General features: G+C 72.5%; 43 protein-coding genes and 1 riboswitch (1 of these 44 running past the window's edge). Of the genes, 20 read left to right on the top strand and 23 right to left on the bottom strand.

Translation table 11 applies throughout. From position 1 onward, the window contains the following. The 3 genes in view from WFH32_RS00215 to WFH32_RS00205 are tightly spaced (at most 1 nt apart) and all read left to right on the top strand, a layout consistent with a single transcriptional unit that may run on beyond the window. Nucleotides 1–11, top strand: partial view of an STAS domain-containing protein gene (locus WFH32_RS00215; protein WP_191795750.1) — the final stretch only. The gene continues 358 nt to the left of window position 1, outside the view; 11 of the gene's 369 nt are visible here — the last part of the coding sequence; the start codon falls outside the window, past its left edge; it ends in the stop codon at nucleotides 9–11. Further along, nucleotides 11–1,231, top strand: a complete 1,221-nt coding sequence (locus WFH32_RS00210) for a glycoside hydrolase family 26 protein (RefSeq protein ID WP_336705877.1) — start codon at nucleotides 11–13, stop codon at nucleotides 1,229–1,231. The genes WFH32_RS00215 and WFH32_RS00210 overlap by 1 nt, the downstream gene beginning before the upstream one ends. Nucleotide 1,232: 1 nt before the next feature. Further along, complete coding sequence (locus WFH32_RS00205; protein WP_336705876.1) at nucleotides 1,233–2,144, top strand: glycoside hydrolase family 16 protein; 912 nt, start codon at nucleotides 1,233–1,235, stop codon at nucleotides 2,142–2,144. Between the two features lie 58 nt (nucleotides 2,145–2,202). Here the strand turns inward: WFH32_RS00205 and WFH32_RS00200 are convergent, their stop codons facing one another. The 4 genes from WFH32_RS00200 to WFH32_RS00185 all read right to left on the bottom strand — a co-directional run bounded on the left by WFH32_RS00200 (nucleotide 2,203) and on the right by WFH32_RS00185 (nucleotide 6,039). Further along, a complete protein-coding gene (locus tag WFH32_RS00200; protein ID WP_191795752.1) occupies nucleotides 2,203–2,715 on the bottom strand; it encodes a GNAT family N-acetyltransferase in 513 nt (170 codons plus the stop codon). A 68-nt stretch (nucleotides 2,716–2,783) separates the two neighbouring features. Next, on the bottom strand, nucleotides 2,784–3,773 hold the full coding sequence (locus tag WFH32_RS00195) for a carbohydrate ABC transporter permease (protein WP_318244037.1): 990 nt from the start codon (nucleotides 3,771–3,773) through the stop codon (nucleotides 2,784–2,786). Further along, on the bottom strand, nucleotides 3,770–4,741 hold the full coding sequence (locus WFH32_RS00190; protein WP_336705875.1) for a carbohydrate ABC transporter permease: 972 nt from the start codon (nucleotides 4,739–4,741) through the stop codon (nucleotides 3,770–3,772). The genes WFH32_RS00195 and WFH32_RS00190 overlap by 4 nt, the downstream gene beginning before the upstream one ends. Beyond that, nucleotides 4,741–6,039 carry an extracellular solute-binding protein gene (locus WFH32_RS00185; RefSeq protein WP_191795754.1) on the bottom strand — a complete coding sequence of 433 codons (1,299 nt, stop codon included), beginning with the start codon at nucleotides 6,037–6,039 and terminating at the stop codon, nucleotides 4,741–4,743. Before WFH32_RS00185 ends, WFH32_RS00190 begins: the two co-directional genes overlap by 1 nt. 342 nt (nucleotides 6,040–6,381) lie before the next feature. Between WFH32_RS00185 and purU the strand changes: the two genes are divergently transcribed. Next, the gene (purU, locus tag WFH32_RS00180) at nucleotides 6,382–7,281 is read left to right on the top strand and encodes a formyltetrahydrofolate deformylase (protein ID WP_336705874.1); all 900 of its coding nucleotides are present in this window, start codon (nucleotides 6,382–6,384) and stop codon (nucleotides 7,279–7,281) included. Nucleotides 7,282–7,416: 135 nt separating this feature from the next. Here purU and pdxR read toward each other — a convergent pair whose 3' ends face one another. Further along, complete coding sequence (pdxR, locus tag WFH32_RS00175; protein ID WP_336705873.1) at nucleotides 7,417–9,066, bottom strand: MocR-like pyridoxine biosynthesis transcription factor PdxR; 1,650 nt, start codon at nucleotides 9,064–9,066, stop codon at nucleotides 7,417–7,419. A 38-nt stretch (nucleotides 9,067–9,104) separates the two neighbouring features. Between pdxR and WFH32_RS00170 the strand changes: the two genes are divergently transcribed. After that, the gene (locus WFH32_RS00170) at nucleotides 9,105–10,130 is read left to right on the top strand and encodes an aldo/keto reductase (RefSeq protein WP_336705872.1); all 1,026 of its coding nucleotides are present in this window, start codon (nucleotides 9,105–9,107) and stop codon (nucleotides 10,128–10,130) included. Nucleotides 10,131–10,214: 84 nt separating this feature from the next. On the opposite strand, the gene pulA is transcribed toward WFH32_RS00170, so the two are convergent. The 4 genes from pulA to WFH32_RS00150 all read right to left on the bottom strand — a co-directional run bounded on the left by pulA (nucleotide 10,215) and on the right by WFH32_RS00150 (nucleotide 22,852). Beyond that, nucleotides 10,215–16,382 carry a pullulanase-type alpha-1,6-glucosidase gene (pulA, locus tag WFH32_RS00165; RefSeq protein ID WP_442946288.1) on the bottom strand — a complete coding sequence of 2,056 codons (6,168 nt, stop codon included), beginning with the start codon at nucleotides 16,380–16,382 and terminating at the stop codon, nucleotides 10,215–10,217. A gap of 272 nt (nucleotides 16,383–16,654) precedes the next feature. Continuing rightward, entirely contained in the window at nucleotides 16,655–20,287 is a 3,633-nt protein-coding gene (locus WFH32_RS00160; protein ID WP_336705870.1) for an ABC transporter ATP-binding protein, read from the bottom strand. Between the two features lie 147 nt (nucleotides 20,288–20,434). Continuing rightward, on the bottom strand, nucleotides 20,435–21,421 hold the full coding sequence (locus tag WFH32_RS00155; protein ID WP_336705869.1) for a malate dehydrogenase: 987 nt from the start codon (nucleotides 21,419–21,421) through the stop codon (nucleotides 20,435–20,437). A gap of 210 nt (nucleotides 21,422–21,631) precedes the next feature. Next, nucleotides 21,632–22,852, bottom strand: coding sequence for an NADP-dependent isocitrate dehydrogenase (locus tag WFH32_RS00150; RefSeq protein ID WP_191795760.1), 1,221 nt, complete (start codon nucleotides 22,850–22,852; stop codon nucleotides 21,632–21,634). Between the two features lie 372 nt (nucleotides 22,853–23,224). Between WFH32_RS00150 and WFH32_RS00145 the strand changes: the two genes are divergently transcribed. After that, entirely contained in the window at nucleotides 23,225–24,328 is a 1,104-nt protein-coding gene (locus WFH32_RS00145; RefSeq protein ID WP_191795761.1) for an aquaporin, read from the top strand. 121 nt (nucleotides 24,329–24,449) lie between these two features. Here WFH32_RS00145 and WFH32_RS00140 read toward each other — a convergent pair whose 3' ends face one another. Then, nucleotides 24,450–24,950 (bottom strand): DUF3017 domain-containing protein, encoded by a 501-nt coding sequence (locus WFH32_RS00140; protein WP_336705868.1) that lies wholly within the window; start codon nucleotides 24,948–24,950, stop codon nucleotides 24,450–24,452. 51 nt (nucleotides 24,951–25,001) lie between these two features. Here WFH32_RS00140 and WFH32_RS00135 point away from each other — a divergent pair, with 51 nt between their 5' ends. Then, on the top strand, nucleotides 25,002–26,411 hold the full coding sequence (locus WFH32_RS00135) for an NAD(P)/FAD-dependent oxidoreductase (RefSeq protein WP_318244040.1): 1,410 nt from the start codon (nucleotides 25,002–25,004) through the stop codon (nucleotides 26,409–26,411). Nucleotides 26,412–26,672: 261 nt separating this feature from the next. Here the strand turns inward: WFH32_RS00135 and purH are convergent, their stop codons facing one another. From purH to purN, 4 genes are all read right to left on the bottom strand, one after another. After that, nucleotides 26,673–28,343, bottom strand: coding sequence for a bifunctional phosphoribosylaminoimidazolecarboxamide formyltransferase/IMP cyclohydrolase (gene purH, locus WFH32_RS00130; RefSeq protein WP_191795764.1), 1,671 nt, complete (start codon nucleotides 28,341–28,343; stop codon nucleotides 26,673–26,675). A gap of 48 nt (nucleotides 28,344–28,391) precedes the next feature. Further along, a riboswitch (ZMP/ZTP riboswitch) is annotated at nucleotides 28,392–28,479 on the bottom strand. A 60-nt stretch (nucleotides 28,480–28,539) separates the two neighbouring features. Then, entirely contained in the window at nucleotides 28,540–29,028 is a 489-nt protein-coding gene (locus WFH32_RS00125; protein ID WP_336705867.1) for an SRPBCC family protein, read from the bottom strand. Continuing rightward, entirely contained in the window at nucleotides 29,025–29,408 is a 384-nt protein-coding gene (locus WFH32_RS00120) for an ArsR/SmtB family transcription factor (RefSeq protein WP_336706164.1), read from the bottom strand. The genes WFH32_RS00125 and WFH32_RS00120 overlap by 4 nt, the downstream gene beginning before the upstream one ends. Nucleotides 29,409–29,511: 103 nt before the next feature. After that, nucleotides 29,512–30,153 (bottom strand): phosphoribosylglycinamide formyltransferase, encoded by a 642-nt coding sequence (purN, locus tag WFH32_RS00115; protein WP_191795766.1) that lies wholly within the window; start codon nucleotides 30,151–30,153, stop codon nucleotides 29,512–29,514. Between the two features lie 336 nt (nucleotides 30,154–30,489). Between purN and WFH32_RS00110 the strand changes: the two genes are divergently transcribed. Continuing rightward, entirely contained in the window at nucleotides 30,490–30,885 is a 396-nt protein-coding gene (locus tag WFH32_RS00110) for a hypothetical protein (RefSeq protein WP_336705866.1), read from the top strand. A gap of 41 nt (nucleotides 30,886–30,926) precedes the next feature. Here the strand turns inward: WFH32_RS00110 and WFH32_RS00105 are convergent, their stop codons facing one another. The 6 genes from WFH32_RS00105 to WFH32_RS00080 form a co-directional block, all read right to left on the bottom strand. Continuing rightward, a complete protein-coding gene (locus WFH32_RS00105; RefSeq protein ID WP_191795768.1) occupies nucleotides 30,927–32,228 on the bottom strand; it encodes a cell division protein PerM in 1,302 nt (433 codons plus the stop codon). Nucleotides 32,229–32,402: 174 nt separating this feature from the next. Beyond that, nucleotides 32,403–33,299 (bottom strand): succinate--CoA ligase subunit alpha, encoded by an 897-nt coding sequence (gene sucD / locus WFH32_RS00100; RefSeq protein ID WP_336705865.1) that lies wholly within the window; start codon nucleotides 33,297–33,299, stop codon nucleotides 32,403–32,405. Nucleotides 33,300–33,328: 29 nt separating this feature from the next. Then, entirely contained in the window at nucleotides 33,329–34,501 is a 1,173-nt protein-coding gene (gene sucC, locus WFH32_RS00095; RefSeq protein WP_336705864.1) for an ADP-forming succinate--CoA ligase subunit beta, read from the bottom strand. Between the two features lie 288 nt (nucleotides 34,502–34,789). Continuing rightward, nucleotides 34,790–36,301, bottom strand: a complete 1,512-nt coding sequence (locus WFH32_RS00090) for an amino acid permease (protein ID WP_191795771.1) — start codon at nucleotides 36,299–36,301, stop codon at nucleotides 34,790–34,792. Between the two features lie 45 nt (nucleotides 36,302–36,346). Continuing rightward, complete coding sequence (locus tag WFH32_RS00085) at nucleotides 36,347–36,808, bottom strand: hypothetical protein (RefSeq protein ID WP_191795772.1); 462 nt, start codon at nucleotides 36,806–36,808, stop codon at nucleotides 36,347–36,349. Continuing rightward, nucleotides 36,805–39,957, bottom strand: a complete 3,153-nt coding sequence (locus WFH32_RS00080) for a glycoside hydrolase family 2 TIM barrel-domain containing protein (RefSeq protein ID WP_191795773.1) — start codon at nucleotides 39,955–39,957, stop codon at nucleotides 36,805–36,807. Before WFH32_RS00080 ends, WFH32_RS00085 begins: the two co-directional genes overlap by 4 nt. Before the next feature lie 235 nt (nucleotides 39,958–40,192). On the opposite strand from WFH32_RS00080, the gene WFH32_RS00075 reads away from it, so the two are divergent. Then, a complete protein-coding gene (locus WFH32_RS00075) occupies nucleotides 40,193–41,260 on the top strand; it encodes a LacI family DNA-binding transcriptional regulator (RefSeq protein ID WP_336705863.1) in 1,068 nt (355 codons plus the stop codon). Here the strand turns inward: WFH32_RS00075 and pcrA are convergent. Then, entirely contained in the window at nucleotides 41,257–43,911 is a 2,655-nt protein-coding gene (pcrA, locus tag WFH32_RS00070; protein ID WP_336705862.1) for a DNA helicase PcrA, read from the bottom strand. The two genes, WFH32_RS00075 and pcrA, sit on opposite strands and share 4 nt — an antisense overlap. 163 nt (nucleotides 43,912–44,074) lie before the next feature. Between pcrA and WFH32_RS00065 the strand changes: the two genes are divergently transcribed. Both WFH32_RS00065 and WFH32_RS00060 read left to right on the top strand, forming a co-directional pair. Next, nucleotides 44,075–44,458 (top strand): VOC family protein, encoded by a 384-nt coding sequence (locus WFH32_RS00065; protein WP_138825400.1) that lies wholly within the window; start codon nucleotides 44,075–44,077, stop codon nucleotides 44,456–44,458. Between the two features lie 152 nt (nucleotides 44,459–44,610). After that, nucleotides 44,611–45,213, top strand: coding sequence for a GNAT family N-acetyltransferase (locus WFH32_RS00060; RefSeq protein WP_336705861.1), 603 nt, complete (start codon nucleotides 44,611–44,613; stop codon nucleotides 45,211–45,213). A gap of 122 nt (nucleotides 45,214–45,335) precedes the next feature. On the opposite strand, the gene WFH32_RS00055 is transcribed toward WFH32_RS00060, so the two are convergent. Continuing rightward, nucleotides 45,336–45,818: a DUF456 domain-containing protein gene (locus WFH32_RS00055; protein ID WP_336705860.1), complete on the bottom strand. Its 483-nt coding sequence runs from the start codon at nucleotides 45,816–45,818 to the stop codon at nucleotides 45,336–45,338. A 221-nt stretch (nucleotides 45,819–46,039) separates the two neighbouring features. Further along, nucleotides 46,040–46,390, bottom strand: coding sequence for a hypothetical protein (locus WFH32_RS00050; protein WP_191795778.1), 351 nt, complete (start codon nucleotides 46,388–46,390; stop codon nucleotides 46,040–46,042). A gap of 312 nt (nucleotides 46,391–46,702) precedes the next feature. Between WFH32_RS00050 and erm the strand changes: the two genes are divergently transcribed. The 9 genes from erm (at nucleotide 46,703) to cobA (ending at nucleotide 57,520) form a co-directional block, all read left to right on the top strand. Continuing rightward, on the top strand, nucleotides 46,703–47,539 hold the full coding sequence (gene erm / locus WFH32_RS00045; RefSeq protein WP_336705859.1) for a 23S ribosomal RNA methyltransferase Erm: 837 nt from the start codon (nucleotides 46,703–46,705) through the stop codon (nucleotides 47,537–47,539). A 391-nt stretch (nucleotides 47,540–47,930) separates the two neighbouring features. Further along, nucleotides 47,931–49,748, top strand: coding sequence for a nitrite/sulfite reductase (locus tag WFH32_RS00040; protein ID WP_191795780.1), 1,818 nt, complete (start codon nucleotides 47,931–47,933; stop codon nucleotides 49,746–49,748). Then, a complete protein-coding gene (locus tag WFH32_RS00035) occupies nucleotides 49,745–50,683 on the top strand; it encodes a phosphoadenylyl-sulfate reductase (RefSeq protein WP_336705858.1) in 939 nt (312 codons plus the stop codon). The genes WFH32_RS00040 and WFH32_RS00035 overlap by 4 nt, the downstream gene beginning before the upstream one ends. A gap of 83 nt (nucleotides 50,684–50,766) precedes the next feature. Further along, nucleotides 50,767–51,729, top strand: coding sequence for a sulfate adenylyltransferase subunit CysD (cysD, locus tag WFH32_RS00030; RefSeq protein WP_442946291.1), 963 nt, complete (start codon nucleotides 50,767–50,769; stop codon nucleotides 51,727–51,729). After that, nucleotides 51,729–53,078, top strand: coding sequence for a sulfate adenylyltransferase subunit 1 (locus tag WFH32_RS00025; RefSeq protein WP_336705856.1), 1,350 nt, complete (start codon nucleotides 51,729–51,731; stop codon nucleotides 53,076–53,078). The genes cysD and WFH32_RS00025 overlap by 1 nt, the downstream gene beginning before the upstream one ends. 128 nt (nucleotides 53,079–53,206) lie before the next feature. Next, the gene (locus tag WFH32_RS00020) at nucleotides 53,207–54,337 is read left to right on the top strand and encodes an ABC transporter substrate-binding protein (protein WP_336705855.1); all 1,131 of its coding nucleotides are present in this window, start codon (nucleotides 53,207–53,209) and stop codon (nucleotides 54,335–54,337) included. 4 nt (nucleotides 54,338–54,341) lie between these two features. Continuing rightward, complete coding sequence (locus tag WFH32_RS00015; RefSeq protein WP_191795785.1) at nucleotides 54,342–55,157, top strand: ABC transporter ATP-binding protein; 816 nt, start codon at nucleotides 54,342–54,344, stop codon at nucleotides 55,155–55,157. Continuing rightward, entirely contained in the window at nucleotides 55,147–56,214 is a 1,068-nt protein-coding gene (locus WFH32_RS00010; RefSeq protein ID WP_336705854.1) for an ABC transporter permease, read from the top strand. Before WFH32_RS00015 ends, WFH32_RS00010 begins: the two co-directional genes overlap by 11 nt. 7 nt (nucleotides 56,215–56,221) lie before the next feature. Beyond that, nucleotides 56,222–57,520, top strand: coding sequence for a uroporphyrinogen-III C-methyltransferase (gene cobA / locus WFH32_RS00005; RefSeq protein WP_336705853.1), 1,299 nt, complete (start codon nucleotides 56,222–56,224; stop codon nucleotides 57,518–57,520). Nucleotides 57,521–57,671: the final 151 nt, after the last annotated feature.

The following is a 57,671-nucleotide window of genomic DNA, read 5'->3' as shown; positions in this document are numbered from 1 at the left end:
GGGCCTCCTGATGGCGTTCTACCTCCCGGGTTCGGGCGGCCGTCGCCGCCGGCCCGGCCTCGTGACGCCGCTCGTGGTCATGATGCTGGGGGTCGGCGCGGTGGGCGCGGGGTTCGCCGTGGCCGGTCCGCCCGCCACCCCGGAGGCTCCCGTGGCCGCGGCGTGCACCGCGGAGGCGGCGAGCATCGTGCCCGACGACGGCACGCTGCTCGGCGTCAACCTCGACTGGGCGTCGGAGACCCTCGAGGAGCACCGGACCTACCTCGACCACGCCCCGGCGGTCGCGGTCCAGTTCTCCGACGTCCCCTACGACCGCGAGACGTGGGAGCACACGGTCAGCGCGGTCACCCAGATGAAGGCCAACGGGGGCGTGCTGCTCCTGACGCTCGAACCGCACGCGGGCCTCGCGGCCATGTCCGACGAGGTGGTCGCGACGCTCGCCGACGACCTGCGGGACGTCAACGAGCAGGGGGTCGCGGTCGTGCTGCGGTTCGCGCACGAGATGAACGGGTCCTGGTACGCGTGGGGCCAGCAGCCGACGGCGTACGTCGAGACGTTCCGTCGGGTCGCGGCCGCGGTCCACGCCGAGGCGCCGGGCACGGCCATGATGTGGGCGCCCAACTACGGCGGCGGGTACCCGTTCACGGGCGGCCAGTTCGCGGCGCTGCCGGGGTCCGCCGACTACGCGGCGCTCGACACCGACGGCGACGGCACGCTCACCATGACCGACGACAGCTACCTGCCCTACTTCCCGGGGGACGACGCCGTGGACTGGGTCGGGGTCTCGCTTTACCACTGGGGCAACCAGCGCCCGTGGGGCAACAACGAGGTCCCCGAGGACGGCAAGTTCCTCGCGATGCTCACGGGCACGTATGTGGGCACGGCCGGGGACGACGCCGCGGTGCCGGACTTCTACACGGTGTACGGCGTCGAGCACGACCATCCCGTGGCCGTCCCCGAGACCGCCGCGATCTACACGCCGTCGCGCGGCGGGGCCGCCGAGCTCGACATCAAGCGGGCCTGGTGGCGGCAGGTGTTCTCGTCCGAGACCCACGAACGGTTCCCGCAGCTCAAGATGGTCAACTGGTTCGAGTGGGACAAGTACGAGATCGAGATCGACGACGAGGTCGACTGGCGGGCCGCGGGCGCCGCCGACGTCCGCGACGCGTTCGTCGCCGACCTCCCGTCGTGGCTGCGCTACGCCGAGGACGTCTCGACCTGCGAGGAGTGACATGCGATCGACCCTGCGCCGGGCCCCGCGGCGCACACCTCGCCCGGGCGCCCTCGTCGCCGCCGTGATCGTCGTGGTGGGCCTCGCCACCTTGGCGGCCGCCGCCGTCGGGCCGCCTGCGTCCGGGCCCGGGGCGCCCCGCATGGGGCCCCCGCCCGGGCCGCTGACCTGGGCCGACGAGTTCGACGGCGCCGCCGGCGCCCCGCCCGACCCCTCGCGCTGGCGCCTCGAGACGGGCGGCAGCGGGTGGGGCAACGGCGAGCTGCAGTACTACACGGACAGCCCGAGCAACGCCTCGACCGACGGCGAGGGCCACCTCGTCGTCACGGCCCGCCGGGAGAACCCCGGCGACCTGTGGTGCCACTACGGGCGCTGCGAGTACACCTCCGCACGGCTCATCACCGCGGACCGCTTCACCCAGCAGTACGGGCGCTTCGAGGCACGCATCAAGGTCCCCGGCGGCCAGGGCACCTGGCCCGCGTTCTGGATGCTGGGCCAGGACATCTTCACCACCGAGCCGTGGCCTGCGAGCGGCGAGCTCGACGTCATGGAGAACGTCGGCCAGGAGCCCGGCACGGTGTGGGGCAGCCTGCACGGACCCGGGTACTCGGGGGCGGACGCGATCCACGCGTCGTACACGCTCCCCGGCGGGGAGGAGGTCGCCGACGACTTCCACACCTTCACGGTCGACTGGGCCCCGGACGCGATCACCTGGTACGTCGACGGCGTCGAGTACTCGCGCAGGACGCCCGCCGACACAGGCGGTGACCCGTGGGTCTTCGACGACCCGTTCTTCCTGCTCCTCAACCTCGCGGTCGGCGGCGACTGGCCCGGCCCGCCCGACGAGAGCACGCCGCTGCCCGCGCGCATGCTCGTCGACCACGTCCGGGCCTACGCGTGGGGCGAGCCGTAGACGCGAGCGAGGCGCGCCCCCCGCACGGGAGACGCGCCTCGCTCGCGGGCGGACGGGCTCAGCCCTGGGCGTCGCTCGCGTTGCGCGCCTCGGCCTCGCCCAGGATGCGGCGCAGGTACGTGTACGTGAGGTCGCCCGCAGCCTTGTCGTACTGCTCCTCGTAGCCGTGGCGCGTGTACAGCTCCAGGTTCTGCTTGGAGTCCTTGCCCGTGAAGACCCAGATCTCCGTGGTCTCCTCGGGCAGGTGCGGCAGGACCGCGAACAGCATCTGCGTGCCGATGCCGCGGCCCTGGAGGTCCGGGGCCACCGCGAGCCGGCCGAGCGTGGCCTTGCCGCCCTCGATCTCCACGCGCACGGACCCCACCAGGCGCGGACCCTGCCACGCGCCGAGCGTGATGACGCCCTTGGTCGCGAGGTCCGCCTTGAGCTCGGCGAGCGTCTGCGTGAGCGGCGGGATGTTCGGGTCCCCGTAGAGCTGCGCCTCGGTGACGAACGCTGCCCGGCGGAGCGTGAGGAGCTCCCCCGCGTGCTCGTCCGTGACGAGGTCCATGGTCATCGGCGTGTCGGTCATGGTCCCATCGTGTCAGAAACGGACCGCCCCGCGGTGCGCGTCCGCGGGTGGAATGGTGACCGTCTCACCTAGCCCTTCACCGCCCCCGCCAGCCCGGACACCAGGTGACGCTGCACGAGCACGAAGAAGATCAGCACGGGCACCGTCATGATGACCGAGCCCGCCATGATCGCGCCCCAGTCGTTCTGGTCGTCCTTGAAGAACGTGAGGATCGCGAGGGGCAGCGTCTGGTTCTCCTGCGCCGAGATGATGAACGTCTTGGCGAACAGGAAGTCGTTCCACGTCGAGATGAACGAGAACACGCTGACCGCGACCACGCCCGGGAACACGAGCGGGAACAGGATCGAGCGCACGAACCGGAAGCTCTTGGCCCCGTCGATCCGCGCGGCCTCCTCGAGCTCGACCGGGACGGCCGCGACGAAGCCGCGCAGCATCCAGATCGCGAACGGGATCGAGAACGCGAGGTGCACCAGCACGAGCGAGCCGAGCTGGTTGAGACCGATCGCGGGGACGCTCGCCCCCATGTTCCGGAACAGGAAGAACAACGGGATCGTCAGGGCCTCGATGGGCACCATCTGCGCGATCAGCACGATCACGAGCAGCGTCGTACGACTGCGGAACCGGTAGCGCGTGAGCGCGACCGACGCGAGGAACGCGCAGATCGTCGAGAGGACCACCACCGCCAGGGCGACGACGAGCGAGTTGAGGAAGAACCGCCCGAAGTCGTTGACCGTCAGGACCCGCACGAACGAGTCGAGCGTGAGGTCCGTCGTGAACAGCGTCGCGTCGCCCGCGTCGATCGCGGCCTGGGGCCGCAGGGCCGACAGGACCATCCAGTACAGCGGGAACGCGACGACGAGCGCGACCAGCAACGCCACGGCGTTCGAGCCGGGGTTCTTCCATGCCCGACGGCGCCGCGCACCCGCCGCGCCCGTCCCGCCCCGCGCGGTGGTCACCTCGGCGTCCGGGGAGCCCGTGCCCCGCACGGCGGACGGTGAGGTGCCACGCCCGACGGACGCTCCGGCGTCGGGCATGCCGGCGGTGATGCTGGTGCTCACAGGACCTCCCCTGATCGGCGCAGCAGGCGCAGGTAGACGAGCGTGACCCCGAGCAGCAGGAGCGTCATGACGACGCCGATCGCCGACCCGAGCCCGTACAGGTTGGACGCGAACGCCTGCTGGTAGGAGTACACGTTGAGGACGAGGTTCTGCCCGCCGATCCCGCCGCCGTTCGTCATGACGTAGATCTGCGTGAACACCTTGAAGTCCCAGATGATCGACTGGATCGTCACGATGATGATGATCGGGCGCAGCATCGGGACCATGATCGAGCGCGCGATGCGCGGCATCGACGCCCCGTCGAGGCGAGCGGCCTCGAGCAGCTCGCTCGGGATCGCGAGGATGCCCGCGTAGACCGTGACCAGCACGAACGGGAACGAGCACCACACGACCTCGGCGCCCACGAGCGCGAACGCCGGCCACTTCTCGGCCGTCCACGAGTGCCCCGCGAAGCCCGACAGGCCGACGTTGACGAGCGTCTTGTTGACGAGCCCGAGCGTCGGGTCGAACAGGAAGAGCCAGACCGCGGAGCCCGTCATCGCGGGCGTGGCCCACGCGCCGAGCGCCGCGAGGAACAGGACCGAGCGCACCCACCGGCTGACCCGGGTCGCGAGGACCGCGAGCGCCGAGCCGAGCGCGAGGGTCGCGACGACGCAGCCGACCGCGAAGACGGTCGTGTTGAGCAGGACCGTCCAGAACTTCGCGTCCCCGAAGAGCTGGGCGTAGTTGCCGAGACCCAGGAACTCGAGGGGTGCCCCGCCCGTGACGTTGGCCTGGCGGTAGTCGTAGAACGACGTGACGACGAGCTGGTAGAGCGGGTACCCGAGCAGGCCGACGAGGATCGCGGCGGCGGGCAGCAGGTAGACCCACGGTTCGAGCCGGGAGGTCCCGGTCCGGGAGCGACGCGCGGGGCGCGGGGGGCGGGCGGACGTGCTGCCCGCCCCCGGTGCGGTGGTGAGCGAGGTCATCAGGGGGCCTCGGAGAACGCCTTGTCCATCGCGGCGGCCGCGGTCTCGGTGGCCTGCTCGACCGTGGCCTGCTTCGTCGCGACGGTCTGGAGCATGGTCTTGATGTCGCCCTGGGCGTCGATCTGGGTCCACGCCGGGGTCGAGGGGACGAACTCGGTGCCCGCCGCGAGGGTCTCGGTGAAGGGCTCGATCGCGGGCGTCGCCGCCGCGACCTTCTCCTGGACGTCGGTGAACGTGGGCAGGTTGCCCATCGCGTCGAACATCTTCTCCTGGTACTTCTTCCCGCCCAGGAGCGTCATGAAGTCGACCGCGAGGGACTTGCGCTCGGTGCTCTTGAAGACGCCGAGGTTGTTGCCGCCCGCGAACGCCGGGGCGATCTCGCCGGCCTTCTCGCCCGGGAGCGGGACGATCGCGTACGTGGCGCCCACGGCCGACTCGTCGACGGCCTTGCGGTTGAAGTCGCCGCCCACGACCATGCCCGCCGTGCCCGCGACGAACTGCTGGACGCTCGCGCTGCCGGTCCACTCGGCGCACAGGGCCGAGGGGCAGATGTCGTCGGCAAGGAGGTTCGTGTACGCCGTGACGCCCGCGCGGGACTCGGGCGTGGTGAGCGCCGAGGTGTACGCACCGTCGGGGCCCTGGGTCGCGAGCTCTCCCCCGCCCGCCCACAGGAACGGCATGGCCGCGTACTGGTACGCGCCGCCCGCCGCGATACCGACCATCTCGGGCTTGGCGGCCCGGATCGCGCGCGCCGCGGTCTCGATCTCGGCGAGCGTCGTGGGGACGGAGAGGCCCAGCTCGGAGAAGACGTCCGTGCGGTAGTAGAGCGCGCGGACCCCGATGAACCACGGGACCCCGTAGGTCGCACCGTCGATCTCGGTCGTGGCGGCGATCGAGGGGGTCAGGTCGCCCGACTCGTCCCAGGCCGCGACCTCCTTGGTCACGTCCGCGAGACCGCCCGCGGCGACGTAGGCCGCGATGTCGGTGTTGCCGAACTCGGCGACGTCGGGGGCCGAGGCCGGGTCGTTGAACGCGGCGTTGAAGCGCTCGGCACGGGTGTCGACGGGGATGTACTGGACGTCGACCTCGACACCGTCGTGCTCGGCCTCGAACTCGGCCACCGCCTCGTCGACCACCGCGGCCTTGGGGTCCTGGTTGACCTCGGCGAAGAGCCAGACGCGCAGCGTCCCCGTGCTCTCGTCGTTCTCGGCCTCGGTGATCGTGGACTGGGTGGGGGCGCAGGCCGTCAGGGCCAGCACGGCGGCGACGCCGAACGCCGCCAGGCGGGACTTCTTCATATCGACTCCGTCATCGACTCGGGGGCCGGCGTCGTCGGTGACGCCGGTTCCGGGAGGTTATGCACCCGTTCGCGGCGCGGTCCACGTCGTGGCACCCTCCGTTGCGCACTGCACAATGGAAGGCAACTTTGTTGCCAATTGACCGACGGCTCTGACCGGAAACAGGTGATGCGCGGCTTTCGTCCGTGGCGGGCGCGGCCTGGCCAGGTCGTGCCGCTGCGTGGGCCGGGCGCACGGGGCCAGATCCGGGACCCGGGTGAAAGCGGGGCACCGACCGGGACTCGGCCGGGCACGGCCCGGACGGAGCCGCTGGTCGCGCAGCGGCGCGGCTACCCTGGGACCGTGTCCAGCACCTCTCTCCCGAACGTTCCCGCCTCCGGCGCGCCCCACGCGTCCACGCCGACCCACTGGGTCCTCACGCTGTCCTGCCCGGACGGTCCGGGGATCGTGCACGCCGTCACGGGGACGCTCGCCGAGCACGGCGGCAACATCACCGAGTCGCAGCAGTTCGGCGACCCGCTGTCCGGGCTGTTCTTCATGCGCGTCCAGGTCGAGTCAACCGCGTCGCGCGACGAGCTCGAGAGCGCCCTGGCCCCCGTGATCGAGGCGTTCGACATGACGTGGAACCTCGACGTGGTCGGGCGCCGCGTGCGCACGCTCGTCATGGTCTCCAAGGCCGCGCACTGCCTCGTCGACCTGCTCTACCGCGAGCGCTCGCAGGGCATGCCGATCGAGGTCGTGGGCGTCGTGGGCAACCACCGCGACCTCGAGGACATCGCCGCGTTCTACGGCAAGCCGTTCCACCACGTTCCTGTCACTCGCGACACCAAGGCAGCCGCCGAGGACCGCCTGCGCGAGCTCGTGGCCGAGCTCGACGTCGAGCTCGTCGTCCTCGCGCGCTACATGCAGATCCTGTCGGACGACCTGTGCCGCGACCTGTCGGGCCAGGTCATCAACATCCACCACTCGTTCCTGCCCAGCTTCAAGGGCGCCCGCCCCTACGCGCAGGCGCACGACCGCGGCGTCAAGCTCATCGGCGCCACGTCGCACTACGTCACGGGCGACCTCGACGAGGGGCCGATCATCGAGCAGGACGTCGAGCGCGTCGACCACTCGCGCGCCGTCGAGGACCTGGTCGCGCTGGGTGAGGACGTCGAGCGCCGCACGCTCGCGCGGGCCGTGCGCTGGCACGCCGAGCACCGCGTGCTCCTCGACGGGCACCGGACGATCGTCTTCCGCTGACCGGCGCGCCGCCGCGGTACGCCGAGTGTGCAGCTCGGGCTGTCCGGGGCGGCGTCAGACGACCCGAGCTGCACGCTCGACGCAGTCGGCGCGCGCGGCCGGGCCCGCGACCCGCTCGCCCCCGCGCCGCCCGCCCTAGCGGGGCCGCCCCGCCACCTGCACCGCCGCCGCGAGCCGCACCACGGCCTCCTCGACACGCGCGTCCGCGAGGTTGCCGTACCCGACGACGAGCCGGTCCCTGCCGCCGTCGCGCCCGGCGGCCGTCGCCCGGTACCGCTCGATCGCCGCGACGTTGACCTCGCGCAGCGCCGCGTCGCGCACCACGTCCGTGGCCTCGACGCCGCCCGGCAGCTCGACGACGGCGTGCATGCCCGCGGCGATCCCCGTGACGACCGTCCCGGGCAGCGCCTTCCCGAGCGCCTCGACGAGCGCCTCGCGCCGCCGTCGGAACCGTCCCCGTGCCGCGCGCAGGTGCCGCTCGTACGCCCCCGACGTCACGAACCGCGCGAGCGCGAGCTGGTCGAGCGTCGACGGTCCGGCACCGCCCCGGTCGACCACGATGTCCCGCCATCCCGGCGGCAGCACCGCCCACCCGAGCCCGAACGCCGGCGACAGCGTCTTGCTCAGCGACCCCAGCAGGACCACGCGGTCGGGCGCGAGCCCCTGCATCGCGGCCACGGGCCGACGGTCGTAGCGGAACTCGGCGTCGTAGTCGTCCTCGACGACCAGCCCGTCGACGTCGCGCGCCCAGCGCACGAGCGCCTCGCGCCGCACGGGTGAGAGGGCCGCGCCCGTGGGGAACTGGTGGGCGGGGGTCACGAGCACGGCGCGCGCACCGGTCCGGCCCGCCGCGGCGAGGAGCGCCTCGACGTCGATCCCGTCGCCGTCGACCGGGACCGGCACGGGCGTGAGCCCCGCGGCGGCGGCGGTCTCGCGCAGGCGCGACCAGCTCGGGTCCTCGACGAGCAGGGACCGGTGCCCGGCCCGGTGGAGCGCCGCCGCGACGCGCCGCATGGCATCGTCGGCGCCGTGCGTCACGACGACGTCGCCCCCGCCCGCACGCACGTGCCGGGCGCGGGCGAGGTAGTCCGCGAGCGCCGCCCGCGTCGCGGGATGGCCGGTGGGGTCGGGGGCCGCGAGGTCCGCGTCGGGCGCCTCGGCGAGGGCCTCTCGCAGCGCGCGGGCCCAGGCGGCCCGCGGTACGTGCCGCAGGTCGGGCACACCGGGCCCCAGGTCGTAGCGCGCCCGTGGGGCGGGCGGTCCTCCCGTGCCCGACGGCGTCGCGCGGGTCCCGGCGCGGGTCGCCCCGGCATCGGTCCGGTCGCGCGGGCTGCCGGGGCCGCCTGCGAGGGGGTAGGGCTCGGCCTCCCCCCGCACGGCGGTGTCATTCCGCGGGTCGGCCCGCGGGTCGGCCCGTGGGTCGGCCCGTGGGTCGGTCCGGGCCGTGAGCGGCACCCGGGTCCCCGACCCTGTCCGGGACTCGAGGAACCCCTCGGCGACGAGCTGCCCGTAGGCCTCGGTCACGACCCAGCGCGAGACGCCCAGGGTGTCGGCGAGCACGCGGCTCGGGGGCAGGGCGGCACCGGGCGGGACGCGTCCGAGGTGGACGGCCTCGCGCACCGCGTCCTCGAGCCGCCTGTGGAGCGGCCCGGGCCCCGCGCCCAGGTCGAGGACCGTCTCCCAGGCGAGCGCCGCCGTCGGGCCCGGGCGGGGCGGACCGGACGCACGTGGCGGACGAGGGCTCGCCGCACGCCCACGCGACAAATTGGTCTGGTCTGGTGCCATGCCAATGGACCGTACACCCAGGCCGCTCGACTCCTAGCGTGGAGACCGTCAACCAGCAGCACTCTTCGCAGGAGACCACCATGCGCTACCGCACCCTCGGCGACGGCCGGACGTCGTTCGACGTCAGCACGTTGTGCCTCGGCACCATGAACATGGGCACGCTGACGGACGAGGAGACGTCGTTCGCGATCCTCGACCGCTACGTCGAGGCCGGAGGCACGTTCCTCGACACGGCCAACAACTACAGCTATTGGGCGGGCGGCCACGGCCGCGACAGCGAGGACCTGATCAACCGCTGGCTCACGAGCCGCGGCGCGCGCGGGCACGTGCGCATCGCGACCAAGCTCGGAGCGGCCAAGAAGGACCCCGCCCTGCCCCTGTCCAACACTCCCCCGACCAACTTCCAGGGTCTGGGCGCGGAGACCGTCGCGTGGGAGGCGTACGAGAGCCTGCGGCACCTGGGCGTCGACCGGCTCGACGTCCTCTACGGGCACGTCGACGACCTCGACACGCCCCTCGCAGAGACCGTCGGGGCGTTCGGCAAGCTCCAGGCCGAGGGTGCCGTCGGGATCTCGGGACTCTCCAACGTCGCGCTGTGGCGCGTGGTCGAGGCGCGCGAGGAGGCGCTGCGGCAGGGGGTCGCACCCTACGGGCTGGTCCAGGAGCAGCTCAGCTACCTCTACCCGACTCCCGACCCCGACCGGCACAACTGGGCGTCGCCCGAGCTGCTCGACTACGCGCGCTCGACGGGCACCGACGATCGGCCACAGCTCGCCGTCACGGCCTACTCCCCGCTGCTGCAGGGTGCCATGGTGCGTGACGACAAGGAGCTGTGGGACGGCTACGGGCACCCGACGTCGCTCGAACGACGCCGCGTGCTGCACGACGTCGCGCGGCAGGTCGGCGCGACGCCGAACCAGGTCGCGCTCGCGTGGCTGCTCGGCGGGCCCGTGCCGGTGATCCCGGTGATCGGGCCGAGCAGCGTCGCGCAGCTCGACGAGCTGCTCGGGGCGGCGGACCTGGACCTCGACCCGGAGGTGCGGGCGCGGCTCGACGCGGCCTAGTCCCCGCACGCGCCGAGTGCGGAGCCCGTGCGAGACGTGTCGGGCACGTCTCGCGCGGGCTCCGCTCTCAGTCGTCCACGGGTGCTACCCGCAGTCGCGGGCCGCGTAGGTCGCGTCGTACGCCGTCCGGACCTCCTTGCCGCCGATCGTCGCTGTGCCCGTGACCGTGGCCGTCGCGGCGGGGACCTGCGTCTGGCGGGTCGCGAACGTCTGCTGGGCGGACTTGCCCGGCAGGACGCCCGTGAAGGTCTTCGCGCCGAACGGCGTCTCGACCCGTACCGTCGCGGGGACCGCTCCGGCGTTGACGGCGACGACCGTGACGGTCGCCCGGCCCGCGGCGCACTGGGTGCGAGCCGTGGCGGTGAGCTCGACCTTCGCGGCGCGGGGCTCGACGAGCACCGCGACCGTGCGTGCCGGGACCGTGACGGTACCGGTCGCGGCGTCCCACGTGGTCGTCCTGACGATGTCGTCGCGACCGTCGGCCTGGACCGGCGAGAGCGCGTACTGGCGGCCCACCAGGCCCGCGACCGTCTGCGTGACCGGCTCGGGCGAGGCGTTGAAGACGACGAGCGCGCCATCGAGCTCCTTGTCCACGTCCGCCCCGACCGTGTCGTCGATGCTCATGACGATCACGCCGGGCGCCTGGCCGGTCCCCGCGTCGGGGAACGTGACCTTCTGGTTGATCAGGTCCGCGCTGCCCAGGCGGAACAGGTCCGTCGAGGACCGCAGCCGCAGCAGGTCGGCCGCGTCGTCGGCCGCCGTCTCGATGTCCTGCGCGACCGGCTTGAGCGCCGGGTTCGCGAGCAGCGGCGCCATGAGCGGCCACTTCTCGCCGTTGTCGGCCTCGAGCGGCAGGCCCCTGCCGAAGCCGTTGTCGGTCCCGGTCCAGTCGATCGCGTTGAACCAGTCGCCCGAGTCGTAGCTGTTGCGGTCGAGCGACTTGGAACGCAGCAGGTCGGTGCCCGCGTGCCACAGCGACGGTGTCTGCGACAGGGCCGTCGTGGCGAGCGAGACGTTGTTCATGCGTACCCGGTCGGCCATCGACGTGTCCGCCGGCAGCTTGAGGGTCAACAGGTCGAACAGCGTCTCGTTGTCGTGCGCGTCGACGTAGCTGATGACCTCCTCGGGCGAGTCCGCGTAGCCCGCGGGCGCGCCCCGGTAGTCGATCTCGTCTCCCCGCCGGGTCTCGCCCGTCGACGTCGTGAACGTGAAGCTGCGCAGGTTGCCCGCGAGGCCCAGACGGACCAGGTCCGTCTCGTGGCCCAGCGCTGCGAGCTCGTCGGGCGACCCGTCGTTCACGCTCTCCGGCTCCCCCGCCCGGGCGGGCTGCCCGTTCGGGTCGGTCGCGAGGCCCGTGCCGAAGCCCTGCGTGAACGTCGACGCCCCGTCGACGGGAGACCCGCCGTGGACCGCGTCGCGCAGGCGGTCGGAGAACGTGCCGATGCCCGTGCCGCCGAGCTGACCCTGCGTGGCCTGCTCGAACAGCGCGTTGTCCGCGACCTCGCCGAAGCTCCAGCCCTCGCCGTACAGGTACACGGCCTTGCCGTCCACGCCGTCCTTCTTCAGCGTGAGCTCGTCGAGCGCGGCCCGGACGTCGAGCATGTTCTGCTTCGAGTGGTGACCCATGAGGTCGAAGCGGAAGCCGTCGACCTTGTAGTCGCGGGCCCACGTGACGACCGAGTCGACCATGAGCTTGCCCGTCATGGCGTGCTCGGTCGCGAGGTTCTGGCAGCACGTGCTGGTCTCGACCGCGCCGGTCGTCGTGTTCTGGCGGTGGTAGTAGCCGGGCACGACCTTGTCCAGCACGCTCTTGGGGTCCTGGCCGCTGGCCGCGGTGTGGTTGAACACCTGGTCGAGCACGACCTGGAGCCCGGTCTGGTGCAGCGACCCGACCATGGTGCGGAACTCCGCGACGCGCGCGGCCCCCTCGGCGTCGACGGCGTAGGACCCCTCGGGCGTCGAGAAGTGCAGCGGGTCGTAGCCCCAGTTGAAGCCGTCCGTGCCCTGGATCGCGGCCACGGCCGCCTGCTGCTCGGTGCCGTCGGGCGCGAAGCCGCTCAGGTCGCCGGTCACCGACTGCGCGGACCGGTCCTCTTCAATGGTCGCGATGTCGAACGTCGGCAGCAGGTGCACCGTCGTCAGGCCCGCGTCGGCGAGCTCCGCGAGGTGCTTCATGCCGGCCGAGGCCTTCTCCCCGAACGCGAGGTACGTGCCGCGCTTGTCGGCCGGCACCGTGGCGTCGGCGATCGAGAAGTCCCGCACGTGCAGCTCGTAGATCGTCTGGTCGACGGCCCGCTCCACGACGGGAGCCTTGGTCTCCTTCCACACCTTCGGCTGCGTGGTCTGCGCGTCGAGGTCCACCACGACCGAGTGCGTCGAGTTGAGCGTGAGCCCGAGCGAGTACGGGTCGGTCACGACGTTCGTCTCGACCGTGCCCGTGGACGGGACGAAGACCTCGACCTCGTAGAGGTACCGGGCACCGACCCAGCCGAACTTCTTGTCGGCGTCCTTCCCGTCGACCGTCCACGTCCCGTCGGCCTGGCGCTCGGCAGGGAACCGCCGGGCGTCCTCGTTCTTCAGGTCCGCGGCGTCGCCCGTGCCGGGCCACGCGAGGAGCGTGACCTTGGTGGCCGTGGGGGCCCACAGCGCGAACGAGGCCCACTTGCCGTTGGTGTAGATGCTCGCACCGAGGGTGCGGTCGGCGGCGTCCTGCGCGAACAGGTCGTCCAGGACGCCGGGGAGCTGTACCCCGGTCGCCGCGGTGAGCGGTGCGTCGGCCGAGGTACCGGTCCGTTGGGCGACGAGGAGCTGACCCGTCAGGGCGGCGGTCGCCGCGTCGACGGAGATCGGCGCACCGTCGGCGCCCGTGACCCGCAGGGCCAGCGCGTCGGCGAGGGCCGGGAAGTCGGCTGCGACGTCGTCGGGCAGGCCGGCCGGGTCCAGGACCAGGGAGTACGACGACGCCCCCTCCGGAGCGACGACCGCACCGTTGGCGACGCTCAGGCCGCCCGTCGGAGCCGAGTGGAGCGTCCAGCCCAGCGTCGCCGGGTCCGCCCCGGCGAGGAGCTCGCGCGGCCACGCGACCAGGTCCTTGCTCACCCAGTGCGCCGCCTGCTGGCCCGTGCCGGGCAGCGGCGGGTCCGCGACCTCGACCGTCAGGACGTGCGTCGCCAGGACGTAGGAGAACGTCACGGCCTTGCCCTCGGACGCGCTGAACGAGTAGTTCTGGCCGTCCTTGACGCCACCGACGCCGTAGTTCTCGGCCCAGCTCATGCCGTGCGTGACCTTGCCCTCGTACGCGCCCGTGGCGAGCGCCGACGTCGTGAACGTGTAGACGCCGTCACCGTCCGGGTCGCGCAGCCACGATCCCAGGCAGTCCGGGGACCACGCGGCCGAGCATCCGAGCTGGTCCTGGAACGAGCCCGCGACCGTGATGATCGGTCCCTGAGCGGTGCTCGAGAAGTCGTGCGAGACCGGGTCCCAGTAGAAGGTCACGGGGCCGCCAGTGGTCGTGTAGGTCGCGTTGGAGCCGTCCTTCGCGCCGCCCACGCCGTAGTTGAGGTCCCACGAGCCGTTGATCGCGACCTTGTACTCGTACGTCCCGGCCGGGACGTCGAACGTGCCCGCGTAGACGCCGTCGGCGCGCTTCGTGAGCTTCGCGGCCTCGCAGCCGGGAGCCCAGTCGCCCGCGCACCCCATCTCGGAGTTGTGGCTGCCGGGGACGGTGACCAGGTCGATGTCCGTCGGGGGCTCGACGTCCTCGTCGCCGCTGACCGAGTTCCCCACGCTGGCGAACGTCGAGGCTGCCGCGCGGTCGCCGTCGGCGTCGACCGTCACGGCGCGGTACTCGACGAGCGTGCCTTTCGCCAGGTCGCTCACGTCGTGGAAGACGCGCGGCGAGGTGTCCTCGGCCGTGCCGAGACCCTGCCACTCGTCCGACCCGACGACGCGCCACGCGAAGCTGGTCTCGGACCACGCGGCGTCGTCGACGTCGGCGGCGACCGGGGCTACCCCCGTGAGGCCCGCCCCTGCGGCCGGGACCGTGACCGACACGTCACCCGAGGCCTCGACGCCGACCGTGCGGTCGGCCTTCAGGACGACCGAGCCCAGTGCCGGGACCGTGAGCGAGACCGTGCCGTCGGCACCGGCCGTGACGGGGTCACCGCCGTAGAGCGGTGCGTAGGTCGCGCCCGGCGTGAGGGTCGTGAAGCTGACCGTCTTGGCCGCGGCCGAGTTGTTGAGCCCCACGAGGTGCTCGATCTTCTCGGTGCGGTCCACGCGCGAGAACGCGTAGACGCCCGCGCCCGAGTCGGTGTAGCGCTCGATCTGGGCGCCGGTCGCGAGGGCCGGGTTGTCGGCGCGCAGCGCGGACAGCCCGGCGATGTGGGTGTAGAGCGGCGACGTGGTGTCGTAGCGGTCCTGGCTGCCCGCGGTCTCGCCCGTGACGAGCTGCTGGTCGGCGTACTCGCCGACCTGGGTCGCGAACAGCGACTGCCGTGCGTTCTTGTCCTTGCCGTCGCCGACCCCCGCGAAGCCCTGCTCGTCGCCGTAGTAGACGACCGGCTGGCCGCGCGTGAGGTACATGAGGTCGTGCGCGAGCTCGTCGCGGCGCTGCGCGTCGCCCGTGGTCTGGAGCAGGTAGCCGATGCGGCCCATGTCGTGGTTGCCGAGGAACGTGGGAAGCGCCGAGGCGGAGGTGTCGGGCGTCGTGTACATGTCGTCGCTCGCGAAGAGCTGGGACAGTCCCTTGGCGCTGTTGCCGCTCGCGAAGCTCGCGGCCGAGGACTGGAACGCGAAGTCCAGCACCGAGCTCATGTCCGTCCTGCGGACGTAGGGCGAGAGCTTGGCGGCGTCGGCGTCGTAGATCTCGCCGAACATGAAGAAGTCGTCCTTGCCCTTCGAGTGGGCGTAGTCGAGGACCTCGGTGGTCCAGGTCTCCCAGAACTCGAAGTTGACGTGCTTGACCGTGTCGATGCGGAAGCCGTCGATGCCGAGGTCGACCCAGCCCTGGTAGACGTCGACGAACCCGTCGACGACGCGCGGGTTCTCGGTCATGAGGTCGTCCAGGCCGTCGAAGTCGCCGTAGGTCACGGACTCACCGGACCACGTCGAGTTGCCGCGGTTGTGGTAGAGCGTCGTGTCGTTGAGCCACGCGGGGACCTTCGCGTCCTTCGCGTCGTCGGCGACCACGGGCGTGTAGGGGAACGACGTCGCGGCGTCCATCGCGGGGAACGTGGCCTTGCCCGCGTGGTCGGCCGGGTCGAACGCGTTGCCCGCGGCGTCCTTGTACGGCGCGGTCGCCTGGTCGACGTACGAGTACTGCTTCTGCTCGTTGTCGATGATGTCGGCCGTGTGGTTGGTGATGATGTCGAAGTAGACCTTGATGCCCTTGGCGTGCGCCTCGTCGATGAGCGCCTCGAGCTCGGCGTTGGTCCCCAGGTGCGGGTCGATCTGCGTGAAGTCCGTGACCCAGTAGCCGTGGTATCCCGCCGAGGCGTTCTCACCCTCGCCCTGGACCGGGTTGTTCTTGAACGACGGCGTCAGCCAGATCGCGGTGGTCCCGAGCCCCTCGATGTAGTCGAGCTGGTCGCGCAGGCCCTGGATGTCGCCACCCTGGTAGAAGCCCTTGTTCGTGGGGTCGTAGCCCGAGCGCAGCGCGCCGCCCTCGATGCCGGCCTCGTTGTTGGTCGGGTCACCGTCGGCGAAGCGGTCCGTCATGACGAAGTAGAACTGCTCGTCCGAGCCCGGCTGGCGCACGGGCGGGGTCACGATCGGCGCGTCGGTCGCCTCGTCGTACGCTCCCCCGAGCCCGACGGGCGCGAGCGAGACGCGCTTGGCGACGTCGTCGAACGTGAAGCGCAGGGTCGTGGGGCCGCCGACGACGAGCGGGATGTTGTCCGCGCCACCGTTCAGGCCGTACGCCTCGTCCCACGAGTCGTTCACGGCGACCTTGTACTCGTAGGTGCCCGCGGGCACGGTGAAGTCGGCCGCGTAGACGCCGTCGGTGCCGGTCGGCGCGAGCTCGGTCGCGGCGCAGGCCGGGTCCCAGTCGGCCGCGCAGCCGGTCTCGTCCTGGAGGCTCCCGACGAGCGCGAAGGTGCGGGCCGCACCGGCCGCGGTCGCCACGGGCCCGGTCGCCGCGTTGGCGACGGCCGTGAGGCCTGTCATCCCGGTCAGCGCGACCGATATCGCCGCGACGGAGGCTGTGGTGCGGCGCGGTCTGGAGGACCGCCTGGGGGCAGGTGATGGCATGAGGACTCCCTTGTCGCCGGGGAGTCGGACGTGCGAACGCACCGCCGGGTGACCGAGCCTCTGCGCTCCGCGTGGTCTCCCGAGCCGGGCGCTCCCCGCCGCCGGCTGACCCAGACTGTAGCCCTTGCAGAAAGTTGCAGCAAGAGTTTGTTGTCCAGAGACGCAGAACGAGGCCGGTCGGGCGGCTCGGCTGAGCTGCCCGACCGACCTCGGCTTCGGCACTGGGTGCGACGCGACCCGACGGCGCAGCCGGGACGGGTCGGCGCTGGGGGTCAGCCCGCGAGGTGCCCCCACCGCGGCGCCAGGTCGCTCCAGGGACCGACCTCCGCGATCGCGCCGTCGTGGAGCACGACGACACGGTCCGCCCGGGCCAGCGCCGCGCGCTTCGACGTCGACCCGATCACCGTGGTCCCCCGCTCGCGCAACGACGACCAGAGCTCGATCTCCGTCGCGGCGTCGAGAGCGCTCGACACGTCGTCGGCCAGCAGCAGCTCGGCGTCGGTCGCGAGCGCCCGGGCGAGCGCGAGCCGCTGCACCTGACCGCCCGAGAGCCGGACCCCGCGATGCCCCACGAGCGCACCGTGACCGCCCGCCTCGACCACGTCCCGCTCCATGCGCGCGGCCGCGACCGGACCGGTGACCTCGCGCTCGTGCCCGAGCCGCACGTTGTCGGCGAACGTCCCCGACAGCACGCGCGGGACCTGCGCGACGTGCGCGACCTGCCCCGGACGCAGGAACGTCTGCGCGTCCTCCACGTCGGTCCCGTTCCAGCGGATGTGGCCCGTGTGCTCCATGAGCCCTGCGAGGGCTGCGAGAAGGCTCGACTTGCCCGCCCCCACCTGACCGAGGAGGAGCACGAGCTCCCCGCGCTCGATCGTCAGGTCGACGCCCTGCACGCCGATCGTGCCGTCGTCGTGCAGCGCGCTCACGCCCGCCAGCTCCAGCAGCTCGAGCGCCTGCCGCGTGCCCGGGACGGGTGTGGGGGCCTCGCCCGAGAGGAGGTCGACGCCCGGGGGCAGGTCCATGAGGTCCGCCCCGGCGGCCAGCCGGCTCGTCGCACGCTGCCACGACCGCGTGCCCGGCGCCTCGGTCACGACCGCCCCAGCGACGACACCGAACCACCCGAAGCCGTTGACCGCGTTCGCGACCAGGAGCGCCGTCGCGAGGTCCCACGTGCCCGTCAGGAGCCCGGCCCACGCGGCGACGACGCCGAGCTGGATCATGACGAGCGGTACCCCGTCGAGCGCGGCCTGCACCCGGTGCTCGAAGATCGCGGCCCGCACCCGGCCCGCGTCGACCTCGTGCAGGTGCGCGTGCACCTGCGGGGTCCGGGCCGCGAGCTTGACCGAGCGCGCCGAGTCGAGCGCCGAGACCAGAGCACGCCCGAACCTGGCGCGGGCGGCCGAGGACCGTGTGGCCGACCGGCCCGCGATCGGGCGACCGAGCGCCGACGCGGCTGCCGAGACGACCATGACCGCGAGAAGCACGGCTCCCGCGAGCCACGACCGGCTGAGCAGGGCCGTGACACCCGCGATGACGAGCCCGTTGACGAAGTCGACCCAGCGGTCGGCGTACCGCACGAAGCGGTCGGCGTCCATGGCCCGCGCCACGACCTCGCCCGGCGGCGTGGAGGTGAGCCGGTGCTGGCGCGTCTGGCCCGCCATGACGGACATGCGCACACGCAGCAGGACCTCGATCCACCACCGCGGGTAGACGTACAGGGCGCGCGCGAGGCACAGGGGCGCGACCACGAGGAGCACGACGAACGGGACGAGCAGCATGACCGGGAAGCCCTCGTCGAGCCCCTGGACGGCGTGCCCCCACAGGAAGCCCGTGACGGCCCCTTGCGCCGAGACCAGGCTCGCCACGAGGAACAGCCCGGCGCCCACGACGCCCCACGCGGGACGCACGAACAGCGCGTGCAGCACGCCGCGCGCGAGGCTGGGTCCGTCGCCCGGGTCCGCCAGGGCGGGCGGCTCACCGAGCCTGCGTCGGCCGCCGACGGCCTCCGCCGACGGGTCACCGTCGGCGAGGTCCACGGACCCGGCGGCTACCGCGGGGACCACCGCGGCACCCTCGCCCGGGCGCGCGCCCTCGCCCTCCAGGACCTGCTCGCTGCGCCTGCCGTCGACCAGCGCCGACGACGGGTGCCCGTCCTGCGCGACGCTCGCGTCGAGCAGGTCGCGGTAGGGGCCTGCGACGCGCGCGAGCGCGGCCCGGTCGCCCTGCTGGACGACGGCGCCCCGGTCGAGCACCGCGATCAGGCCTGCACGCTCGATCGTCGTCAGACGGTGCGCGACGAGCACCCCCGTGCGCCCCGCGAGCAGCCGCTCGGAGGCGGCCACGACCCGGGCCTCGGTCAGCGGGTCCATGCGCGCCGTGGCCTCGTCGAGGACGACGACCTGGACGTCGCGCACCAGGAGGCGCGCGAACGCGACGAGCTGCTCCTCCCCCGCCGACAGCGACGTCCCGCCGGGCCCGAGCAGCGTGTCGAGCCCGTCGGGCAGGCCGGCCACCCAGTCGTCGAGGCGCAGCTCGCGCACCGCATCCTCGATCGACGAGCGTGGGACGTCGGCGAACAGCGCGACGTTCTCCGCGAGCGTGCCCGCGAGGATCTCGGTCCGCTGGGTCACGACGCCGACCGCGGCGCGCAGCGCCTGCAGGTCGAGGTCGCGCACGTCGACACCTCCGAGGAACACCGAACCGTGCGGTGGCTCGACCGCCCGGGACAGCAACGACGCGAGGGTCGACTTGCCCGAACCGGTCCTGCCGACGAGAGCGACCGTCGCACCGGCGGGCACGTGCAGGCTCACGCCGTCGAGGGCGAACGTGCCCTCGGCATAGGAGAAGTGGACGTCCCGGAGCTCGATGCCGACCGGTCCGGTGGGCACGTCGCGCCCGCCGACCGGCTCGGGGGCGACCGAGAGCATCTGCCGGATGCGCGTGAGCGCCCCGAGCCCCTCCTGGATGTCGGGCAGGTGGTGGACGAGGTTGTCGGTCTGCCCCACGAACATCGAGGTGACGAGGAACAGCGTGACGAGGCGGTCGACGCCCAGCTGGCCGTCGGCGGCGAGCGCCGCACCCGAGACCGCCACGCCCGCGAGCAGCGACGCGAGCACGAGCCCGGCCCGTCGGAGCATGCGCGACTCGACCGACAGCACGGCCTCGAAGCGGCGGTGGACCTGCGCCGACCGTTCGGCGAGCCGCCGCACCGCGAACGACTGGCCCAGGCTCGTGCGCAGGTCGTCGCGCGCGGCCACGGCCTCCTCGAACACGGCCGCGTGGTCCGTCCAGGCCGCCTCCTCGATCACCTTCCGGCGGGCGATCTCCCCGAGCATAGGACGCACGATGAGCCCGGCGACCAGGCCGAGCACGGGGAACAGGATCCACGCGGGCCACCAGGTCAGACCGGCCACGACCCACATGGGGATCACGCCGACGAGCGTGCGTCCCGCGCCCCAGGCCTGTCGGCGCACGAGCGTGCCGACAGCGTGGGTGTCGTCGTCGACGCGGTCCAGCACCTCGCCGACGGCCTGCTCGGTGAGCGTGGCCAGGGGCTGGTGCAGGGCTGCGGAGAGCAGGTCGCCGCGCAGGCGCCCCTCGGCCCGGTCGACGACCCCGGCCCAGACGACCTGCCCGACCGTGTCGAGCAGCGCTGCGCTCACGATGCACGCGGCGAGGAGCTGGAGCGTCGCCGTCGTCGGGTCGGCCGCGAGCCAGCCCGCGACGACCGTGCCGTACGCGGCGCCGACCGCACCGATCGTGAGCGCGACGAGCGCGACCACGGCCTGCGGACCGCGCAGCCGCCGCCAGTCGAGGCGGCGCGCCGGGTCCGTCGAGGTCGCGGTCAGGGAGGAGGGGGCATGGTCTGGGCCGGTCGGAGAGCCGGTGGGTGCATCGGTCATGGCCCGTCGATCCTATGGCGGGCCTCCGACGCGCACGCAGGGATTTTCCGCCGCCGAGATCGTCCGGACCGGGTGCCGGAGCCGAGGGTCGTCAGGCGACCGTGTCGGCCTGCCTGACGAACCTCGGGTCCGACCCCCGGGACGACGTCAGATCAGACCGAGTCCCCGCACCGCGTCGCGCTCCTCGACGAGCTCCGCGACCGAGGCGTCGATGCGCTCGCGCGAGAAGTCCGAGATCTCCAGGCCCTGGACGATCTCCCACGTCCCGCCGTGCGAGACCACGGGGAACGAGGCCATGAGGCCCTCGGGGACGCCGTACGACCCGTCCGACACGATGCCCGCGCTCGTCCAGTCGCCCTCGGGCGTGCCGTTGACCCAGTCGAAGACGTGGTCGATCGCGGCGTTCGCGGCCGACGCGGCCGACGAGGCGCCGCGTGCGTCGATGATCGCCGCGCCGCGCTTGGCGACGGTCGGGATGAACTCGCCCGTGAGCCAGGCCGAGTCCGCGGCGAGCTCGGCGCCCGGGCGGCCGGCGACGTCGGCGTGGAAGATGTCCGGGTACTGGGTGGCCGAGTGGTTGCCCCAGATGCTGACCTTGCGGACCTCGGAGACGGGCACGCCCGCGCGCTTGGCGACCTGCGTCAGCGCCCGGTTGTGGTCGAGGCGCGTCATGGCCGTGAAGCGGTCCTTCGGCACGTCGGGCGCGTTCGACGCGGCGATGAGCGCGTTGGTGTTCGCCGGGTTCCCGACGACGAGCACGCGGATGTCGTCGGCCGCACCGGCGTTGATCGCCTCGCCCTGCGGCTTGAAGATTCCGCCGTTGGCCTCGAGGAGGTCACCGCGCTCCATGCCCGGACCGCGGGGGCGTGCCCCGACGAGCAGGCCGACGTTGGCCCCCTCGAACCCGGCGCGCGGGTCGTCGAAGATGTCGATGCCCGCCAGCAGCGGAAAGGCACAGTCGTCGAGCTCCATCGCGGTGCCTTCCGCCGCCTTCACCCCCTGGGGGATCTCGAGCAGTCGCAGGCGGACGGGCACGTCCGGTCCGAGGAGCTGACCTGCGGCGATGCGGAACAGCAGGGCGTAACCGATCTGACCGGCGGCTCCGGTCACGGTCACGTTCACGGGAGTTGTCATGGCCACACTCTGTCACAACGCCCCGGCGCTCCCCAGGGGTACTCGCGAACCTCGCCCGTGGGGCGTCGGTCACACCCGCGGGCGCCGCACGCACCCCGCACGCGGGGCCGCGCCGGGCCGTACGCGCGGCCCCGTCCCCCACCCCCGGGAACGCCCGACGGCGCCGCTCACCCCGGGTGGTGCGCGGCGCCGTCGGTGCGGAGAAGGGGGTCAGGCAGCCAGGCGGGCGGCCAGGTTCTCGTCGAGCGCCGCGAGGAAGTCCTCGGTCGTCAGCCACTCCTGCTCCGGGCCGACCAGGAGCGCGAGGTCCTTGGTCATCTTGCCGGACTCGACCGTCTTGATGACGACGTCCTCGAGCGTCTCGGCGAACGCCGTGACCTCGGGGGTGCCGTCGATCTTGCCGCGGTGCATGAGGCCACGGGTCCAGGCGAAGATCGACGCGATCGGGTTGGTCGACGTCGGCTTGCCCTGCTGGTGCTGGCGGTAGTGACGCGTCACGGTGCCGTGCGCTGCCTCGGCCTCGACGGTCTTGCCGTCCGGGGTCATGAGGACCGACGTCATGAGGCCGAGCGAGCCGAAGCCCTGCGCGACGGTGTCGGACTGGACGTCGCCGTCGTAGTTCTTGCAGGCCCAGACGTAGCCGCCCTCCCACTTCATGGCCGAGGCGACCATGTCGTCGATGAGGCGGTGCTCGTAGGTGAGGCCGGCAGCCTCGAACTGGTCCTTGAACTCGGCGTCGAAGACCTCCTGGAACAGGTCCTTGAACTGGCCGTCGTAGGCCTTGAGGATCGTGTTCTTGGTCGACAGGTACACCGGGTAGTTCCGCTGCAGGCCGTACGCGAACGAGGCGCGCGCGAAGTCCTTGATGGACTCGTTGAAGTTGTACATGCCCATGGCCACGCCACCGTCGTCGCCGTACGTGACGACCGTCTGCTTGATCTCTTCCGAGCCGTCGGCAGGCGTGTAGGTGAGCGTCAGGGTGCCGGCACCGGGGACCTTGAAGTTGGTCGCCTTGTACTGGTCGCCGTGGGCGTGACGGCCGATGATGATCGGCTTGTTCCAGCCCGGCACCAGGCGCGGGATGTTGGAGATGATGATGGGCTCGCGGAAGACGACGCCACCGAGGATGTTGCGGATGGTCCCGTTCGGGGAGACCCACATCTTCTTCAGGCCGAACTCCTCGACGCGTGCCTCGTCGGGGGTGATGGTCGCGCACTTGACGCCCACGTTGTACTGCTTGATCGCGTTCGCCGCGTCGATCGTCACCTGGTCGTCGGTGGCGTCGCGGTTCTCGATCGACAGGTCGTAGTACTTGAGGTCGATGTCGAGGTAGGGGTAGATGAGGCGGTCCTTGATGAACTGCCAGATGATGCGCGTCATCTCGTCACCGTCGAGCTCGACGACCGGGTTGACGACCTTGATCTTGCCCATGCGGGGGTAACTCCAACTCTGCGAGGGGAACCTGCGGCCGCCCGGGGGCTACCGGCGAGTGCCGGAACTCGCGCGCGCGAACCGTTGATGCTGACCGCCGCCCAGGGTACTCGACTTCTCGACATCAAGATACTTTCCGTCCGGTCCGGGCCGCAGGCACCCCCGGCCCGACGACGCCCCCCACCCCACGCGCCCGCCCCGCCCCTCTGGCGCGGTCGCGCTCGCGGAGTGAGACTGGTCACGAACTGATCAGCGAACTCCCAGACATCGGTGGCAGGATGCCTCCGAGATGCCGGTTCTGCACCGACCTCGCATGTTCATCCCGAACGTCCGGCCTTCCCGGACCACACACAGACACCAGACAGGAACACCATGTCCCAGGACACTTCAGCACCTGACGCAGTCGTCGTCGACGAGACGACCGTCGTGGTCGGGCCGAGCCTGCTCGCCCGGCTCGGCGCCGAAGCCTTCGGCACGTTCTTCCTCGTCCTCGCGATCCTCGGCGCAGCGCTCTACAGCGTCGGCGGCCTCGGCACGGGCACGATCGGCGTCGCTCTCGCCGGCGGCATCGCGCTCCTCGGAGGGATCGCCGCGGTCGGGCACGTCTCCGGCGGACACTTCAACCCGGCCGTGACGCTCGGCGCGGCCATCGGCGGCCGCACCGCCTGGGCCGACGTCCTCCCCTACTGGCTCGCCCAGCTCGTCGGTGGTGTCATCGCCTCCGCCGTGCTCTTCGCGACCATCCCCGCCTCCGCGCTCCCCGTGCTCCAGCAGAGCGGCCTGATCGCCGACGCGACTCAGCAGGCCTTCCTCTCCGCGACCGCCAACGGCTTCGGCGAGCACTCGCCGCTCGCGACCGCGACGAACGGCGCCTTCTCGTTCAGCGTCTGGTCCGCCCTCATCATCGAGATCGTCGCGGCCGCCATCTTCGTCGGCGTGATCCTCGGCGTCACGGACAAGCGCTCGAACTCCAAGCTCGCGCCCGTCGCGATCGGCCTGACCCTCACGGTGCTGCTGATCGTCGTCGCGCCGTTCACGAACGCCGGGCTCAACCCCGCCCGCTCGTTCGCCGCCGCGGTCTTCGCCGGTGGATGGACCTGGAGCCAGCTCTGGCTCTTCATCGTCGCGCCGCTCGCGGGCGCCGCGATCGCCGCCCTGTTCTACCGTGCGTTCGCCTTCGCTCCCGTCCAGGACGACCTCCTGGCCGAGGACGAGGTCTTCGTGGTCGACGAGGCCGCGGTCGTGTCCGAGGGCACGGGGGCTGCGGGCGCCACCGCCACTGCCGGCGCAGCGACGGCCGCCGCGGTCGCCGAGGAGGCGGCGACCCCCGCCGCAGAGGTTCCGACCGCCGTCGAGACGGTCGAGGTGACCGAGACGGTCGAGGTCGTCGAGGCTGCCGAGCCCGCAGAGGCGGACACCACCGGACCCGACGCGTCGGACGCTCAGCCGACGGACGGCACGGCCCCCAAGGCCTGACGCCGCCGCTCCACCAGGACGACGAGGCCCGGTCCGCTGCTGCGGACCGGGCCTCGTGCTGTCCGGGTTCGGACGAGCCCGTCCGGGCTCGTCCGGGCTCAGGCCGATGGCTGACGAGCCGTCAGATGTTGGGGACCGTGACGGCGAGCGTGCCCATCGCACCGGCCAAGGCGAGGTACATGATGACATCGGTCCACCGGGTGCGGACCGTGAGCCCCACGGGTCCCGGACCCGGCAGGAAGGCGCGGACACCCGCCCCGACGACGAGGATCCCGACGAGGACCAGCACCCCCGCGCGCGCGCCGACGACCAACGTCACCGCGACCGCGAGCAGGACCCCGGCGAAGACGAGCCACATCGCGAGGTTGCTCTGCGGGGCGGGCACGACCACCGTGGCGGGTCGGTCGAGCGACTCGGTCCCGCCGTCGCCACCGGAGACGCGCGGGATCCCGGAGGGCGGGGCGACAGGCGCGAGCGGATCCCCGGACGCCGCGTGACCCTCTGCAGCGCCCCCGGTCTCCGACGCACCGTCGAGCCGGTGCCACGAGGGCGGCGGCGGCGGTCGATGCTGCGTCGGGGTGCCGTTGTACGGACCGCGCCCGGGCGCGGTGACGTCGCTCACGCTTCCCACCAGTTCACGGGTCCGAGCCTACCGCCGACTACCGTAGGGACCGTGCCCTCACCAGTCACCACTGCTGTCCTGCCGCACTCGCGGCGCCCTGCGGCCGGGTCGGTCGTCGTCGTGGGCGCGGGCCTCGCCGGCGCCCAGACCGTGGCGGCCCTGCGGGCGCACGGCTTCACGGGTCGCGTGACGATCCTCGGGGCGGAGGGGGTGCCGCCCTACGACCGTCCGCCGCTGTCGAAGGAGCTGCTCACGCGCCCGGGCCCGGCCTGGCTGACCGAGGAGATCGGGGTCGACGTCACCGTCCTGGCCGACGAGGCGCTGCTCGACGACCCTGCGGTCGACCTCGAGCCCGGCACCGGGTCCGTCACGGTCACGACCAGGTCGGGCCGACGCGTCACGGCCGACGTCGCTGTCCTCGCCCTGGGCTCCGAGCCGGTGCGCCCGCCCGGCTGGGAGGCCGCGCTCACCCTGCACACCGCCGACGACGCCGCCCACCTGCGCGAGCGCCTCACCCCCGGGACGCGCCTCGTCTCGATCGGCGCGGGCTGGATCGGTGCGGAGATCGCCGGGGTCGCCTCGCGAGCAGGGTGCGAGGTCACCGTGCTCGAGGCCGCGCAGACGCCGCTCGAGCGTCAGCTCGGTGCGGAGGTCGGCGGTCACCTGGCCCGCTGGTACGCCGACGCCGGCGCACACCTGCTCACCGGCGCCCAGGTCACCGAGGTGGGCGCCCGGTCCGTGGTGCTCGCGGACGGGCGCACGATCGAGGGCGACCTCGTCCTGGCAGCGGTGGGCGCCAGGCCCGCGACCGCGTGGCTCAAGGGCACGCTCCCCCTCGACCCGCGCGGCTCGATCCGGGTCAACAGCGCAGGGCGCGTGGCTCCCCCGACCGTCGCGGCGCCGTCGGGCACCTCGGGGCACCTGCCCCTCAAGGCGCTCCGCCGCCTGTACGCCGTGGGAGACTGCGCCACGCGCGACAACGCGGTGTTCGGGCCTGTGCCCGGCGGGCACTGGTCCGCGGCGCTGCACGACCCCGAGCCGACCGTGCGGGCCATCCTCGGCATCGACGAGATGCCCGCCGAGCCGCAGCCCGTGCGCGAGCTGCTGGGGCTGGCACCGGTCCCCCAGCACGCGCCGTACGTGTTCTCGCAGCAGCTCGGGCACGACATCGCGCTGTTCGGCACGCCCTCGCCGTTCCACGAGGTGGTCTACCGCGGCGACCCGAGCGGTGGGGCCACCGGTCACGAGGGGTGGACCGCGCTGTACCTCGAGACGGTCGCGGGGGCGCACCGCACCAACGCCGAGGGGCACCGGCTCGCGACCGTGCGCGCGATCCTCGTGGTCGACGCGCCGCGCGAGGTGGGTCAGGTGCGCAAGCTCATGAACCGCGACGTGGCGCTGCACGTGGACGTCGAGATCGCGACGGACCCCGGCCGCAGGCTGCGCGACGCGGTGGTCTGAGGCGCCCCGCTGCCGATTCCCGCTCCCCAGCCCCGCTGCCGAGCATGCGGTGGGGGGGGGGGGGGGGGGGGGGGGGGGGGGGGGGCCGCGGCGGGGGGGGGGGGGGCGGCCCCCCCCCCCCGCGCCCCCGCCGGGGGGGGCGCCGGGCGCGGGCCCCCCCCCCCCCCCCCGACCGCATGGTCGATCGGCGGCAACCGCATGCTCGGCCCCGGCCAGGCGCCGACCCGCGGGCCCTGCGGACGTGCCGGCCCTGCCGACGGGTCAGTGCGCGAAGTGGCGCGTGCCCGTCAGGTACAGCGTGACACCGGCGGCCTGCGCGGCCGCGACGACCTCGTCGTCACGGACCGACCCACCGGGCTGCACGACGGCCTTGACACCCGCGTCGAGCAGGACCTGCAGGCCGTCCGCGAAGGGGAAGAACGCGTCGGACGCGGCGACCGAGCCGCGTGCGCGCTCCTCGCCCTCGGCGCCGAGGGTGTTGGCGCGCTCGACCGACAGACGGCACGAGTCGACGCGGTTGACCTGGCCCATGCCGATGCCGACCGCGGCCCCGCCCTTGGCGAGCAGGATCGCGTTCGACTTCGCGGCGCGCACGGCCCGCCAGGCGAACTCGAGGTCCGCGAGCGTCTCGGCGTCCGCGGCCTCGCCCGTCGCGAGGGTCCAGGACTCGGGGCTGTCGCCGCCGGTCTCGGACGCGGCGTCGATGCGGTCGACCTGCTGCATGAGCAGACCACCCGAGATGGGCCGGATCTCGACGCCCGCGCTCGGGGCGCCGTCGACCTGGAGCAGGCGGACGTTCTTCTTGCGCGAGAGGATCTCGAGCGCCTCGGGCTCGTAGCCCGGGGCCACGACGACCTCGGTGAACACGCCCGCGATCTGCTCGGCGGCGGCCGCGCTGACCACCGCGTTGGTCGCGATGACCCCGCCGTACGCGGACACCGGGTCGGTCGCGTGGGCCTTGGCGTGCGCGTCGGCCACGTCGGCGCCGACCGCGACGCCGCACGGGTTGGCGTGCTTGATGATCGCGACCGTCGGGGCGTCACCGTGGTCGTGCGCGGCACGCCACGCGGCGTCGGCGTCGACGTAGTTGTTGTAGCTCATGGCCTTGCCGTGGAGCTGGGTCGCCTGCGCGAGGCCCGTCGCGCCGTGGCCGTTGGTGTAGAGCGCCGCGCGCTGGTGCGGGTTCTCGCCGTAGCGCAGCACGTCGGACCGGTCCCAGGTGGCGCCGACCCACGCGGGGAAGCCGGTGTGGACGGTCTCGCCGTCGACCTCCGCGGCGTCCGTGGGCGCGACGACGCTGCTCATCCAGGACGCGACTGCGACGTCGTAGGTCGCGGTGTGCACGAACGCCTGCGCCGCGAGCGCCTTGCGCTGGGCGTAGGTGAAGCCACCGGCCTGGACGGCGGCGACCACGTCGCCGTACGCGACCGGGTCGACGACGACGGCCACGCTCGGGTGGTTCTTCGCCGCGGCACGGACCATCGAGGGGCCGCCGATGTCGATCTGCTCGATCACCGCGTCCGGTCCGGCGCCTGACGCAACCGTGTCCGCGAACGGGTACAGGTTGACGACCACGAGCTCGAACGGCTGCACGCCGAGCTGAGCGAGCTGGTCGAGGTGGTCCTGCTTGCGCGTGTCCGCGAGGATCCCGGCGTGCACGCGCGGGTGCAGCGTCTTGACGCGACCCTCGAGGCACTCGGGGAAGCCCGTGAGGTCCTCGACCTTGGTCACGGGGACACCGGCTGCGGCGATCGTGGACGCGGTCGAGCCGGTCGAGACGAGCTCGACGCCCGTGGCGTGCAGGGCCGTGGCGAGCTCGACGAGGCCGGTCTTGTCGTAGACGCTCAGCAGTGCGCGGCGCACGGGGCGCTGGGCGTCGTCGGCGATCTGGACAGCGCCGGTGGCGGGGGCGGCGGGCGAGGTTGCGGACATCGAGGGGCTCCTGTGGGTCGTCAGCGGGTCGCGGGAAGATACCGGTCACCCAGGCGCCCAGGCGGACGACGCACCAACAGGTCGTTCGGACGCTCCCCGGTGGTCGTTCCCACCCTCGCCAGTCGCGGCCGCCTCCGATCCTACCGCGCCCCGGGGTGGGCGGTCCGGGGCGCGGCAGCCCGACGGCGGGCCGTCGTCAGGCGACGACGTCCGAGGCCAGCAGCTCGTCGAGGCGGTCGTAGCCCTCGCTCATGCCGTCGGCCATGCCCGAGCCGACCATGGCGTCGCGGGACTCGACCGACTGGTGGACCGAGCGCGTGACGATCCTGGTCCCGCCGCCCGGCAGGTCCTCGAACGTGACCTCGTCGAGGCTCACGTGCCCGGGGGCACCTGCGAACTCGAAGGTCTGGACGGCCCGGGTGTCCGGCACGACCGAGTGGAACGTGCCGAAGAACCCGTACTCCTCCTCGCCCGCGCGGTGCGCGTAGGCCCACGAGCCGCCCGTGCGGGCGTCCCAGTGGTCGAGGACCATCTCGTAGCGACGGGGACCGAGCCACTGCGTGACGAGCGTGGGGTCGGTGAAGGCCCGGAACACGAGGGGCCGCGGGGCGTCGACGTCGCGCACGACCTCGATGAAGGGCGTCCCCGGAGGGGCCGTGACGGTCGTGGGGTGCGTGTGGCTCATGACTGCTCCTTCGATGGGTCCGACGACGGTGCCTGGAGCCGCCCGAGGAGGGCGTCGAGCCGGCGGTACTGCCGCTCCGCGGTGAGCCGGTACTCGTCGATCCACGCCGTGAGCCGTTCGAGCGCGCCGGGGTCGAGGTGGCAGGGTCGTCGTTGGCCGTCCCGGCTACGGGTGATGAGGCCCGCGGTCTCGAGGACCTGGATGTGCCGGGAGACGGCCTGCTTCGTGATGGGGAAGGGTGCGGCGAGCTCGTTGACCGTGGCCGGCCCCCTGGACAGCGTGGCGACGATGCTCCGGCGGACCGGGTCGGCCAGCGCGAGGAACGCGCGGTCGAGGTCGTCGGTGCCTGACTCGTCGTGCGGGTCGTCCAGGAGGGTCATGTCGGCCTGCTCGTCGTGATCAACAGTTATGTTGATCAACATACTCATTGAGTATGCGCTCGGTCAAGAGGTCGGGGCAGCCGGTCTGCCGCGAGACGGCACGTCAGCCCAGCAGCGCCCGGCGGCCCTCGACCCGCAGCCCCTCGCGCGCCGCACGGCCGACCGTCTCGACCAGCAGCGCCCGCTCGGCGACCTTGATGCGCTCGTGCAGCGCCTGCTCGTCGTCGGAGTCCTCGACGACCACCGTCGCCTGGGCGATGATCGGCCCGGTGTCCACGCCGTTGTCGACCACGTGGACCGTGCACCCCGTGACCTTGACGCCGTACGCGAGCGCGTCGCGGACCCCGTGCGCGCCCGGGAAGGACGGCAGCAGCGCCGGGTGCGTGTTGATCGTCCGGCCCGCGAACCGGTCCACGAACGTGGGGCTCAGGATGCGCATGAAGCCCGCGAGGACCACGAGGTCGGGCGAGAAGACGGCCACGGCCTCCGCGACGCCGTCGTTCCACGCATCGCGGTCCGCGAAGTCGCCCGGTGCGACGACGACCGACGCGACCCCCGCCTCGCGCGCCAGGTCGAGCGCGCCCGCGCCCGGCTTGTCCGTGACGACACCCACGACCCGCGCCCCGTAGGCGGGGTCCTCGTGCGCCGCGAGCAGCGCCGCGAGGTTGCTGCCCGCCCCCGAGACCAGGACGACGACCCGCGCCGCGCTCGTCGTGTCGATGGGCTGACCGGAAGGTGTGCGCACGGTGCTCCTCGGAGGCGTCGGCAGTGGTGGAGAATGGGGGAGAAAAGCCAGGTACCACCCTAGTCCGCGCCGGACAGGTGCCGGTCTGCTCCCCCGCCCCCGGGCGGAGAGCTCCCGCCGGTCCGCCCGTCGCCACCCGCGAAGCACCGAGGAGCTGCCCATGGGCAACCCGTACGCGCCCCCACGTCCCGGCGCCCAGAAGCCGACCGACGAGGCGCGGAAGCCCACCCCTCCCCCGGTGCAGGGGCCTCCTGCTCCCCCGCCCACGACGTCCCGCCCGGTCAGGTCCGCCCAGGCCGCCCCGGCGGCGGTCCTCCCGCGCCGGGCGAGCCTCCCGTGCCCGTCGACCCCGACACGCTGCGCGCGACCACGCGACAGGTGCTGCACTTCGGGCTGCTCATGCTCGTCACGCTCGTCACGAGCTCGCTCGCGTTCCCGTGGCGGGTCTCGAGCCTCTTCTTCGCGGCCGTGACCATCGTGTTCGGGGTCCGCGCGATGCGTGCGGTGTGGCGCGCCCGCCTGGGCGGCGCGCTGCTGCCCGCGGTGGCCGTCGGCCTGGGCCTGACCGCGACCATGTCGCTGTCGATGCTCGGCGGCCTCGCGATGTGGGACGTCGAGCTCGACAACCAGCAGTGCCTCGACGGCGCCATCACGGTCGCCGCGCAGCAGGAGTGCGCCGTGCAGTACGAGCAGGCGCGCGAGGAGTGGACCAAGGACCGGCTGGGGCGCTAGGCCCGGCCCGCGCCCGGGACCGGTCTCCGCCCCTGGCGAGGTCAGCCGACGGGCGCGGTGCCGTCGGGCGCGGCTGCGTCGTCGGGCGCGGTGTCGTCGTGACGGTGCCGCACCCGTTCGGTGACGGCGGCCTTGCCCCACGCCAGGGCGAGCGCCGCGCCTCCTGCGATCTCCGCGGCGACGACACCCCCGGCGAGCAGCGGTGGCGCGCCCACCTGGGCCATGCGCCCGGGACCGACGGCGCCACCCGCCAGGACCTGCAGCACCACCACGAGCAGTCCCGCGGTCAGGGCGACGCCCACGAGCGCGAGACCGAGGTCCGTCCAGCGGGCGTCGTGCCGCCCGCACCGGCGCCACACGAACACCCCTGCCACGATGCCCATGACGACGACGAGCACCGGGGCGAACGAGGCGAGGACCGTCGTCCACTCGGGTCCTGGCAGGGCCCCGAGGATCGGGACGGCGGGCAGCGCGCCGGGCTCGGAGGCGCTCGTCGTGAAGCTGCTCCCCTCGCCCACGACGAAGCCGGGGCCGGCGATCCAGGAGCTCACCCAGAGCACCAGGTTCGGGACGACCGCGAGCTGCGAGACGGCCAGGATCAGTCCCCCGAGCAGGCCCGGCGCGAGACCGACGACGATGTCCCCCGACGTCGCCCGACCGGCGACGACCCAGGCGCCGACGACGATGCTCGACGTCCCGATCAGCAGGGCCAGGCCCAGCAGGCCCGCGCGGGCACCGAGCCGCACGACGGGCGGGACGTACGGGTCGAGGAGCGCGGTCAGGTCGGCGATCCTCGGGGCGTCGGGACGCGACAGGATCCCGGCACCGAGGCCGATCCCCGCGACGACCGCACCACCCAGCAGCGCGAACAGGACGTCCCACCCCGGTGCAGATCCCGCGAGCAGAGCGATCACGAGCGTGGCGACGGCGTAGACCCCGACCCCGACGGCCCACGCCGACGTCGCGGTGTGCGCGGAGCGGCGGGCAGACGCGAAGCACGTGAAGGCGACGAGGAACGTGAGCCCGAGCGGCACCACCGTGATCGAGGTGCCTGCGGCCGCGAGCGGGACCCCGTGCGCCAGGAGCCAGAACCCGGCGGCGACCGACACCGACTGCCCCCAGCCCCCGGCGTCGCCGTCGCCCGGCCCCGCGGAGGACGCGAGGAACGCCGCGACGGCCGGCAGGATCACCACGGCCAGCGAGAGGGCGAGCGCCTGGAGCGCGGCGACCACGCCGGAGATCCAGCGCCGAGGGGCTTCGAGGGGACGGCGAGGACCGCGGGCGGGCTCCTCGACCGTGCGGGGTGCCCGTCGCCCGGCGACGGACTGGGTGGGCGTGGTCATGGTCTCCATCGTCGTCGATCGGTCGGCCCTGGCGGTGCAGGTCGGGCGGCGCGCCCGCGATCGGCGCACCTGGCCCGGCGCGTGCCCGGCAAGAACAGGGTACGCCGACGGCGCCCGGCCGAAGGGTGGCCGGGCGCCGTCGGGCGTGCCGAGCGGGTGCTCAGCGGAGCGTGATCAGGAGAGGATCTCGCGCATGAGAGCGGCGGTCTCGGACGGCGTCTTGCCGACCTTGACGCCCGCGGCCTCGAGGGCCTCCTTCTTGGCCTGCGCGGTGCCCGAGGAGCCGGACACGATGGCGCCGGCGTGGCCCATGGTCTTGCCCTCGGGAGCCGTGAAGCCCGCGACGTAGCCGACGACCGGCTTGGTCACGTGCGCCTGGATGTACGCCGCTGCACGCTCCTCGGCGTCGCCACCGATCTCGCCGATCATGACGATCGCCTCGGTGTCGGGGTCGGCCTCGAACGCCGCGAGGGCGTCGATGTGCGTGGTGCCGATGATCGGGTCGCCGCCGATGCCGATCGCGGTCGAGAACCCGAAGTCACGCAGCTCGTACATCATCTGGTAGGTCAGCGTGCCGGACTTCGAGACGAGCCCGATCTTGCCGGGGCCGGTGATGTCGGCCGGGATGATCCCGACGTTCGACTTCCCGGGGCTGATGATGCCCGGGCAGTTGGGGCCGATGAGGCGGACGCCCTTGGCCTCGGCCAGGGTGAAGAACTCCGCGGAGTCCGCGACGGGGACGCCCTCGGTGATGATGACGGTCAGCGGCATGCCGGCCTCGATGGACTCGACGACCGCGGACCTCGTGAACGCCGGGGGCACGAAGATCACGGAGACGTCGGCGCCCGTGGCGCCGATCGCCTCGGCGACGGACCCGAAGACGGGGACGTCGACAGTGCCCTCGTCGCCCCCGCCCTTCGGGAAGGCGACCGAGGTGCCGGCCTTGCGCGGGTTCACGCCGCCCACGATGTTGGTGCCGGAGGCCAGCATGCGCGTCGTGTGCTTCTGGCCCTCCGAACCCGTCATGCCCTGGACGATGACCTTGGAGTCCTCGTTGATGAAGATTGCCATGTCTGTCTGTTTTCTCTCTCGGTCTCGGGTCAGGAAGCGGCGTTGGCCAGCTCGGCAGCCTTGTCGGCGCCGCCGTCCATCGTCTCGGCCAGGGTGACGAGCGGGTGGTTCGCCTGGGCGAGGATCGCGCGCCCCTCCTCGACGTTGTTGCCGTCGAGACGGACGACGAGCGGCTTGTTCGCCTCGTCGCCGAGGATCGCGAGCGCCTGGACGATGCCGTTGGCGACCTCGTCGCACGCCGTGATGCCGCCGAAGACGTTCACGAACACGCTCTTGACCTGCTCGTCGTTGAGGATGACGTCCAGGCCCGCGGCCATGACGGCTGCGGACGCGCCGCCGCCGATGTCGAGGAAGTTGGCGGGCTTGACGCCGCCGTGCTGCTCACCCGCGTACGCGACGACGTCGAGCGTGCTCATGACGAGGCCCGCGCCGTTGCCGATGATGCCGACCTGGCCGTCGAGCTTGACGTAGTTGAGGTCGTTCTCCTTGGCCTTGGCCTCGAGAGGGTCGGCCGCGTCCTTGTCCTCGAGCGCCTCGTGGTCCGCGTGGCGGAAGCCGGCGTTCTCGTCGAGGGTCACCTTGCCGTCGAGCGCGACGATCGAGCCGTCCTCGGTGCGGACCAGGGGGTTGACCTCGACCAGGGTCGCGTCCTCCTCCTTGTAGACGGTCCACAGCTTCTGGATGACGTCGGCGACCTGCGCCTTGATGTCGTCGGCGAACCCGGCGGCGGCGACGATCTCGTCGGCCTTCGCCTGGTCGATGCCGACGGTCGGGTCCACGGCGACCTTCGCGAGAGCCTCGGGGCGCTCGACCGCGAGGACCTCGATCTCCATGCCGCCCTCGACGCTCGCCATGGCGAGGTACGAGCGGTTGGCCCGGTCGAGGAGCACCGAGAAGTAGAACTCCTCGGCGATCTTCGCGCCGGCCGCGATCATGACGCGGTGGACCGTGTGGCCCTTGATGTCCATGCCGAGGATCTCGGACGCCTTCTCGGCGGCCTCCTCGGGCGAGTGGGCGAGCTTGACGCCGCCCGCCTTGCCACGTCCTCCGGTCTTGACCTGGGCCTTGACGACCACGGTCCCGCCACCGAGCTTCTCAGCGCCCTCGCGAGCCTCTTCGGGGGTCGTGGCGACCACGCCGCCCAGCACGGGAACCCCGTGCTTCTCGAAGATGTCGCGCGCCTGGTATTCGAACAGGTCCACCCTGTGTCGTCCTTCCATCTGACTGCCTGACCGGCCTACCGATGTCTCGACATCGAGACATCCCGTCACAGGGTAGCCCGGCGACACGCCGTGACCTACCCGGGGCGGCCCGTCACCCGGGCCCGGCGCTGTCTCGTTGGCCACACCCCCGGCGCGCCCGCAGGCGGTCGGGCGCCCGCCACGGCACGCCCGGTAGGCGCCGGGGCGCGGCCGGGAAAGGGGCCCTGACCTGCCCGACGGCGCCGCTCGCCCAGGGCGGGCGGGTGCCGTCGAGCAGGCCCGGAGGACCTACGCCTCGTCGGTCCCGGCGGCGAGGAGGGCGGCGTCCTCCTGCGCGTTGCGCTCGGACTGTTCGTGCGCGCTCGGCATGAGCTCCCGACGGGCGGCCTCGGGGTCCTCGGCCCGCAGGCGCCGGATGTACCGCTCGTACCAGGCGAGGGCCGCTCCGAGGAACACCACCACACCGCCGACGTTGTAGACGAGCGTGAGCCACAGTGCCTGGTCCTCGGGGAACGTCGCTGCCACGAAGCAGACCGTGAACAGCAGGACGAGGAACGTGGCGACGCCCAGCCCGAGGCCGCGACGACCCATCATGAAGCTGCGGCTGGCGGAGTCGTAGGACTTCCGCAGCTTCCAGTAGGCGACCAGGATGAGCGCCGGAGGGAGCAGCGCGGTCGCGGCCGTCATGTTGATCACGATCTTGAGCAGCGCGTCGATCGACGAGCCTGCTCCCAGCGTCGGGATGACGAGAAGCGGGACCACGATCGCGAACTGGATCCACGCCCCCCGCACGGGCACCCCCTGCTCGTTGAGGGCGACGACCTTGGGACCGAAGATCCCCTGCGGGATCTCGGAGAAGAAGATCTTGACGGGCGCCGAGGTCCAGATCATCAGTCCGCCCAGCGTCGCGGCGAGCATGATGACCCCGACGATGCGGATCGTGACGTCACCGGACATCCCGAAGTGCTCCGCGGCAGCCGCCATCGTCACGAAGACGCCGTTCTCGTAGCCGACCTCGCTCTTGTCGACGAACACGGCCATGAGCCAGGTCCCGACCGTGTAGACGAGACCGATCGTGAGACCGGCGATCACGATCGTCCGGACGAACGCCTTGGCACCGCCGCGCAGGTCGTTGAGGTAGACCCCGATGGACTCGGCCCCACCGACTCCCTGGATGATCCAGGCCAGGGTGCCGAGGAACGCCCAGGTCGTCAGGCCGGATCCTGGGTCGAGCTTCATCCCGGCGATGGACAGGTCGTTCGCGGGTGTGATCCCCCCGAGCAGCGCGACGACGGCGCCCACGATGAAGACCACCGCCATCCCCAGCATGAGGGTCGCACCGAACGAGGTGACCTTGCCGATCCACTTCGCCCCTCGCGTGGAGACCCACGTGGCGAGGAAGAAGAGGGTGATCGAGAAGACGGCGATCGCCCAGGACTCCACCTGGACGCCTCGGCCCAGGATCATGTAGACCGCGTAGACGAGCACCAGCGGCAGCAGGGAGATGAAGTAGAACAGGTTCACGAACCAGTAGCAGAAGGCGGTGAAGAACGCCCAGCGCCCGCCGAGCGAGGAGCGCACCCACTGGTAGACGCCGGACTCCGAGTTGCGGTTGAGGCTGACGAACTCGGCGATGATCAGCGTGAACGGGATGAAGTACACGATCGTGGCGACGAAGAAGGCCGGGGCCGCCAGCGTGCCGATCGAGACGTAGTTGTTGATGACGTTGCGGAAGTTGAACACTGCCGCGATGACCATGGTGAACAGGATGAATCCACCGATGTTCTTGCGATCGTTCATGGCTCGTGCTTTCTCGAGAGGAAGACAGGGGAAGGCGGCGGTCGCCTACTTGTTGTGGAAGGTCGCGCCCTCGACGGTGAGGCGGACGACCAGGAGGTCTGCGGTCGTGGTCGGCTCGCGCCGCCACGCGTGATCGATCGGCACCGCGAGGATCTGCCCGGGAGACACGGTCACGACGTCCCCGCCACCGGGGACCGGTGCGAACGTCTCGCGGTCCGACAGGTCGCTGTAGGGCATGACCGGGACGAGGCCCGTGCGGGGCACGAGCTCGACCCGGACCTCGCCGTCGAGCACGGCGAGCACCGTCTGGTACCGCCGGTGCGCCACGAGCGCGCCGTCACCGTGGGCGGTGGCGCTCTCGCGCCAGTAGGTCAGCGAGTCACCGACCGAGTGCGCGACACCGGGCCGGACGGCGCGCGCGTTGTCCAGCGCCGAGAGGAGCCGCACCCACTTGGTGACACCGGAGCGACCGGTCGCGAGGTCCTCCCTCGAGGAGAAGAGGGTCATGACAGTGCCTCCGTCGTCGAGGCGCGTGGAGTCGCCGGTCCGAGAGCGGGATGGGCGGCCCGGAGCCCGCGGGCGACGAGCCCTGGGTCGACGTCGCCCGCGTTGAGCGGAGCCATGAGCAGGGAGTAGCTGAAAGGCTCGAACCGCACGCGGTATCCGTCCAGGACCTCCGAGCCCCACGAGTTGGACCCGAGGCCGAGCACGGCGTGGTCGAGGTTGACCGTGATCGCGTCCGGGTCCGGGACGAGGTCGGTCACGTGCCGCGCGGCGTCGATCTGCTCACCCGAGTAGGGCCACGACGACCAGCTCAGCGGAGACCGCTCGGCCCCCACCAGCAGCCCGCGACCGTGTCGGTCGCGGTGCATGACCCAACGCACGTCCTCGTGGTTCGCACAGTCCTGCGGCACGACGTACGGCGTGAACATCTCCGCGACGGTCGTCGTGTACCGCCCGACCACCTGAGCCGTGCGCGAGTCCGGATAGTTCTCACCCGGGCCACGCCCGTAGAACTCGACCTGGTCGCAGTCCGACGGAAGTCCGAGCTCGAGACCGATCCTGGGCACGATGTCCGTGTAGTCGCCGTAAGGTTCGCCGGACAGCGCGAGGCGGGCGGCACCGTCGTCGAACAGCTCCCAGCGATAGGTCACCCGCATGCCCAGGTCGAGCGCCGGTGGCGCGAGCGTCGAGCGCACCTCCACGACGACGCGGTCGTCCCGCTGTTCGACCTGGACCGCCCGGGTCGACTCCTGCATGACCTGCAGGTGCCGGGGGTGCCACAGCGCCTCGTACTCCTGCTGGTGGTTGTCGACGAGCGGCTTCCACATCCGGAATCGGGGTGCACGCACCACGAGGTCGCGGCCGGCCCCCTGCCACCGCACGAGCCGCCCCGTGAACGTGTCGAAGGTCCAGGCGGACGAGCCCGCGCGGACCACGACCGTGTGCGCGTCCTCGGTCACCGTGAGCGGACGACGGCGCAGGAGCGGGGACGCCGGCGCTCCGGGCGAGGTGGGCGCGGACAGCGCCCCCAGCCCGTCCCCGGACACCGGGAGCTGGAACACGCCGAGGCGGGCGTGCGGCTCGGACCACGCCGTGGCGGTCCGGCGCAGCACGGACACCGTCCGCAGCACCTCCTGACCGTATCCGTCGATCGCGGCGGGGACCTCGACGACCGCACTCTCGCGCGGCGCGACCGGGCCCGCAGGGACGGTCAGCGAGTGCCGCACGACGCCGTCCACCCGGTCCTCGACGACGAGGTCGATGTCCTCGAGCGAGCTGAAGTAGAACCCGTTGCGGATCAGCAGACCGCCGTCGGCGGCCTCCACCTTCACGGGGCAGACGACCTGCGCGTACTCGGTCAGGCCCGGACTGGGCTGCTGCCAGGGGAACACGAGACCGTCGATGCAGAAGTTCCCGTTGTTGGGGTAGTCGCCGTGGTCTCCCCCGTAGGTGTGCCGGACGCCGCCGTCCGCGGTGACGTCCCGCAGACCGTGGTCGCACCACTCCCACACGAAGTGGCCCTGGATGGAGTCCCAACGGTCGAAGACCTGCTGGTACTCCGAGAGCCCGCCCGGTCCGTTGCCCATCGCGTGCCCGTACTCGCACAGGATGCGGGGCTTGTGGTGCGGGTGCTCCCCGAAGTCGTTCATCTGGGAGACCCGTGAGTACATGGTCGAGATGACGTCGACGTCCCGGCCGTCCCGGTCCTCCTCGTAGTGCACGGGCCGTGTGGGGTCGAGCTCCTTGCACCGCTGGTACATCGCGGTGATGTTGCACCCGTCGCCGGACTCGTTGCCGAGCGACCACAGGACGATGCTCGGATGGTTGCGCTGGGCCAGCACGTGCCGTTCGATGCGGTCGACGTACGCGTCCCGCCACACGGGGTCGTCGGTGAGCCTGCCGATGTCCCCGACGTTGGCGAAGCCGTGCGACTCGAGGTCCGTCTCGGCGACCACCAGCAGGCCGACCTCGTCGCACAGCCCGTAGAAGCGGGGGTCGTTCGGGTAGTGCGCGGTGCGGACGGCGTTGATGTTGTGCCGCTTCATCATCTCCAGGTCACGGCGCACACGGTCGATCCCGACGGCACGTCCGGACCGGTCGTCGTGGTCGTGCCGGTTGACACCGTGCATCGCGAAGTACGAACCGTTGAGCAGCAGCAGCCCGTCGCGGATGGTCAGGTCGCGGAACCCGAACCGGACGCTGACGTACTGAGTCGTCCGGCCCTCGTCGTCGCGCACGTCGAGGTCGAGACGGTGCAGCACCGGCTGCTCGGGGTTCCACCACGCGACGTCGTCGAGAAGGGCGTCCACGTCGACGTCACCGCCTGGCGCCACGGACTCGCCCGACGCGAGGACACGCCCGCCGTCGAGGGTCCGCACCGCCCAGGCGATGCTCCCTGACCCGGTCCCGGGCTCGGTCACGAGATCGAGGCCGACCGTCAGGTGCGCAGTCCCGTCGGGCAGCCGGTCGGTCCGGACGACGTAGTCGCGCAGGTGCGTCGCCGGGCGGACGTAGACGTAGAGGTCGCGGAAGATGCCGGACGCCCACCACATGTCCTGGTCCTCGATGTACGTCGAGTCGGCGAACTGGAGCACCGTCAGCGTCACGAGGTTACGTCCGTCGTGAGCGGCGTCGGTGATGTCGAACTCCGCACACAGGCGCGACCCCTTGGACCACCCGACCTCGGTCCCGTTGACGTGCACCTCGACGTAGGCCTCGACACCGTCGAGGCGCAGGATGCGCCGCGAACCCGCAGGCTGAGGGTCGAGCTCGACGTCGAACTGGTAGACACCCGTCGGGTTGTCCGACGGGACGTGCGGGACGTCGATGGGGAACGGATAGCCCTCGTCGGTGTACTGGAGCCGCCCGAACCCGTCGATCTGCCACAGGTGGGGCACCGACAGGACGGACCACCCCTGCACGACCTCGCCCTGCGCGGTCCGTGCCGGTTCGGCGCGATCGGCGGTCGTCACGCGCCCCGGATGGTCGTAGTAGCGGAAGCGGCACTGCCCCGACAGGGACGTGAACCCCTGGGAGAGCCCCCGATGCCCGGTGGCCGCGGCCACCGAGGAGTCGTAGCCGAAGAAGTAGGCATGGCCCGGAAGCCGACAGGAGCCCGTGGTGGTGGGGTCTTCCCACCTGAGCGTTGTCATGCGTGACACCTCGTTCTCGTCGTCGAGAGCGTGCCGGCCACCTGCCGGCACATCCGGCACGTCCCATCGGTCCGACGTCGGGCCGACTCGTGGTGTTACCGGTAACTTGGCCGCGACGTTACCGGTAACAATCCTCGTCCGCAAGCGACTCGTCCCGCTGCTTCGGCGGTAGACTCACCGAAACCAGGAAGGTCCGGAGTCCCACGACTCGGCGGCCGTGATCGAGGAGGTGTCGATGGCGGTCGCCCGCCCCAGGAAGGCCACCATCCGGGACGTCGCCGCCCGCGCGGGGGTCTCGCACATGACGGTCTCCCGCGTCCTGAACGGCTCACCGAACGTCGGGGCCGAGCGCGAACGAGCAGTGCGCGAGGCCATCGAGTCGACCGGCTTCATCGCTTCCGCCCGCGCGCGTCAGCTCGCCACGGGCACCGCCGAGGCGTATGCCGTCGCCCTGACCGAGCCGCTCGACGAGCTGCTGACCGACCCGACCTACGCCGCCGTGCTCAAGGGCATCACCGACGCGCTGACCCCGACGCCCGTCGTCCCCGTCCTCTTCACCATGGCGACGAGCGAGGAGCGGGCGAAGGGGATGCGCCTGTTCAAGCGCGGCGCGGTCGACGCTGTCATCCACCTCTCGCCGTACGTCGACGACGGGATGCTCGACGACCTGCGGGACGCCCACGTACCGGTGGTGCTGTGCGGTCAGCTGGGCGACCTGGACAAGGCCGCCTTCGCCTCGGTCTACTCCGACGACGTGCTGGGCGCGACGCTGGCCGCCGAGCACCTGCTGGCCCGCGGCGCGACCGGCGTCGCGGCCATCATGGGGCCCGCCGGCAACCCCGCCACCCCGGACCGTGTCGAGGGCCTTCGTCGGACGCTGGGCGACCGGCTCCTGCCGACCGTCGCCCACGCGGGTTGGGACACGCCGGCCGGGTACCGGGCGGGCGTCGAGCTGTTGCGCTCGGCCGTTCCGTTCGACGCGGTCGCGTGCGGGAACGACCGGATCGCGGTCGGTGTCCTGCAGGCACTCCGCGACCACGGCCTGCGTGTGCCGGAGGACGTCCTGGTCATCGGTTTCGACGACCATCCTGTGGCGTCCTCGTCCAGGCCCCACCTCACCACGGTGCACCAGCCCTTCGACCGTCAGGGCAAGGTGGCGGTCGACCTCGCCGCCGAGATGGTGGCGGGCGGCCCCCCGCGCACGGTGGTCCTCACGCCGAACGTCGTCGAACGTGAGAGCACGCGGAGGCCGACGAGCGAGGCGGGGTCGCAGGCCGCCACGGACCCCGCACCCGTCGCCTAGAGCTTGGTGACGGGCGAGAAGCGCAGCAGGAGACGCTTGGTGCCGTCCGCACCGAAGTCGATCTTGGCGACCGCGTTGGTGCCCGCGCCCTCGACCGCGACGACCGTGCCGAGCCCGTAGGCGTCGTGCGTGACCTTGTCGCCGATCGCGAGCGAGGGGATGTCCCCCTCCTTGCGCGGGGTCGCCGAGCCGAACTTGGGCCCGTCCGGGTTGGGCGTGACCGAGCGCGTGCGGACCTGGCCGTTGCGCGAACCACCCGAGCCGTACCCGCCCGAACCCGAGCCCGACCCACCGCGCGAGCCGCCCGACGACGAGCCCCACCCGCCCGTGTAGCCGCCGGGACCGCGCAGGGTCGCCATGGACGACTCCTTGCGGCGCCAGTCCCACAGGTCCTCGGGGATCTCGTCGAGGAACCGGCTGGGCGGGAACTCGTTCGCCATGCCCCACGCCGAGCGCACCGCGGAGCGCGAGATGTAGAGCCGCTCCCGGGCGCGCGTGATGCCGACGTACGCGAGGCGTCGCTCCTCGGCGAGCTCGCTCTCGTCATGGAGCGAGCGCATGTGCGGGAACGTGCCGTCCTCCATGCCGCTGAGGAACACCACCGGGAACTCGAGGCCCTTGGCCGTGTGCAGCGTCATGAGCGTCACGACGCCGGGGTCGACGACGGGCTTGCCCTCGTGCCCCTCGTCGTCGCTCGACGGGATCTGGTCCGAGTCCGCGACGAGCGAGACGCGCTCCAGGAAGTCCGTGAGCGTGCCCTCGGGCTCGAGCTCGGTGAACTCGCTCGCGACCGCGTGCAGCTCGGCGAGGTTCTCGACGCGTGAGCCGTCCTGCGGGTCGTCGCTCGCCCGCAGCTCGGCGAGATAGCCCGAGCGGTCGAGGACGGCACCGAGGATCTCCGCGGGCGTCGCGCCCGTCGCGTACAGGTCGAGCAGCCCGTGGAACAGCTCGCGGAACGTGCGCAGCGGGTTCAGGGTCCGGGTCGTCATGCCCGGGATCTCCTCGGCCCGGTCCAGGGACGCCGCGAACGAGATGCGCTCACGTTCGGCGAACGCCGCGACCAGGGCCTCGGCGCGGTCTCCGAGCCCGCGCTTGGGCACGTTGAGGATGCGGCGCAGGTTCACGTCGTCGTCGGGGTTCGCGACGGCCCGCAGGTAGGCGATCGCGTCCTTGATCTCACGGCGCTCGTAGAAGCGCGTGCCGCCCACGACCTTGTAGGGCAGGCCGACGCGGATCAGCACCTCCTCCAGGGCACGGGACTGCGCGTTGGTCCGGTAGAAGATCGCGACGTCGCCCGGACGCACACCGTCCGAGTCGCCGAGGCGGTCGATCTCCTCGGCGATGAAGCGCGCCTCCTCGTGCTCGTTGTCCGCGACGTAGCCGATGATCTTGACGCCCGCCCCCGCGTCCGTCCACAGGCGCTTGGGCTTGCGGTCGATGTTGCGCGAGATGACCGCGTTCGCGGCCGAGAGGATGTTCTGCGTCGAGCGGTAGTTCTGCTCGAGCAGGATGGTGCGGGCGTTCGGGTAGTCGGCCTCGAACTCGAGGATGTTGCGGATCGTCGCGCCACGGAAGGCGTAGATCGACTGGTCGGCGTCACCGACGACCGTCAGCTCGCCGGGCGGGATGACGCCCGGTGCCCACGTGCCGTCCTCGCCCTGCACCTCCGGTGCGCTCGCCCCCGCGAGCTCGCGGACCAGGACGTACTGCGCGTGGTTGGTGTCCTGGTACTCGTCGACCAGCACGTGCCGGAACCGGCGACGGTAGTGCTCCGCGACGGCCGGGAAGGCCTGCAGGAGGTTGACCGTGGTCATGATGATGTCGTCGAAGTCGAGCGCGTGGGCCTGCGCGAGGCGGGCCTGGTAGCGCGTGTAGACGTCCGAGAGGACCTGGTCGAACGCGTTGGCCGGACCACCGGCACCGGGTGCGCCGTCGGCCGCCGACGCGCCGCTCTCGCGCGCGTAGCGCTCGGGGTCGACCAGCTCGTTCTTGAGGTCCGAGATCTTGTTCGCGAGCGTCCGCGCCGGGTACTTCTTCACGTCGAGGTTGAGCTCGCGGCTCACGAGCGTGATGAGACGCTGGGAGTCCGCCGCGTCGTAGATCGAGAAGCTCGACTTGAGCCCGAGCGCCGAGGCCTCCTTGCGCAGGATCCGCACGCACGCCGAGTGGAACGTCGAGACCCACATGGACCGGGCCGCGGGACCGATGAGCGCCTCGACGCGCTCACGCATCTCCGCGGCGGCCTTGTTGGTGAACGTGATCGCGAGGATCTCGCCCGGCCGGGCCCGGCCCGTCGCGAGCAGGTACGCGATGCGGTGCGTCAGGACCCGCGTCTTGCCCGAGCCCGCACCTGCGACGATGAGCAACGGGCTGCCCGCGTGCACCACCGCCTCGCGCTGCTGCGGGTTCATGCCGTCGAGCAGCGAGTCCGCGTCGATGTGCGAGAACCCACCCGCGCGGTGGCCGTCCTCGTCGTGGCCCGCCGCGGCCCGCTCGGCCGCCCCGCGCCCTGGGCGAGCGGACGTCCGGGCGGAACCTCCGCCGTCGGGCGCCTCGTCCCACCGCGGCGCGGTGGTCGGCAGGCGCGACGAGTCCCCGAGGGACGCGAGGTCGAATCCGGGCAGCGGCAGGTTCTCGAAGAGCGATGTCATAGCCCTCCCAGCCTAGGCGTGCGCACCGACACTCCCCGCATCGGCGCGCGTCCCGCGACCCCGCACGACGCGCGTGCGCCCGGCGACCGATGACTTCGCTCCCCCGCCGCGGTCCTCCCCACGACGCCCTCCGCCGAGGACGCCCCGCTGCGAAGGAGGAATCATGACGACGACCCACTTCACCGGCCTGCACACGGTCGCGGTCCCGGTGCGCGACCAGGACGCCGCGCTCGCGTTCTACCGCGACACCCTGGGCTTCGAGGTCCGCATGGACGGCGACCTCCAGGAGGGCTTCCGCTGGATCGAGGTCGCCCCGCCCGGCGCCGCGGTCTCGGTCGCGCTCGTCCAGGAGGGCCAGGGGCAGGAGGCCGGGATCGACACGGGCATCCGCCTCGCGACCTCGGACGCCGCCGCCGACCACGCGACGCTCGGCGACCAGGGCGTGCGCGTCGAGGAGCTGCTGCGGTGGGACGGCGTCCCGCCCATGTTCTCGATGCGCGACCTCGACGGCAACGTGCTCTACGTGACGGAGATCTCGGTGGGCTGAACCGCCCGAGCAGCACCGGTGCCGCCGAGGACGGGGTTGCGGTCGTTCCGCGGCCCGGGACGACCGCAACCCCGTTCTCGGCCACCGGCCACCCTGCGACCACTCTCAGGGCTCCCGGGCGCACCCGACCACGCGCCGGATAGGGTCGTGACGTGAACGTCTTCGCCGATCCCGTGACACTGACCGGACCGCTCGTGCGCCTCGTCCCGCTGCGGGCGGACCACCACGACGCCCTCGTCGAGGCCGTGCGCGACGGCGAGCTGTGGAACGCCTGGTACACCTCGGTGCCGACCCCCGAGGAGATGGCGGTGTACATCCAGGACAAGATCGCCGCCCGCGAGGCGGGGACGGCCAACCCGTGGGTCGTGGTCCGCACCGCCGACGACCAGGTGCTGGGCGTCACGACGTTCCTCGGGATCGACCCCCTCAACCGGCGCGTCGAGATCGGCGCCACCTGGCAGCGTGCGGGAGCGCAGGGCACGGGCGCGAACCCTGCAGCGAAGCTCCTGCTGCTGGGCCACGCGTTCGACGACCTCGACGCGATCGCGGTCGAGCTGCGCACGCACTTCCACAACCGGCAGTCGCGCGCGGCGATCGAACGCCTGGGCGCCAAGCTCGACGGGGTGCTGCGCAGCCATCAGATCGGGTACGACGGCACGCTGCGCGACACCGTCGTCTACTCGATCACGGCCGCCGAGTGGCCGACCGTGCGGGTCGGGCTGGAGCACCGCCTACGGGCGCGGCTCGGGGACTGACCTTCTCCCACGTCCCCGACCGGACCCGACGAGGCGGTCGAGGCGGTCGAGGACGGGGTTACGGTCGTTCTGCTGCTCGGAACGGCCTCAAGCCCGTTCTCGGCGCCGTTCACGGCGCCGGCTCACGTCAGTGCGAGACCTACGCCCCAGGTCACGGCGGCGAGCAGCCCGCCCAGCAGCTGGACCACGATCGTGATGCCCGTGGCCTGCAGCGCGGCGACGGTCGCCCGCCACGCGGCGCGCCGGTCGCGGCGGCGGATCAGCTCGGCCACGAAGACCGCTGCCACGAAGCCGACGAACAGCCCGACCACGGGGATGACGAAGAAGCCCACGACACCCGCCAGACCGCCCCACGCGAGCGTCGACCACGGGACCTCGGCCCGCCGCATGTGCCGTCCGGCGAGCAGGAGCTGACCGCCCTCGGCCGCGACGATGAACGTGGCGGCCACTGCGAACACGACCCAGGCGGCCGTGCCGCCCGTCATGATCGCCCACACGAGGATGGCCCCTCCCACGAGGGTGTTGCCCGGCAGGACCTGCACGACGATCCCGGCCAGCCCGACCAGGATCACCAGGCCCACGACGATCTCTCCAGCGATGCTCACGGGTGACACCCTCGCACGTCGGAGGCGTCGCGTACGCACCACGACCGGGGCGGTGCCCGCGCGACGCCGTCACCCACGACGAACGAGCTCCCCGCACCCTGACGGGTACGGGGAGCTCGCCGGACTGCGCGACCCGAGGCCGACGACCCGGGGCCGGGGGGCCCGAGGCGGGCGGCACGCGCCAGGACCGGCAGGCAGGCCGGTGCGACGCGACGCGGCACCTAGACGAAGACCGCCACGATGATGTTGACCAGCGTGAGGCCACCGATCGAGTGCTTGAGCGCGGGCGAGATCTTGTCGCCCTGGCGCACGCCGACGAACGCGAGGACGGCGATGATCACGGCGATCACGAGCTTGATGCCGATCTTCATCATGCTGGGGCCGCCGTCGTCCCACATGCCGCTCATCTCGGCCACGCCGACCATGAGGATGCCCGCGACGGCGGCCGTCGCGGCACCGTGGAAGACGCCCTTGTTGAGCGCGGCGGACTTGAGCGACACGAAGTAGCCGCCGAGGACGATGGCCCAGCCGACGAAGTGCAGGACCGCGAACACGTTGTAGACGATTTCCATGGCCACATCCTAGTTTGCTGACGCGTCTGTCGGAAAAAGATCGGCGTGGCGCTGCTCACCCCCGGGCGCCGCTCCCCCCGGGGCGCCTGAACCATCGACGCCACACCGTCGCGCGCCACGGAAAGCCCTCGCTCCCCCGCGCGCCCCCGCCGTAGGGTCGGCGCCATGTCAGCCTTCGGCGCGTCCTGCGCGTTCTACAGCCGCCTCCGCCGCTCCTAGCGGCGGACCCCTCTTCTCGGCTCCGTCGCCCCGGTCCCTGCCGGAGCGGCCGTCTCGTGCTGCCCGGCGTCCACCCACGCCCCGGAGCCTCCCATGTCCCACCTCCCGTCCGACGGTCGTCACGAGCACGGCCAGAACTTCCTCACCGACCCCCGCGTCCCGGCGACGATGGTCGACCTGGTCGCCCGGACCTCCGGCCCGATCCTCGAGATCGGGCCTGGCGACGGTGCGATCACGGTGCCGCTCGCCCGTCTCGGCCGCCCGGTCGTCGCGGTCGAGATCGACGGGCGCCACGTCGCGCGCCTGCGCCGCCGCCTGGCCGGGCGGGCCGGCCCGTCCGCCCGGGTCGACGTCCGGCACGCCGACTACCTGCACTTTCCCCACCCCGCCGAGCCGCACGTGGTGGTCGGCAACGTCCCGTTCCACGTCACGACCGCGATCCTGCGCAAGCTCCTCGACGAGCCCGGTTGGTCGCACGCGGTCCTCCTCGTGCAGTGGGAGGTCGCGCGACGCCGGGCGGGGGTCGGCGGCGCGACCCTGCTCACGGCGCAGTGGTGGCCGTGGTTCTCGTTCGAGCTCCATGGCCGCGTCCCTGCCCGCGCGTTCCGCCCGTCCCCCGGGACCGACGGCGGCCTGCTGCGCGTGACCCGTCGCGCGCTGCTCCCGGCGGGCGACCGCGCCGCCTACCAGCGGTTCGTCGCCGACGTCTTCACGGGCCGCGGCCGCGGCCTGGCGGACGTCCTGCGCCGACGTGGCCTGCTCGACGACGACGCCGCGTCGCTGCTCGCGCGCGAGCGCCTCGGTTCGGCGCTGGCCCGGGAGCTCACGGTCCCGCAGTGGGTCGCCCTGTGGGGCGGCGTCCGGCCGGGTTCGGCACCGCGGCGCACGGCCGGAGCCCGCACGAGCGGGCAGCGGCGCTCACGGCACTGACTGCACCGACGACGACCGTCCGACGCCACGGCGTGGTGAGCGGGTCCGACGACGTCTCGGACCCGCTCACCCTCCCTCCACGGCCGCCGAAGTCTGAGACACCCATCCACCATGCGGACAGGGGGTGTTCATTCACCCGCTGCCTCTGTAGATTTCCCGCCATGACCACGGCAGCGCACCTCCTCCTCGTGACGGCACGTCACGAGTCGACGGCCTGCGCCCGCAACAGCTCCTGCTGTTGTTGTTGACCCGCGCCTGACTCAGCCCGAGCCGTCCTCGCCGACCGCTCGCCATCTTCCTGAGCCAAGGGCGCGCGTGGTCGGCCCTCAGCCCCCTCGTTCCTTGCTGAGTCCTTCGGTCCGCGTGCCCACGTCCCCCCACGAGGAGCACGATGACGCCGCCGAACACCGCCACTGACGCGACCCCCGTCGCCGGTCAGCCGGCGGGCAGCAGCACCACCGCACCAGCCGACACGGCCGCCGGCACCGCGGCCACCCCGCACGTGCCCGACGCCGCCGCTCGCCCCGAGCGCCCGGCCCGCCCAGCGCGCGTCGCCCGGCCCAACGGCCAGTGGGCCGTCGACGGCAAGGAGCCGCTCAACGGCAACGAGAAGTGGAAGCAGGAGGACGGCGGCCTCTCGGTGCGCCAGCGCATCGAGGACGTCTACTCCCGTGAGGGCTTCGACTCGATCACGGGCGACGACCTGCACGGACGCTTCCGCTGGTGGGGCCTGTACACGCAGCGCAAGCCCGGGATCGACGGCGGGCGCACCGCGGCGCTCGAGCCGCACGAGCTCGAGGACAAGTACTTCATGCTCCGCGTGCGCATCGACGGCGGCGCGGTCACGACCGAGCAGCTGCGCGTCATCGCGGACATCTCGCGCGACTTCGGCCGCGACAGCGCCGACATCACGGACCGCCAGAACATCCAGCTCCACTGGGTCGAGGTCGAGGACGTGCCCGAGATCTGGCGGCGGCTCGAGTCGGTGGGCCTGCAGACGACCGAGGCGTGCGGCGACGTCCCGCGCGTGGTCCTCGGCAGCCCGGTCGCCGGGATCGCGGCGGACGAGCTGATCGACCCCGCCCGGGTCATCAAGGAGATCACCGACAAGTACATCGGGGTCCCCGAGCTCGCCAACCTGCCCCGCAAGTTCAAGACCGCCGTGACGGGCCACCCCTCCCAGGACGTGGTCCACGAGATCAACGACGTGGGCTTCGTCGCGCTCGAGCACCCCGAGCTCGGCGTCGGCTTCGACCTGTGGGTCGGTGGCGGCCTGTCCGCGAACCCCCGCCTCGGTGAGCGCCTCGGCGCGTTCGTCGCCGAGGAGCAGGTGGCCGACGTGTGGCACGGGGTCGTCCAGATCTTCCGCGACTACGGCTACCGCCGGCTGCGCAACAAGGCCCGCCTGAAGTTCCTGCTCGCCGACTGGGGGCCGGCGAAGTTCCGCGAGGTCCTCGAGACCGAGTACCTGGGCTACGCGCTGCCCGACGGCCCGCCCGCCCCGCAGCCTTCCCAGCCGGGCGACCACATCGGTGTGCACAAGCAGAAGGACGGCCTCAACTACGTCGGCGCCGCGCCCTACGTCGGGCGCGTCTCGGGCAGCATCCTCGCGGCCGTCGCGGACCTCGCCGAGTCGGCCGGGTCCCACCGCGTGCGGTTCACGCCGCACCAGAAGCTGCTCGTGCTCGACGTCCCCGACGAGCACCTCGAGCGCGTCGTGTCCGGGCTCAAGGAGCAGGGCCTCGACGCGAACCCGAGCCCGTTCCGCCGCAGCACCATCGCGTGCACGGGCATCGAGTACTGCAAGCTCGCGATCGTCGAGACCAAGGGCGCCGCGACGCGCGCGATCGACGACCTCGAGAAGCGCCTCGGCGACCTGTCCACGATGAAGCCGCTCTCGCTGCACATCAACGGCTGCCCCAACTCGTGCGCCCGCATCCAGACCGCGGACATCGGCCTCAAGGGCCAGCTCGTGATGGACGACGACGGCAACCAGGTCCCTGGCTTCCAGGTCCACCTGGGCGGCGGCCTGACCTCGGACGACCGCGCGGAGGCCGGCCTCGGCCGCACCGTGCGCGGCCTCAAGGTCACCAACGACGACCTGCCCGAGTACGTCGAGCGCGTCGTGCGCCAGTTCGAGAAGGAGAAGGACGGCGAGGAGAGCTTCGCCCAGTGGGCGCACCGCGCGGACGAGGAGTCGCTGCGATGAGCGGGACGACCACGGACCCGGGTGGGGCCGTGCACCCGGTGGGAGCTGCGCCGTCGGGCACGGCGGGCACGGCGGGCACGGCCGGTGCGCCGACCGGCGGCGACCCGCTGGCCGCGCTGCGCGCCGCCGCCAAGGCACGCACCGAGGCGCGCGCCGCGTCCAAGGCCGCGCACGCCGCCCGGCGCACCGAGAACGCCCGCCCCAGGCGGTCGGCCGAGGAGCTGCGAGCGATCGTCGAGCGCGGTCAGGCCGAGCTGCACGGGCGAGGGACGCCCGGCGCCCTGGACGGCGACCACCCGGAAGCGACCGCCGAGCAGGTCGTCGCGTGGGCCGTGCGCGAGTTCGGCGACGCGATCGCGGTCGCGTGCTCGATGGCCGACGCGGTCCTGCCGCACGTCGTCGCGCAGCAGGCACCCTGGGTCGACGTCCTGTTCCTCGAGACCGGCTACCACTTCCCCGAGACCTCGGGCACGCGCGACGCCGTCGAGCAGCAGATGGAGGTCACGATCGTCGACGTCCTGCCACAGCTCACCGTGGCCCAGCAGGACGCGGCGCACGGCAAGGACCTCTGGTCGCGCGACCCCGCTGCGTGCTGCGCGATGCGCAAGGTCGAACCTCTGACCCGCACGCTCGGCGAGTACGAGGTCTGGGTCACGGGCGTGCGCCGCGACGAGGCCCCGACCCGCACCAACACCCCGCTCGTGACCTGGGACGAGAAGAACGGGCTGGTCAAGATCAACCCGCTCGCCGCCTGGTCCTTCGACGACCTGCTCGGCTACGCCGCCGACCACCAGGTGATCCTGAACCCGCTCCTGAACGACGGGTACCCGTCGATCGGCTGCGCGCCCTGCACGCGCCGCGTCGCCCCCGGCGAGGACCCGCGCGCAGGCCGCTGGGCCGGGCTCGACAAGACCGAGTGCGGGCTCCACGTATGAGCGCCGTGACCACGCACCACCAGACGGTGCCCACCGACGTGCCGACCGACCACCCCACGCACCCCGACGAGAAGAGCGACGCCTTGACCGCCCCCCTCGCCCCACCGGCCTCCCCCACCGAGACCGCAGAGACCGCCTCCACCTACCGCCTCACGCAGCTCGAGTCCCTCGAGTCCGAGGCCATCCACATCATCCGCGAGGTCGTCGCGGAGTTCGAGCGCCCCGTGCTGCTCTTCAGCGGCGGCAAGGACTCGGTCGTCATGCTGCACCTGGCGACCAAGGCGTTCTGGCCCGCCCCCGTGCCGTTCCCGCTGCTGCACGTCGACACCGGGCACAACTTCCCCGAGGTCCTCGCGTACCGCGACGCGACGGTCGAGCGCCTCGGCGCCCGCCTCGAGGTCGCGAGCGTCCAGGACTACCTCGACGACGGCCGCCTCCTGGAGCGCGCCGACGGCACGCGCAACCCGCTCCAGACCCAGCCGCTGCTCGACGCCATCACGGGCCACAAGTTCGACGCCGTGTTCGGTGGCGGGCGCCGCGACGAGGAGAAGGCGCGCGCCAAGGAGCGCGTCATCTCGCTGCGCGACGAGTTCGGCCAGTGGGACCCGCGCAACCAGCGCCCCGAGCTGTGGAACCTGTACAACGGCCGCCACCGCCCGGGCGAGCACGTCCGCGCGTTCCCGCTGAGCAACTGGACCGAGCTCGACATCTGGCGCTACATCGCGGCCGAGAAGATCGACCTGCCCAGCCTGTACTACGCCCACGAGCGCGAGGTCTTCGAGCGCGACGGCATGCTGCTCGCCGTCGGGCCGTACTCCCAGCCCCGCAACGACGCCGAGGCAGCGAACGTGCGCACCGAGACCGTGCGCTACCGGACCGTGGGCGACATGTCGTGCACGGGCGCTGTCGAGAGCACGTCCTACACGGTCGACGACGTCATCACCGAGGTCGCCGCGACCCGCATCACCGAGCGCGGCGCCACGCGCGCCGACGACCGGATCTCCGAAGCCGCCATGGAAGACCGCAAGAAGGAGGGGTACTTCTAGTGAGCGCCACCACCACGCACCCGCTGCCCACGAGCACCCTGCTGCGCCTCGCGACCGCCGGGTCCGTCGACGACGGGAAGTCGACCCTCGTCGGCCGCCTGCTGTTCGACTCCAAGTCCGTCCTCGCGGACCAGCTCGACGCCGTCGAGCGCGTCTCGCGCGACCGCGGCCTCGCCACGGCCGACCTCGCGCTGCTGACCGACGGCCTGCGCGCCGAGCGCGAGCAGGGCATCACGATCGACGTCGCCTACCGCTACTTCGCGACCGCCAGGCGCTCGTTCATCCTGGCCGACTGCCCCGGGCACGTGCAGTACACGCGCAACACCGTCACGGGTGCGTCCACGGCCGACGTCGTCGTGCTGCTCATTGACGCCCGCAAGGGCCTCCTGGAGCAGACACGCCGCCACCTCGCCGTCGCGAGCCTCCTGCGGGTCCCGCACGTGATCGTGGCCGTCAACAAGATCGACCTCGTCGACTACAGCCAGGAGCGCTACGAGGAGCTCGCGGGTCAGATCCGCGAGGCCGCGGCCTCGCTCGGCGTCGCGCACATCCTCACGCTGCCCGTCTCCGCGCTCGAGGGCGTCAACGTCGTCGACCGCTCGGGCGGGCCCGACGGCAAGACACCCTGGTACGACGGGCCGAGCCTGCTCGACCTGCTCGAGGAGCTCCCCGCGGCCGAGACGCCCGACACCGAGGCCTTCCGCTTCCCCGTCCAGGTCGTCCTGCGCCCCCAGGGCGCGGCGCTCGAGGAGCGGTTCCGCGACTACCGCGGGTACGCGGGCCAGATCGCCTCGGGCGTGGTCCGCGTGGGCGACGAGGTCGTGGTCCTGCCCAGCGGGAGGAAGAGCACGGTCGAGGGGATCGACACGGCCGACGGCACGCTCGCCGAGGCCTTCGCCCCCCAGTCGGTCACGATCCGCCTCACGGACGAGATCGACATCGCCCGCGGCGACCTCATCGCGGCCGCGGCCGACGCCCCCGACGTCACGCAGGACGTCGAGGGCACCGTCGCGTGGCTGAGCGACAAGACCCTGCGCCCCGGCACCCGCGTGCTGCTCAAGCACACGACCCGCACCGTGCAGGCCGTGGTGCGCGACGTCGTCGGGCGCCTGGACCTCGACACCGCCGAGCTCGAGCCCGCGGAGGCGCTCGAGCTCAACGACATCGGGCGCATCACCCTGCGCCTCGCCTCACCCGTCGCGGCCGAGGAGTACGTCACCTCGCGTCGCACCGGTGCCTTCCTCCTGATCGACGGTCAGGACGGCGGCACCCTCGCAGCAGGAATGGTCGGAGACGCCCTGGCGGCCGTGCGATGTCCTTCGCAGCGTCCCGTGCAGTACGCGATCTGAGGCCACCCGACCACCGCAGGTCGGGCCCGGACCACCGGGCCCTCGGATCGCGTACTGCACGGATCGGCGCTGCCGGGACTCGACACGTCCACCGCCAGGCAACCACCGACCATCCAGAAGGACCCACCATGAACACGTCGTCCCGCCCGACCCGCACGACCCGAGCCGGCACGTCACGACACCGCTTCGCCCGGACCCGCTCCGCGGTCGCCGCGCTCGCCGTCGCGCCGCTGCTCCTGCTCTCCGCCTGCTCCACGGGCACGTCCGACGCCGCCGGCGGCCCCGACGCCTCGACCGGCCCGGCCGACGAGCTGCGCCTCGGGTACTTCGCGAACGTCACGCACGCCCCGGCCCTCGTCGGGGTCGCGGGCGGGCAGTTCGAGGAGGCCCTGGGCGAGACCAAGCTCTCGACCCAGGTGTTCAACGCCGGCCCCGCCGCGATCGAGGCCCTCAACGCGGGCGCCATCGACGCCACGTTCATCGGCCCCAACCCCGCGATCAACAACTTCGTGAAGTCGAACGGAGAGGCCGTGCGCATCATCGCGGGCTCGACGTCGGGCGGGGCCCAGCTCGTCGTGCGCGACGGGATCGACACGGCCGCCGACCTCAAGGGCACCAAGATCGCCTCGCCCCAGCTCGGCGGGACCCAGGACGTCGCGCTGCGCGCCTGGCTCACCGAGAACGGCCTGAAGAACGACATCCAGGGCGGCGGGGACGTCGCGGTCACCCCGACCGAGAACGCCCAGACCCTCACGCTGTTCCAGAACGGCGAGCTCGACGGCGGCTGGCTGCCCGAGCCCTGGGCCTCGCGCCTCGTGCTCGACGCCGGTGCGCACGTCCTGGTCGACGAGAAGGACCTGTGGGACGACGGCCAGTTCCTCACCACGCACCTGATCGTCCGCACCGACTTCCTCGAGGAGCACCCCGAGACGGTCGAGGCGCTCCTGCGCGGCGAGGTCGCGGCGATCGACTGGCTCGACGCCAACCCCGACGAGGCCAAGACGCTCGTCAACGGCGAGATCGAGAAGATCGCCGGCAAGCCCCTGTCCGACGCGGTCCTCGACCGTGCCTTCACCAACATCACCTTCACGACGGACCCGCTCGCGGGCACGCTCGACACCCTGCTCGAGGACGGCGTGACGGCCGGGACCACCACCGAGGCGGACCTGAACGGCATCTACGACCTGAGCCTCCTCAACAAGGTGCTGAAGGAGGCCGGTCAGCCGACCGTCTCCGCCGCAGGTCTCGGCAAGGAGTAGCACGATGACCACCACGTCCCCCGCCCGTACGGGCACACCGGTCGCCACGACCTCGGACGAGGACACCGGCCCCACGACCGGTGTCCGCCTGCGCGGCGTGTCCAAGCGGTTCTCCCCGACGGGCGCCCCGGTGCTCGACGGGATCGACCTGGACATCGCGCAGGGGGAGTTCGTCTGCCTGCTCGGAGCCTCCGGCTGCGGCAAGTCGACGCTGCTCAACATCGTCGCGGGCCTCGAGCGCCCGACCACGGGGGACGTGGAGGTCGCCGGGGACGGCGCGGCCCTGATGTTCCAGGAGTCCGCGCTGTTCCCCTGGCTCACCGCGAGCCGCAACATCGAGCTCGCCCTGAAGTTCCGGGGCGTGCCCCGCTCCGAGCGCCGCGAGCGGGCCGCCGAGCTGCTCTCGCTCGTGCGGCTCGACGGCTCGGGCGACAAGCGCGTCCACGAGCTCTCGGGCGGCATGCGCCAGCGCGTCGCGCTGGCCCGCTCCCTCGCCCAGGAGCGGGACGTCCTGCTCATGGACGAGCCGTTCGCGGCGCTCGACGCCATCACGCGTGACCTGCTCCACGACGAGCTCGAGCGCGTCTGGGAGCAGACCGGCCGCACGATCGTGTTCATCACGCACAACGTCCGTGAGGCCGTGCGGCTCGGGCAGCGCGTGCTGCTCATGTCGTCGCGCCCCGGACGCATCGTGCGCGAGTGGGACGTCGACGTGTACGGGGCCGACGAGCAGCGCAGCATCGAGGCGGCCGCCGCGTCCCGCCTCGCGACCGAGATCACCAACGACCTCCGTGAGGAGATCCGCCGCCATGCCGTCTGAGACGTCGAAGAGCACCGAGACCCTGGCCCCGCGTGACGAGGCCCTGCCCGGTCCGGACCCCTCCGGGCTCTCGCCCGAGACGCCCGACGCCGTCGCGACGGGTCCGCGCGTGGCGGGGGCCGTCGTCGGGCACGCCAAGGACGTGAGCGACATCGAGGCGGGCCTCGACGCCCTCCAGACGACCGTCGCGCCCACCGCGAGCCGGTGGTCCAAGGCGTTCCACGCCGTCTACCCGCCGGTCCTGGCGATCGCGATCCTGCTCGCCGTCTGGCAGACCCTCGTGTGGCTCGAGGTCCAGCCCATCTACAACCTGCCCGGCCCCGAGCAGGTCTGGGAGGCCGTCACGCGCGCCGCGGCGAGCGGCACGCTGTGGCATGCCCTCGGGACGAGCCTCGAGCGCGGTGTCCTGGGCTTCCTCGCAGCCGTCGCGATCGGCACGCCGCTCGGCATCCTCGTGGCACGCGTGCGCTGGGTGCGCGTGTCGTTCGGGCCCATCATCACGGGTCTGCAGGTGCTGCCGTCGGTCGCCTGGGTGCCTGCGGGCATCATCTGGTTCGGGCTGTCCGACGCCACGGTGTACTTCGTGATCCTCATGGGCGCGGTGCCCTCGATCATCAACGGGATCGTGTCGGGCGTGGACCAGGTGCCGCCGCTGTACCGGCGCGTGGGTCAGGTCCTGGGCGCGGGCCGGTTCCAGATGATCAAGGACGTCATCCTGCCCGCGGCCTTCCCCGGCTACCTCGCGGGCCTCAAGCAGGGCTGGGCGTTCTCGTGGCGCTCGCTCATGGCCGCGGAGATCATCGCGGTCGGCGGCGGGATCGGGTTCGGGCTGGGCGCGTTCCTCCAGCAGGGGCGCGAGCTGTCCGACATGGCGCTCGTCTTCACCGCGATCCTGCTGATCCTCGTGGTCGGCATGGTCATCGAGCTGCTGTTCTTCGCTCCGGTCGAGAAGTCGATGTTGCGTCGTCGGGGCCTGGCCCCGGAGACCTCGACCAGCAAGGGCTCGGGGTGGCTGCTGCGCCGGCGTGAGCTGGCCGCCGCCGCTTTCGGGCGATGATGGGCGCATGAACCCTGAGCTCTACCCCCTCGGTCTGCGGATCGCGGGCCGTCTCGTGGTCGTCGTGGGCGGTGGTCCGGTCGCCGCACGGCGCGCCCGGTCTCTCGTCCTCGCGGGCGCGCACGTGCGTGTCGTGGCCCCGGAGGTCTGCGAGGACCTGGCGGCGCTGATCGCCCCCCTGCCCGACGGCGCCGCTCACCACGACGGGCCCGGCACGGCCGGGACCGTGGTCCGGGAGGCGCGCTCGTACCGGCCCGGAGACCTCGAGGGAGCATGGCTCGTGCACACCGCGACGGGCTCTCCCGAGGTCGACGCGGACGTCGCGGCCGAGGCCGAGGCGCTGCGCGTCTTCTGCGTGAGCGCCGGTGACGCCGAGGCCGGGACCGCCTGGGTCCCGGCCGTGGCCCGGGTGACCGTGGCGGACGACACCCCCTCCGCCGCCCCGGCGACCTCGACCGAGGTCGTCGTGGCCGTGAACGCGGGCCGCGACCCCCGCCGCGCCCAGCGCGTCCGGGACGCGATCGACGCCCTCCTGGCGACCGGCGAGCTCCCGCTGCGGCCGGTCCGGCCCGGTGCGGGCGGCCGCGGGAGCGTCGCCCTCGTGGGCGGTGGCCCCGGCGACCCCGGTCTCGTCACCGCGCGCGGGCGCCGTCTGCTCGCGCAGGCCGAGGTCGTGGTGACCGACCGGCTGGGCCCGCGCGCCCTGCTCGACGAGCTCGCGGACGACGTCCTCGTGGTCGACGTCGGCAAGACCCCGGGCTTCCACCCGGTCCCGCAGGAGGAGATCAACGCGCTGCTGGTCGAGCACGCGCTCGCCGGACGCCGCGTCGTCCGTCTCAAGGGCGGCGACCCCTACGTGTTCGGGCGCGGAGGCGAGGAGCTCATCGCGTGCGAGGAGCACGGCATCCCCGTCGAGGTCGTGCCCGGCGTGACGAGCGCGGTCTCCGTGCCCGCCGCCGTGGGCATCCCCGTGACGCACCGCGGCTGGTCGCGCGGCTTCACGGTCCTGACCGGGCACGAGGACATCGGCAAGGTGCCGGCAGCCTCCGACCACACCGTCGTCCTGCTCATGGGCGTCTCACGGCTCCGCGACTCCGCGGCCGCGCTCGTGGCCTCGGGCCGCTCACCCGAGACCCCCGTCGCGGTCGTCGAGGACGGGTACGGCCCTCGACAGCGGTCGACCGTCGGGACGCTCGCGACCATCGCCGACGTCGCGACCGCGGCCGGTGTCCGCGCTCCGGCCGTGACCGTGATCGGCGACGTGGTGCGGGTGAGCCCGGCGTGGCGGGCGGCCGGGCTCGGCTGACAGCTGACGGCTGACAGCTGACGAGAACGACCTGGGGGGCGGGCGCCCGGGGGTGGGGGGCCCCCCGGCGGTGGGGTCGGCGGGCGGGGCGCCGGCGGGGGGGGGGCGGGGGGCGGGCAGCGGGGGGGGGGGGGGGGTAGAGGCCCGAAGG

Origin of the sequence: Oerskovia sp. USHLN155 (assembly GCF_037145535.1) — a bacterium.
GTDB lineage: Bacteria > Actinomycetota > Actinomycetes > Actinomycetales > Cellulomonadaceae > Oerskovia > Oerskovia rustica.
This window is presented reverse-complemented; position numbering and strand designations above follow the sequence as displayed.

Bases quoted from the DNA above. Each gene is read 5' to 3' on its own strand.
- WFH32_RS00150 (WP_191795760.1), bottom strand. From the start codon at position 22,852: ATGGGCAAGATCAAGGTCGTCAACCCGGTCGTCGAGCTCGACGGTGAC.
- pcrA (WP_336705862.1), bottom strand. From the start codon at position 43,911: ATGACATCGCTCTTCGAGAACCTGCCGCTGCCCGGATTCGACCTCGCG.
- WFH32_RS00085 (WP_191795772.1), bottom strand. From the start codon at position 36,808: ATGACCCTCTTCTCCTCGAGGGAGGACCTCGCGACCGGTCGCTCCGGT.
- WFH32_RS00010 (WP_336705854.1), top strand. From the start codon at position 55,147: ATGCCGTCTGAGACGTCGAAGAGCACCGAGACCCTGGCCCCGCGTGAC.
- WFH32_RS00120 (WP_336706164.1), bottom strand. From the start codon at position 29,408: ATGACCCTCCTGGACGACCCGCACGACGAGTCAGGCACCGACGACCTC.
- WFH32_RS00080 (WP_191795773.1), bottom strand. From the start codon at position 39,957: ATGACAACGCTCAGGTGGGAAGACCCCACCACCACGGGCTCCTGTCGG.
- WFH32_RS00200 (WP_191795752.1), bottom strand. From the start codon at position 2,715: ATGACCGACACGCCGATGACCATGGACCTCGTCACGGACGAGCACGCG.
- WFH32_RS00155 (WP_336705869.1), bottom strand. From the start codon at position 21,421: ATGACAACTCCCGTGAACGTGACCGTGACCGGAGCCGCCGGTCAGATC.
- WFH32_RS00090 (WP_191795771.1), bottom strand. From the start codon at position 36,301: ATGAACGATCGCAAGAACATCGGTGGATTCATCCTGTTCACCATGGTC.
- WFH32_RS00190 (WP_336705875.1), bottom strand. From the start codon at position 4,741: ATGACCTCGCTCACCACCGCACCGGGGGCGGGCAGCACGTCCGCCCGC.
- pulA (WP_442946288.1), bottom strand. From the start codon at position 16,382: ATGCCATCACCTGCCCCCAGGCGGTCCTCCAGACCGCGCCGCACCACA.
- WFH32_RS00210 (WP_336705877.1), top strand. From the start codon at position 11: ATGGCGTTCTACCTCCCGGGTTCGGGCGGCCGTCGCCGCCGGCCCGGC.
- WFH32_RS00035 (WP_336705858.1), top strand. From the start codon at position 49,745: ATGAGCGGGACGACCACGGACCCGGGTGGGGCCGTGCACCCGGTGGGA.
- WFH32_RS00145 (WP_191795761.1), top strand. From the start codon at position 23,225: ATGTCCCAGGACACTTCAGCACCTGACGCAGTCGTCGTCGACGAGACG.
- WFH32_RS00205 (WP_336705876.1), top strand. From the start codon at position 1,233: ATGCGATCGACCCTGCGCCGGGCCCCGCGGCGCACACCTCGCCCGGGC.
- purH (WP_191795764.1), bottom strand. From the start codon at position 28,343: ATGTCCGCAACCTCGCCCGCCGCCCCCGCCACCGGCGCTGTCCAGATC.
- WFH32_RS00185 (WP_191795754.1), bottom strand. From the start codon at position 6,039: ATGAAGAAGTCCCGCCTGGCGGCGTTCGGCGTCGCCGCCGTGCTGGCC.
- WFH32_RS00065 (WP_138825400.1), top strand. From the start codon at position 44,075: ATGACGACGACCCACTTCACCGGCCTGCACACGGTCGCGGTCCCGGTG.
- WFH32_RS00050 (WP_191795778.1), bottom strand. From the start codon at position 46,390: ATGGAAATCGTCTACAACGTGTTCGCGGTCCTGCACTTCGTCGGCTGG.
- WFH32_RS00020 (WP_336705855.1), top strand. From the start codon at position 53,207: ATGAACACGTCGTCCCGCCCGACCCGCACGACCCGAGCCGGCACGTCA.
- erm (WP_336705859.1), top strand. From the start codon at position 46,703: ATGTCCCACCTCCCGTCCGACGGTCGTCACGAGCACGGCCAGAACTTC.
- cobA (WP_336705853.1), top strand. From the start codon at position 56,222: ATGAACCCTGAGCTCTACCCCCTCGGTCTGCGGATCGCGGGCCGTCTC.
- sucD (WP_336705865.1), bottom strand. From the start codon at position 33,299: ATGGCAATCTTCATCAACGAGGACTCCAAGGTCATCGTCCAGGGCATG.
- WFH32_RS00105 (WP_191795768.1), bottom strand. From the start codon at position 32,228: ATGACCACGCCCACCCAGTCCGTCGCCGGGCGACGGGCACCCCGCACG.
- WFH32_RS00040 (WP_191795780.1), top strand. From the start codon at position 47,931: ATGACGCCGCCGAACACCGCCACTGACGCGACCCCCGTCGCCGGTCAG.
- WFH32_RS00160 (WP_336705870.1), bottom strand. From the start codon at position 20,287: ATGACCGATGCACCCACCGGCTCTCCGACCGGCCCAGACCATGCCCCC.
- WFH32_RS00125 (WP_336705867.1), bottom strand. From the start codon at position 29,028: ATGAGCCACACGCACCCCACGACCGTCACGGCCCCTCCGGGGACGCCC.
- WFH32_RS00075 (WP_336705863.1), top strand. From the start codon at position 40,193: ATGGCGGTCGCCCGCCCCAGGAAGGCCACCATCCGGGACGTCGCCGCC.
- WFH32_RS00015 (WP_191795785.1), top strand. From the start codon at position 54,342: ATGACCACCACGTCCCCCGCCCGTACGGGCACACCGGTCGCCACGACC.
- pdxR (WP_336705873.1), bottom strand. From the start codon at position 9,066: ATGGCACCAGACCAGACCAATTTGTCGCGTGGGCGTGCGGCGAGCCCT.